Origin of the sequence: Pseudomonas sp. DP-17, assembly GCF_022380625.1 — a bacterium.
GTDB classification, from domain to species: domain Bacteria; phylum Pseudomonadota; class Gammaproteobacteria; order Pseudomonadales; family Pseudomonadaceae; genus Pseudomonas; species Pseudomonas nitroreducens_A.
In genome coordinates this window covers 113130-169898 of the sequence record NZ_JAKSXG010000017.1, presented here as the reverse complement: position 1 = coordinate 169898, position 56769 = coordinate 113130, and the positions used below count along the sequence as shown (strand labels likewise).

At 61.7% G+C, this 56769-nt stretch carries 51 protein-coding genes and 2 tRNA genes (2 of these 53 running past the window's edge); 11 read left to right on the top strand and 42 right to left on the bottom strand.

Going from position 1 to position 56769, the window contains the following annotated elements:
- The 36 genes from MJ122_RS26925 to MJ122_RS26750 form a co-directional block, all read right to left on the bottom strand.
- On the bottom strand, positions 1-602 hold the 5' end (the start) of the coding sequence (locus MJ122_RS26925; protein ID WP_239746808.1) for a beta-ketoacyl synthase. Its footprint begins 1297 nt before the window's first position; 602 of the gene's 1899 nt are visible here — the first part of the coding sequence; it begins with the start codon at positions 600-602; its stop codon lies off the left edge, out of view.
- A gap of 258 nt (positions 603-860) precedes the next feature.
- Positions 861-1793 carry a carbamate kinase gene (gene arcC, locus MJ122_RS26920; protein WP_088420161.1) on the bottom strand — a complete coding sequence of 311 codons (933 nt, stop codon included), beginning with the start codon at positions 1791-1793 and terminating at the stop codon, positions 861-863.
- 72 nt (positions 1794-1865) lie between these two features.
- The gene (locus MJ122_RS26915) at positions 1866-2876 is read right to left on the bottom strand and encodes an ornithine carbamoyltransferase (protein ID WP_088420163.1); all 1011 of its coding nucleotides are present in this window, start codon (positions 2874-2876) and stop codon (positions 1866-1868) included.
- 142 nt (positions 2877-3018) lie between these two features.
- Complete coding sequence (gene arcA, locus MJ122_RS26910; RefSeq protein WP_088420165.1) at positions 3019-4275, bottom strand: arginine deiminase; 1257 nt, start codon at positions 4273-4275, stop codon at positions 3019-3021.
- Between the two features lie 16 nt (positions 4276-4291).
- A complete protein-coding gene (gene arcD / locus MJ122_RS26905; protein ID WP_088420167.1) occupies positions 4292-5740 on the bottom strand; it encodes an arginine-ornithine antiporter in 1449 nt (482 codons plus the stop codon).
- Positions 5741-6327: 587 nt separating this feature from the next.
- Positions 6328-7722: a two-component system response regulator DctD gene (dctD, locus tag MJ122_RS26900; protein WP_239746807.1), complete on the bottom strand. Its 1395-nt coding sequence runs from the start codon at positions 7720-7722 to the stop codon at positions 6328-6330.
- The gene (locus MJ122_RS26895; RefSeq protein WP_239746806.1) at positions 7719-9530 is read right to left on the bottom strand and encodes a sensor histidine kinase; all 1812 of its coding nucleotides are present in this window, start codon (positions 9528-9530) and stop codon (positions 7719-7721) included. The genes dctD and MJ122_RS26895 overlap by 4 nt, the downstream gene beginning before the upstream one ends.
- A 143-nt stretch (positions 9531-9673) precedes the next feature.
- Entirely contained in the window at positions 9674-10219 is a 546-nt protein-coding gene (rfbC, locus tag MJ122_RS26890; protein ID WP_239746805.1) for a dTDP-4-dehydrorhamnose 3,5-epimerase, read from the bottom strand.
- A complete protein-coding gene (rfbA, locus tag MJ122_RS26885) occupies positions 10216-11100 on the bottom strand; it encodes a glucose-1-phosphate thymidylyltransferase RfbA (protein ID WP_239746803.1) in 885 nt (294 codons plus the stop codon). The genes rfbC and rfbA overlap by 4 nt, the downstream gene beginning before the upstream one ends.
- Entirely contained in the window at positions 11097-12002 is a 906-nt protein-coding gene (gene rfbD / locus MJ122_RS26880; RefSeq protein ID WP_239746801.1) for a dTDP-4-dehydrorhamnose reductase, read from the bottom strand. The genes rfbA and rfbD overlap by 4 nt, the downstream gene beginning before the upstream one ends.
- The gene (rfbB, locus tag MJ122_RS26875) at positions 11999-13057 is read right to left on the bottom strand and encodes a dTDP-glucose 4,6-dehydratase (protein ID WP_239746799.1); all 1059 of its coding nucleotides are present in this window, start codon (positions 13055-13057) and stop codon (positions 11999-12001) included. The genes rfbD and rfbB overlap by 4 nt, the downstream gene beginning before the upstream one ends.
- Before the next feature lie 460 nt (positions 13058-13517).
- Positions 13518-14624 carry a glycosyl transferase gene (locus MJ122_RS26870; RefSeq protein WP_239746797.1) on the bottom strand — a complete coding sequence of 369 codons (1107 nt, stop codon included), beginning with the start codon at positions 14622-14624 and terminating at the stop codon, positions 13518-13520.
- Positions 14621-15724, bottom strand: coding sequence for a UDP-N-acetylglucosamine 2-epimerase (non-hydrolyzing) (gene wecB / locus MJ122_RS26865; protein ID WP_239746795.1), 1104 nt, complete (start codon positions 15722-15724; stop codon positions 14621-14623). Before wecB ends, MJ122_RS26870 begins: the two co-directional genes overlap by 4 nt.
- An 81-nt stretch (positions 15725-15805) precedes the next feature.
- Entirely contained in the window at positions 15806-19390 is a 3585-nt protein-coding gene (locus MJ122_RS26860) for a polysaccharide pyruvyl transferase family protein (protein WP_239746793.1), read from the bottom strand.
- A gap of 5 nt (positions 19391-19395) precedes the next feature.
- Positions 19396-20685, bottom strand: coding sequence for an ABC transporter ATP-binding protein (locus tag MJ122_RS26855; RefSeq protein ID WP_239746792.1), 1290 nt, complete (start codon positions 20683-20685; stop codon positions 19396-19398).
- A complete protein-coding gene (locus MJ122_RS26850) occupies positions 20675-21484 on the bottom strand; it encodes an ABC transporter permease (protein ID WP_239746791.1) in 810 nt (269 codons plus the stop codon). Before MJ122_RS26850 ends, MJ122_RS26855 begins: the two co-directional genes overlap by 11 nt.
- A 28-nt stretch (positions 21485-21512) precedes the next feature.
- Positions 21513-22760: a glycosyltransferase gene (locus tag MJ122_RS26845; RefSeq protein WP_239746788.1), complete on the bottom strand. Its 1248-nt coding sequence runs from the start codon at positions 22758-22760 to the stop codon at positions 21513-21515.
- The gene (locus MJ122_RS26840; protein ID WP_239746786.1) at positions 22753-23373 is read right to left on the bottom strand and encodes an acyltransferase; all 621 of its coding nucleotides are present in this window, start codon (positions 23371-23373) and stop codon (positions 22753-22755) included. Before MJ122_RS26840 ends, MJ122_RS26845 begins: the two co-directional genes overlap by 8 nt.
- Positions 23374-23402: 29 nt before the next feature.
- Complete coding sequence (locus MJ122_RS26835; protein WP_239746784.1) at positions 23403-24818, bottom strand: mannose-1-phosphate guanylyltransferase/mannose-6-phosphate isomerase; 1416 nt, start codon at positions 24816-24818, stop codon at positions 23403-23405.
- A gap of 144 nt (positions 24819-24962) precedes the next feature.
- Positions 24963-25940, bottom strand: a complete 978-nt coding sequence (locus tag MJ122_RS26830; RefSeq protein ID WP_239746782.1) for a glycosyltransferase family 2 protein — start codon at positions 25938-25940, stop codon at positions 24963-24965.
- 312 nt (positions 25941-26252) lie between these two features.
- Positions 26253-26328 (bottom strand) — tRNA-Thr (locus MJ122_RS26825).
- A gap of 74 nt (positions 26329-26402) precedes the next feature.
- Positions 26403-27941 carry a DHA2 family efflux MFS transporter permease subunit gene (locus MJ122_RS26820; RefSeq protein WP_239746781.1) on the bottom strand — a complete coding sequence of 513 codons (1539 nt, stop codon included), beginning with the start codon at positions 27939-27941 and terminating at the stop codon, positions 26403-26405.
- 13 nt (positions 27942-27954) lie between these two features.
- Positions 27955-29139, bottom strand: a complete 1185-nt coding sequence (locus MJ122_RS26815) for an efflux RND transporter periplasmic adaptor subunit (RefSeq protein WP_239746780.1) — start codon at positions 29137-29139, stop codon at positions 27955-27957.
- 14 nt (positions 29140-29153) lie between these two features.
- The gene (locus MJ122_RS26810) at positions 29154-30641 is read right to left on the bottom strand and encodes an efflux transporter outer membrane subunit (RefSeq protein ID WP_239746778.1); all 1488 of its coding nucleotides are present in this window, start codon (positions 30639-30641) and stop codon (positions 29154-29156) included.
- The gene (locus tag MJ122_RS26805) at positions 30638-31111 is read right to left on the bottom strand and encodes a MarR family transcriptional regulator (RefSeq protein ID WP_239746776.1); all 474 of its coding nucleotides are present in this window, start codon (positions 31109-31111) and stop codon (positions 30638-30640) included. Before MJ122_RS26805 ends, MJ122_RS26810 begins: the two co-directional genes overlap by 4 nt.
- Before the next feature lie 389 nt (positions 31112-31500).
- Entirely contained in the window at positions 31501-32721 is a 1221-nt protein-coding gene (locus tag MJ122_RS26800; RefSeq protein ID WP_088420202.1) for a methyltransferase, read from the bottom strand.
- A 66-nt stretch (positions 32722-32787) separates the two neighbouring features.
- Entirely contained in the window at positions 32788-33480 is a 693-nt protein-coding gene (locus tag MJ122_RS26795; RefSeq protein ID WP_017517150.1) for an ABC transporter permease, read from the bottom strand.
- Positions 33477-34172 (bottom strand): ABC transporter permease, encoded by a 696-nt coding sequence (locus tag MJ122_RS26790; protein WP_088420204.1) that lies wholly within the window; start codon positions 34170-34172, stop codon positions 33477-33479. Before MJ122_RS26790 ends, MJ122_RS26795 begins: the two co-directional genes overlap by 4 nt.
- Positions 34173-34229: 57 nt before the next feature.
- Positions 34230-34982, bottom strand: coding sequence for an ABC transporter substrate-binding protein (locus MJ122_RS26785; RefSeq protein ID WP_017517152.1), 753 nt, complete (start codon positions 34980-34982; stop codon positions 34230-34232).
- 14 nt (positions 34983-34996) lie between these two features.
- Positions 34997-35770, bottom strand: coding sequence for an ABC transporter ATP-binding protein (locus MJ122_RS26780; protein WP_017517153.1), 774 nt, complete (start codon positions 35768-35770; stop codon positions 34997-34999).
- 283 nt (positions 35771-36053) lie between these two features.
- On the bottom strand, positions 36054-38387 hold the full coding sequence (locus MJ122_RS26775; RefSeq protein ID WP_239746774.1) for an LTA synthase family protein: 2334 nt from the start codon (positions 38385-38387) through the stop codon (positions 36054-36056).
- 240 nt (positions 38388-38627) lie between these two features.
- Positions 38628-38703 (bottom strand) — tRNA-Phe (locus MJ122_RS26770).
- A 78-nt stretch (positions 38704-38781) separates the two neighbouring features.
- Positions 38782-39054, bottom strand: a complete 273-nt coding sequence (locus MJ122_RS26765; protein WP_015479334.1) for an oxidative damage protection protein — start codon at positions 39052-39054, stop codon at positions 38782-38784.
- On the bottom strand, positions 39051-40118 hold the full coding sequence (gene mutY / locus MJ122_RS26760; protein ID WP_239746772.1) for an A/G-specific adenine glycosylase: 1068 nt from the start codon (positions 40116-40118) through the stop codon (positions 39051-39053). Before mutY ends, MJ122_RS26765 begins: the two co-directional genes overlap by 4 nt.
- Entirely contained in the window at positions 40115-42340 is a 2226-nt protein-coding gene (locus MJ122_RS26755) for an AsmA family protein (protein WP_239746770.1), read from the bottom strand. The genes mutY and MJ122_RS26755 overlap by 4 nt, the downstream gene beginning before the upstream one ends.
- 140 nt (positions 42341-42480) lie before the next feature.
- Positions 42481-42879, bottom strand: coding sequence for an acetyl-CoA sensor PanZ family protein (locus MJ122_RS26750; protein WP_239746768.1), 399 nt, complete (start codon positions 42877-42879; stop codon positions 42481-42483).
- Positions 42880-43019: 140 nt separating this feature from the next.
- Between MJ122_RS26750 and hisB the strand changes: the two genes are divergently transcribed.
- The 7 genes from hisB (at position 43020) to MJ122_RS26715 (ending at position 48072) form a co-directional block, all read left to right on the top strand.
- Complete coding sequence (gene hisB / locus MJ122_RS26745; RefSeq protein WP_017517158.1) at positions 43020-43613, top strand: imidazoleglycerol-phosphate dehydratase HisB; 594 nt, start codon at positions 43020-43022, stop codon at positions 43611-43613.
- Positions 43613-44251: an imidazole glycerol phosphate synthase subunit HisH gene (hisH, locus tag MJ122_RS26740; protein WP_088420215.1), complete on the top strand. Its 639-nt coding sequence runs from the start codon at positions 43613-43615 to the stop codon at positions 44249-44251. The genes hisB and hisH overlap by 1 nt, the downstream gene beginning before the upstream one ends.
- Positions 44252-44254: 3 nt before the next feature.
- Positions 44255-44515, top strand: coding sequence for a DUF2164 domain-containing protein (locus tag MJ122_RS26735; RefSeq protein ID WP_045215778.1), 261 nt, complete (start codon positions 44255-44257; stop codon positions 44513-44515).
- 40 nt (positions 44516-44555) lie between these two features.
- Positions 44556-45293 carry a 1-(5-phosphoribosyl)-5-[(5-phosphoribosylamino)methylideneamino]imidazole-4-carboxamide isomerase gene (gene hisA, locus MJ122_RS26730; protein ID WP_088420217.1) on the top strand — a complete coding sequence of 246 codons (738 nt, stop codon included), beginning with the start codon at positions 44556-44558 and terminating at the stop codon, positions 45291-45293.
- Positions 45294-45405: 112 nt separating this feature from the next.
- Positions 45406-46176, top strand: coding sequence for an imidazole glycerol phosphate synthase subunit HisF (gene hisF, locus MJ122_RS26725; protein WP_081515340.1), 771 nt, complete (start codon positions 45406-45408; stop codon positions 46174-46176).
- Between the two features lie 229 nt (positions 46177-46405).
- The gene (locus MJ122_RS26720; RefSeq protein WP_017517163.1) at positions 46406-47164 is read left to right on the top strand and encodes an ABC transporter substrate-binding protein; all 759 of its coding nucleotides are present in this window, start codon (positions 46406-46408) and stop codon (positions 47162-47164) included.
- Positions 47165-47316: 152 nt separating this feature from the next.
- Positions 47317-48072 (top strand): ABC transporter substrate-binding protein, encoded by a 756-nt coding sequence (locus MJ122_RS26715; RefSeq protein ID WP_088420430.1) that lies wholly within the window; start codon positions 47317-47319, stop codon positions 48070-48072.
- A 75-nt stretch (positions 48073-48147) separates the two neighbouring features.
- Here the strand turns inward: MJ122_RS26715 and MJ122_RS26710 are convergent, their stop codons facing one another.
- The 4 genes from MJ122_RS26710 to gpmI form a co-directional block, all read right to left on the bottom strand.
- Positions 48148-48930 (bottom strand): divergent polysaccharide deacetylase family protein, encoded by a 783-nt coding sequence (locus MJ122_RS26710; RefSeq protein WP_239746766.1) that lies wholly within the window; start codon positions 48928-48930, stop codon positions 48148-48150.
- A gap of 3 nt (positions 48931-48933) precedes the next feature.
- A complete protein-coding gene (locus MJ122_RS26705; RefSeq protein ID WP_088420221.1) occupies positions 48934-50244 on the bottom strand; it encodes a S41 family peptidase in 1311 nt (436 codons plus the stop codon).
- 27 nt (positions 50245-50271) lie between these two features.
- Positions 50272-51561, bottom strand: a complete 1290-nt coding sequence (locus tag MJ122_RS26700) for a murein hydrolase activator EnvC (RefSeq protein WP_239746764.1) — start codon at positions 51559-51561, stop codon at positions 50272-50274.
- 138 nt (positions 51562-51699) lie between these two features.
- Positions 51700-53235 carry a 2,3-bisphosphoglycerate-independent phosphoglycerate mutase gene (gene gpmI / locus MJ122_RS26695; protein WP_239746762.1) on the bottom strand — a complete coding sequence of 512 codons (1536 nt, stop codon included), beginning with the start codon at positions 53233-53235 and terminating at the stop codon, positions 51700-51702.
- 146 nt (positions 53236-53381) lie between these two features.
- On the opposite strand from gpmI, the gene MJ122_RS26690 reads away from it, so the two are divergent.
- Genes MJ122_RS26690 through secB form a run of 3 tightly spaced genes read left to right on the top strand, consistent with a single transcriptional unit; the run spans position 53382 to position 54580 of the window.
- The gene (locus MJ122_RS26690) at positions 53382-53804 is read left to right on the top strand and encodes a rhodanese-like domain-containing protein (RefSeq protein WP_239746760.1); all 423 of its coding nucleotides are present in this window, start codon (positions 53382-53384) and stop codon (positions 53802-53804) included.
- A gap of 1 nt (position 53805) precedes the next feature.
- A complete protein-coding gene (gene grxC, locus MJ122_RS26685) occupies positions 53806-54060 on the top strand; it encodes a glutaredoxin 3 (RefSeq protein WP_088420229.1) in 255 nt (84 codons plus the stop codon).
- 37 nt (positions 54061-54097) lie between these two features.
- Positions 54098-54580: a protein-export chaperone SecB gene (gene secB, locus MJ122_RS26680; RefSeq protein ID WP_017517171.1), complete on the top strand. Its 483-nt coding sequence runs from the start codon at positions 54098-54100 to the stop codon at positions 54578-54580.
- Between the two features lie 656 nt (positions 54581-55236).
- On the opposite strand, the gene MJ122_RS26675 is transcribed toward secB, so the two are convergent.
- Positions 55237-55635: a hypothetical protein gene (locus tag MJ122_RS26675; RefSeq protein WP_239746758.1), complete on the bottom strand. Its 399-nt coding sequence runs from the start codon at positions 55633-55635 to the stop codon at positions 55237-55239.
- 52 nt (positions 55636-55687) lie between these two features.
- Here MJ122_RS26675 and trmL point away from each other — a divergent pair, with 52 nt between their 5' ends.
- Complete coding sequence (gene trmL / locus MJ122_RS26670; protein WP_088420233.1) at positions 55688-56149, top strand: tRNA (uridine(34)/cytosine(34)/5-carboxymethylaminomethyluridine(34)-2'-O)-methyltransferase TrmL; 462 nt, start codon at positions 55688-55690, stop codon at positions 56147-56149.
- 323 nt (positions 56150-56472) lie between these two features.
- Here trmL and ntrC read toward each other — a convergent pair whose 3' ends face one another.
- Positions 56473-56769, bottom strand: partial view of a two-component system response regulator NtrC gene (ntrC, locus tag MJ122_RS26665; RefSeq protein ID WP_239746756.1) — the 3' end only. Its footprint extends 1134 nt past the window's final position; the window shows 297 of its 1431 coding nt (coding positions 1135-1431); the start codon falls outside the window, past its right edge — the gene reads right to left on this strand; it ends in the stop codon at positions 56473-56475.

Here is a 56769-nt window from a genome sequence, read left to right as displayed (position 1 = left end):
CCGGTGGAGCGCACCGCGTCGGTGGCGGCGACCACGGACATCTGCAGGCCGCGCGGGTGGAAGCGCGAGTTGTACAGCTCGCTCGGCTCGAAGCCGGTGGGCAGCTGGCCGGCGGACTTCACCGGCAGGGCGCGGTAGCTGTCGACCTTGAATTCGCAGCTGTCGTGCAGGGTGACGCGGACTTCGCCGCCTTCGAGCTCTTCCACCGACCAGTTGGCTGGTAGCGGCTCGGGCAGTTGCTTGCGCAGGGTGGTGAAGGTCACCGGGCTGCCTGCGGCGCTGACGGTCAGGCTCTTGTGGCAGTGCGCGGCATCGACGTCGAGGTATTGCAGCTCGATGCGGCGGATCAGGGTGGACTGGCGAATCTGCTGTTCGAAGCGCTGCTCGATGGCGGCCAGATCGAGGTTGTTGCCATCGGTGTCCTGGTATTGGCCGTCGACGACCTTGACCAGTTTCATCATCACCGCGAGGCCGGCGAGGGTTTCCTGGCGGGCAGCGGGCTCCATGGATTCGAGGACAGTACGGCGGAACCCATGGTGGAAGGAACTGCGGCCTGCCGCGTTATATCCACCAAAACCAACGATGACCGGTAGTCGAGACATCTCTCGGAAACTCCTTCAGCAAGTGCATCTTGCGCGCCGGACGACGGTGGCCCATGGCGGGGCTGCCCGGTGGCACAAAGCCAGGCGGTGGCTTGTAATGATTCGGAATGCTTTAGCTGACGAGGATGATGACCGCCGAGTCACGCTCGCGCCAGGATTTGACGGAAGAAGGCGACGAATTTCCGGGCAGATCGTGCAGGGACGTATGAATGAAAACGGGAGCCACAGAGGGCTCCCGTTTCTGACAGCAGGGGAAACTCAACGGTATTCGATGCCCGCTTTCTGGGTGCTGACGCGAGTGCCGGACTTGCCCTGGGTGATGGCAACGATGTTTTCCAGCGAGCCGATCACCGCGTCCTTGCCGGTGTTGCGGGCGAACTCCATGGCGGCCTGGACCTTCGGGCCCATGGAGCCGGCGGCGAAGCCAAGGCGCTCCAGTTCGTCCGGATGGGCCTGGGCGATGGCCTTCTGGGTCGGTTTGCCCCAGTCGATGTAGGCCGCGTCCACGTCGGTGGCGATGATCAGGATGTCAGCCGACAGTTCCTGGGCCAGCAGCGAGGAACACAGGTCCTTGTCGATCACCGCTTCGACGCCGGAGAGCTTCTTGCCGGATTCGTCGTACATGGTCGGGATGCCGCCGCCGCCCGCGCAGATGACGATGGTGCCTTTCTCCAACAGCCACTTGACCGGGCGGATCTCGAAGATGCGTTTCGGACGCGGGCTGGCCACGACGCGGCGGAACTTGTCACCGTCCGGGGCGATGCTCCAGCCTTTCTCCTTGGCGAGGCTCTCGGCCTCTTCCTTGGAGTAGACGGGGCCGATGGGCTTGGTCGGATTCTGGAAGGCCGGGTCCTTGGAGTCGACCTCGACCTGGGTGAGCAGGGTGGCGAACGGCACTTCGAACGGCAGCAGGTTGCCCATTTCCTGTTCGATCATGTAGCCGATCATGCCTTCGGTCTCGGCGCCCAGGACGTCCAGCGGGTAGGGGCTGACCTTCTCGTAGGCCGCACCCTGCAGGGCCAGCAGCCCGACCTGCGGGCCGTTGCCGTGGGCGATCACCAGCTCGTTGCCCGGGGCAACCTTGGCAATCTGTTCAGCCGCGATCCGTACGTTGGTGCGCTGGTTGTCGGCAGTCATGGGCTCGCCACGACGCAGCAGGGCATTGCCGCCCAATGCGACGACGATACGCATATTCAATTCCTCCGAAAGAGTGGAAACGCGCCCGGAGCCTGCGCGTGGCGCGGCTCCGGGGGCGGCCCGGCATTACATGTCGGCGAGGGTCGAAACGAGGATTGCCTTGATGGTGTGCATGCGGTTTTCCGCCTGCTCGAAGGCAATGTTGTAGGGGGATTCGAAGACGTCTTCGGTGACTTCGATGCCGTTCTTCAGGTTCGGGTACTGTTCGGCGATCTGCTTGCCGACCTTGGTCTCGCTGTTGTGGAAGGCGGGCAGGCAGTGCATGAACTTCACGCGCGGGTTGCCGGCGGCCTTCATCATGTCCATGTTGACCTGGTAGGGCAGCAGTTCCTTGATGCGCTCGCCCCAGGCTTCCACCGGCTCACCCATGGACACCCACACGTCGGTGTGGATGAAGTCCACGCCCTTGACCGCGACTTTCGGGTCTTCGGTGATGGTGATGCGGGCACCGCTTTCCTCGGCGAACTTCTTGCAGGCGGCGACGTGTTCGTCGGTCGGCCAGAGTTCCTTCGGTGCGGCGATGCGCACGTCCATGCCGAGCTTGGCGCCGATCAGCAGCAGGGAGTTGCCCATGTTGTTGCGGGCGTCGCCCAGGTAGGCGTAAGCGATCTCGTGCAGCGGCTTGTCGCTGTGCTCGCGCATGGTCAGCACGTCGGCCAGCATCTGGGTCGGGTGGTATTCGTCGGTCAGGCCGTTGAATACCGGTACGCCGGCGAACTTGGCGAGTTCTTCGACGATTTCCTGCTTGAAGCCGCGGTATTCGATGGCGTCGTACATGCGACCCAGGACGCGGGCAGTGTCCTTCATCGATTCCTTGTGACCGATCTGCGAGGAGTTCGGGTCGATGTAGGTGACGTTGGCGCCCTGGTCATAGGCGGCGACTTCGAAGGCGCAGCGGGTGCGGGTCGAGGTCTTTTCGAAGATCAGTGCAATGTTGTTGCCTTTCAGGTGCTGCTGCTCGGTACCGGTGTATTTGGCGCGTTTCAGGTCGCGGGACAGGTCGAGCAGGTAGCGCAACTCGCGAGTGCTGTGGTGCATCAGGCTGAGCAGGTTGCGGTTGTGCATATTGAAAGCCATGGTCTATCTCCTTGTGGGATTCGTTCTCGGCCCTCGTCAGTACAGCTCGTGGCTGGCGGGGCTGGCGGCCCTGGCTAGGGCCGCCACGTGAGGTGATTGCGCTCTGGTTGAGGTAGTCGCGTCTATCGGTATAGCGCGCGGATCAATAGTCGATCGGATCGCGGATGATCGGGCAGGTCATGCAGTGACCGCCGCCACGGCCCCGGCCCAGTTCGCCGGCGCTGATGGTGATGACTTCCACGCCAGCCTTGCGCAGCAGGGTGTTGGTGTAGGTGTTGCGGTCGTAGCCGACCACCACGCCCGGTTCCAGGCAGACCACGTTGTTGCCGTCATCCCACTGCTCGCGTTCGGCTGCGAAGCTGTTGCCGCCGGTTTCGACGACGCGCAGTTTCTTCAGGCCCAGGGACTCGGCGACGACGGTCATGAAGTCCTTGTCTTCGCGCTGGACGTTGATGCCGTAGGGGCTCTTCTCGTCAGGGCGCAGGATGAAGGGAACGATTTCTTTCACGACTTCAGGGAAGACGGTGACCAGGTCGCGGTCGCAGAAGGTGAAGACGGTGTCCAGGTGCATCGCGGCGCGGGACTTGGGCAGGCCGGCGACAATGACCTTCTCGGCAGCGCCCTTGGCGAACAGCGCCTGGGCGACCTGGCCGATGGCCTGGCGGGAGGAGCGTTCGCCCATGCCGATCAGGACGACGCCATTGCCGATGGGCATGACGTCACCACCTTCGAGGGTGGACATGCCGTGGTCCTTGTCCGGATCGCCGTACCAGACTTCGAATTCGGCGTTGGTGAATTCCGGGTGGAATTTGTAGATGGCGGTGGTCAGCAGGGTTTCCTGACGTCGCGCCGGCCAGTACATCGGGTTCAGGGTCACACCGCCGTAGATCCAGCAGGTAGTGTCACGGGTGAACTGAGTGTTGGGCAGCGGCGGCAGCAGGAAGCTGGAGTGGCCCAGGTAGTCGCGGTACATCTTCAGCGCCTTGGCGCCTTCGCTTTCCGGGATATCGTCGGCGGCCACGCCACCGATCAGGAATTCGGCCAGCTTGCGCGGCTCCAGGCTTTCCAGCCAGCCACGCAGTTCCTGGGTCAGACCGAGACCGACGCTGTCAGCGGTGATCTTGCGATCGAGAATCCATTTCAGGGCTTCGGGGTTCGCCACGATGTCGGTCAGCAGGTTGTGCATTTCCAGAACATCGATGCCGCGTTCACGCATCTTGGTGACGAAATCGAAGTGGTCGCGCTTAGCCTGGTTCACCCAGATAACGTCGTCGAACAGCAACTCGTCGCAGTTGCTCGGGGTCAGGCGTTGATGGGCGAGTCCGGGCGAGCAGACCATCACTTTGCGTAGTTTGCCAGCTTCAGAATGGACGCCAAGTTTGGTTTTTTCCGTGCTCATGAGATGTCTCCAGGAGTTACAGAGTGAGGAAGCCGTCGTAGAGGCCATAGGCCGCGATCAGTGCACCGATCACGACAACCGCGAAGATGAGCTTCTCGACATTGGTGAAGATGGGTTGACCCACTTCATGTTTCGCTTTGGCGAAGAGGATGACGCCGGGCGCATACAGCAGCGCCGACAGCAGCAGGTACTTCAGGCCACCCGCGTAGATCAGCCACACCGCGTAGAGAACCGAGATACCGGCGATGATCAGGTCTTTGCTGCGCTCGCCCGGATCGTTCTCGTAGGTCTCGCCCTTGACTGCCAGCAGCAGGCCGTAAGCGGCGGACCAGAAGTACGGGACCAGGATCATCGAGGTCGCCAGCAGCAGCATCTTGGTGTACGGGTCCATGCCGTTCGGGTCACCGGAGGTGAAGAAGGTGATCACCAGGAAGACCTGTACGCAGATGTTGGTCAGCCAGAGGGCATTGGCCGGCACCTGGTTGGCGTTCTCCTTGCGGAGGAACTCCGGCATGGTGTGGTCCTTGGCGGCGGCGAACATGATCTCGGCGCACAGCAGGACCCAGGAGAGCAGGGCACCCAGCAGGGAGATCAGCAGACCGACGCTGATCAGGACAGCGCCCCAGTGACCGACCACATGCTCCAGCACCAGCGCCATCGACGGGTTCTGCAGCTTGGCCAGTTCCGGTTGGGTCATCACGCCCATGGACAGTACGTTCACCAGCACCAGCAGCAGCAGGACGGTGATGAAGCCGATCACGGTGGCCTTACCGACATCCGAACGTTTTTCCGCGCGGGAGGAGAAGATGCTCGCGCCCTCGATACCGATGAACACCCAGACGGTGACCAGCATCATGTTGCGCACCTGGTTCATCACGCTGCCCAGGTCAGGGTTGCTCTTGCCCCAGATGTCGGCGGTGAAGATGTCCAGCTTGAAGGCGAACAGGCAGATCAGGATGAACAGGAACAGCGGGACGATCTTCGCCACCGTGGTGACGGTGTTGATGAACGCTGCTTCCTTGATCCCGCGCAGCACCAGGAAGTGCAGGGCCCACAAGAGGACCGACGCGCAGACGATTGCCGCGACGGTGTCGCCCTTGCCGAAGATCGGGAAGAAGTAGCCCAGGGTACTGAACAGCAGGAGGAAGTAGCCGACGTTGCCGAGCCAGGCGCTGATCCAGTAACCCCAGGCCGAGGAGAAGCCCATGTAGTCGCCGAAACCGGCCTTGGCGTAGGCGTACACCCCGCCGTCGAGCTGGGGCTTGCGGTTGGCCAGGGTCTGGAAGACGAAGGCCAGGGTCAGCATGCCGACCGCGGTGATGGCCCAACCGATGAGAATGGCGCCGACGTCTGCACTGGCTGCCATGTTTTGTGGCAGGGAGAAAATGCCCCCGCCGATCATGGAACCTACGACCAGCGCTGTCAGCGCGCCGAGTCGTAGTTTTTGGCTGCTTTCTTGCGACATTTAGGAATCTCCCTATAGGAAGTTGGAGAGTGAGGCTATTAGGCGCTTGTCCCCGGAGGGCGCCCCTGATTCAGGTCAATAGCTTGCTATCCAATGTATCGGGCAGTACTTCCTGCTCTGCCCACCCCGCATAAACCATAGGAGAGGTTTTGCATTAGCGCCCGATTTAGAGGGGATTTCGTGAAGATTTGAGCGCGGTTTCATGACCGCGGAATGGCAGGCGAAAACGCAGGTCCGCGTCGCGCGTGCGGTCGCGCCTGATTCGCAGGTGCACGCAAACGTAGGAGCGTTATGTAGGAGTGTCCTGAACGAGGGGCAGGAGGGGGAAATTGGCCGGGGCAGGATCGCTGCACCCGGCGATGCGCCTGTCGAATCGAAGGCGCGAGATGGCAAGAAGCCCGAAGGACACCGCCGGGTTCGTGGCCTGGCGGGCGCAACGTGGAGGGCACGTCGCGAGATGTGCTGCACAAGGCAATCGCACCCGTGTCGCAGAGCAAGGTGTGTGCCAGGGCTGAAGACTACGTCAGAGCTGCTCTGCAGCGCTGTTTGCCCTCGGTAGTCGTCCCCGGCTATCGGCGGATTTCTGCTCAGATATCGCTGTCGTCGGCGGAATTTCCGCCACTGCCAGAGAACAGCAGCCCATGCTTGCGCAATTTGTCGTGCAAGGTTTTGCGCGGCACGCCCAGCGCTTCGGCAAGACTGCGCAGGGAGTTGTGCGGGCGGCTCATTTCGGCGGCGATCAGCGAGCGCTCGAAGGATTCCACCTGCTCATTCAACCCAGCGCCGGGAGTGGTAGCCGTGGCCTGCCCGTGGCTTTCGTCCAGTCCCAGGTCCAGGCCGAGCGCGTAGCGTTCCGCGGCGTTCTGCAGCTCGCGGACATTGCCCGGCCAGCCGTGGGCCAGCAGTTGCGCGCGCTGCGTCGAGTCCAGCGGACGTGCGCTCAGGCCATGGCGCTGTGCGCCGCGTTCGGCGAAATGTTGAAACAAAAGCAGTATGTCATCGCCCCGCTCGCGCAATGGAGGAATACGGAGGCTGGCCACATTCAAGCGGTAGTAGAGGTCGGCGCGGAAGCGGCCTTCATCGGAGGCCAGGCGCAGGTCTTCCTTGGTCGCCGCGATGATACGGATATCCAGCGGGATGAGCTGGTTGGAACCCAGACGTTCGACGGTGCGCTCCTGCAACAGGCGCAGCAGTTTCACCTGTACGTCCAGGCTCATGCTCTCGATCTCGTCGAGGAACAGCGTGCCGCCGTTGGCGAACTCGAACTTGCCGATGCGGCGCTTCTGCGCTCCGGTGAAGGCGCCCTGCTCGTGGCCGAAGAGTTCGCTCTCCACCACAGACTCGGCCAGAGCGCCGGCGTTGATGGCGACGAAGGGGCCGTTGCGGCGGCTCGACAGGTCGTGCAGGGCGCGGGCAACCACTTCCTTGCCCGAGCCGGTTTCACCCAGAACCAGTACGTCTGCCTGAATCGCTGCGAGTGAGGCGACCTGCTGCTGCAGACGCTGCATCGGCGCGGACTGGCCGACCAGGCGGCCGCGAACTTCCTTCTGCTCGGTCAGCGCCAGGCGCAGGCTGCGGTTCTCCAGCACCAGCCGGCGCACGTCGAGCGCGCGGCGTACGCTGTCCAGCAGCGCATCACTGGGGAAGGGCTTCTCGAGAAAGTCGTAGGCGCCCGAGCGCATGGCCTTCACGGCTAGCGGCACATCGCCATGGCCGGTCACCAGGATCACCGGTAATTCGGAATCCTGCGCGTGCAGTTGCTCCAGCAGCTGCAGCCCATCGATGCCCGGCATGCGGATGTCACTGACGATCACTCCCGGCCAGTCGCGAGCCTGCTGTGGATCGACCTGCCGCGCATCGCCCAGGGCCACCACCTTGAATCCGGCGAGGTCGAGGGTCTGGCAGAGCGCCTGGCGCAGGTGCGGGTCGTCATCGATCAGCAGCACCTGGGTGGTGGAGTCGAACGGCTCGGCCGAACTCATGCGCGGGTTTCCTCTTGCGGCGTCAGGGTCACACCGGGGATACCCGGCAACAGGTGCAATTGTACGAGAGCGCCACCCTCAGGGTGATTGCCCAATTCAAGATGTCCGCCCAGCGTGCGCAACAAGGTGTCGCAGATGGCCAGGCCCAGGCCCAGGCCTTTAGCGCTGGTCTTGGTGGTGAAGAACGGCTCGCGCGCGTGGGCCAGGGCCTCTTCGGAGAAGCCGGGGCCGTTATCGCGTAACGACAGGATGATGCGGTCGGGCGTCTGCTCGGCAGTCAGCCAGATGCGCCGCGGCAGGCCCTTCTCGGTCAGGGCATCGAGGGCGTTGGAAATCAGGTTGGAGAGGATCTGCCGCAGCCGCGTCTCACCCGCCTGCACCCAGATCGCCGCATCCGGCAGGTCACGCAGCAATTCCACGTTCATCGCCTGGCGACGCGGCGCCACCAGCGCCAGGGCATCGTTGATCGCCGGCTGCAGCGCCACGTTTTCCGGCGCGCGCCGGGCGCCGCGGGCATAGGCCTTGAGGTGGCCGATGATCGAGGCCATACGCCCGGTCAGTTCGCCGATCTGTTGCAGGTTTCCTCGGGCGTCGTCGTAACGCTCGTGATCGAGCAGTACGCGGGCGTTGTCGGCGTAACTGCGGATCGCCGCCAGGGGCTGGTTGAGTTCGTGGCTGATGCTGGCGGACATGGTGCCCAGTGCGGTGAGCTTGCCGGCCTGCACTACTTCATCCTGGGCGTGCATCAGCTCGCGCTGGGCCTGCTCGCGGTTGCTGACTTCCTCCTGCAGACGGGTGTTGGCGCCCTCAAGTTCCTGGGTGCGCTCCTGCACACGTAGCTCAAGTTCGTGCTTGGCTTGGGCCTCGAGGGCGATGCGTTCGAGGTAATGGCGGCGGCTGATTGTCAGCAGCGATAGCAGCAGAAGCAGGGCGACCAGGGTGGCGGCACCGATCAGAACGACGCTGCGCACGGGCGCGTCGACCTGGGTGCGTGGGGTGTAGATGCTCACCGTCCAGCCGGTTTCCGGCAGGTGGCGGCTCTGGCTGATCCAGCGGCGCTGGTCGATCTTCAGCGGTGCCGGGTGCAGCACCGGATAGGGAATGTTCTCGGCGATCTCGCGTTGTTTGGCGGGCGAAAGCTCTTTCGCAGTGTGAAAGCGCCATGCGTTGCTGGAGGAAAGAATGACGACACCGTTTGAGTCCATCACCAGCAACTGCTCCGGCGTATTCCCCCAGAGCTGCTCCATGTGTTCGAGGTCGACCTTCACCACCAGCACGCCAAGCAGTTTTCCGCTGTCGCGTATGTCGCTGGCGAAGTAATAGCCGCGTCGCTTTGAGGTGGTGCCCAGGCCGAAGAAGCGGCCTTGCCGGCCTTGGGTCGCTTCCTTGTAATAGGGACGGAAGGAGAAATTGCGGCCGACGAAGCTGTCCGGCTGATCCCAGTTGGACGCGGCGTGGGTCATGCCATCTGCCTGGATCAGGTAGATGACGTCGGCGCCGGTGCGCCCGCGGATACGCTGCAGCTCCAGGTTGGCCGCGTTCTGTGCCGTCAGACTTTGCGGGGATTGCAGCGCGGCACGCAGGGTCGGCAGCTCACCGAGGATCGGAGGCAGGTCCTCGTAGCGGCGCAGCGTGCCGAGCAGGTTGGCGACGTAGAGGTCGAGAGTTTGCTGGTTCTGCTGGGCGATTTGTTCGCTGTAGTAGCGCTCGGCGAGGTGGTGCAGGGGCCAGAGCAGCGGCGCCAGCAGAAGCATGAGAAGGGCCAGCGAGCGCCAGCGGGTGAGGTGAAGGTTCAAGTCGGCATACATCGCTTGGGGGCGTATTCGCTGTGGATGCTACACCGATCAGCGCCGGGTAGGCTGCATCCGGTGGACCGCTCAGTGCGCCCTGCGCTATCCAGATGCTGTCGACGTCCATTGGGGCTCGCTCTGGGCAACTGTGTTTCGAGGACTCAGTCGAAAAGTTCGGCTTCCGCCAGACGACGCCCTTCGCGGTCCTTCCCGGACAGTGCCGGCTCTGTATCGAGAGGCCAGTCGATGGCGAGTTCCGGGTCGTTCCAGGCGATGCAGCGCTCATGCTCCGGCGCCCAGAAGTCTGTGGTCTTGTAGAGGAACTCGGCACTTTCGCTGAGCACCAGAAAGCCGTGGGCGAAACCTTCGGGAATCCACATCTGCAGCTTGTTCTCCTCGCTGAGGAGCTGGCCGACCCATTTGCCGAAGGTGGGTGAGCTGCGGCGCAGGTCCACGGCGACATCGAACACTTCACCCCGGACGACACGCACCAGTTTTCCCTGAGGCTGGCGGATCTGGTAGTGCAGCCCGCGCAATACGCCACGGGATGAGCGGGAGTGGTTGTCCTGGACGAAATTTACCTTGCGGGCAATCGCTTGCTCGAATTTCTGCTGGTTGTAGCTTTCGAAGAAGAAGCCACGGCTGTCGCCGAAGACCTGAGGTTCGACTATCAGAATATCGGGAATGGTCAATGGAATGACTTTCATCGGTAGACCGTTTGAGTCAGAAGGCACTGGAGATATAGACCGTACCCGCTTTTGGCCAGCGGAGCGGCCAGGCACTGCAGGTCTTCGGGGGTGATCCAGCCCTGACGGAAGGCAATCTCTTCCGGGCACGCCACCTTGAGCCCCTGCCGGTTTTCCAGGGTGGCTATGAATTGGCTGGCCTCGAGCAACGACTCATGGGTGCCGGTGTCCAGCCAAGCATAGCCGCGGCCCATGATTTCCACCGACAGTTCGTCCTGCTCCAGGTAGGCACGGTTGACATCGGTTATTTCCAGTTCGCCGCGTGCGGAGGGGCGCAGGCTCTTGGCGATTTCGACGACACGCTGGTCATAGAAATACAGTCCTGTCACGGCATAGCTGGATTTTGGCTGGGTGGGTTTTTCTTCCAGGCTGATAGCCTTGCCGCGCGCATCGAACTCCACGACGCCGTAACGTTCGGGGTCATACACGTGGTAAGCGAAGACGGTGGCGCCGCTTTTCTGCTGCATGGCGCTGGCCAGGAGCTCCTGCAGGTGGTGGCCGTGGTAGATGTTGTCCCCCAGTATCAGGGCGCAAAGGTCGTTGCCGATGAACTCCTTTCCGATCAGGAGCGCCTGCGCCAGTCCGTCCGGCGAAGGTTGCACCGCATACTGCAAGTTCAGGCCCCACTGGTTTCCGTCGCCGAGTAGTTGCTGGAAACGCGGAGTGTCCTGGGGCGTAGATATGACCAGAATCTCGCGGATGCCCGCCAGCATCAGTGTGCTCAGCGGGTAATAGATCATCGGCTTGTCGTACACCGGCAGCAGTTGTTTGGATATGGCCAATGTTGCAGGGTGCAACCGAGTGCCCGAGCCCCCGGCGAGAATAATGCCTTTGCGCATCATGCGAGTTTTTCTCCTCTCAGCTCGACCAGCATTCGCTTCAAGTGAGTTTCCCAGGCGGGTAGCGCGAGGCCGAAGTTTGTCCGCAGCTTATGGGTATCGAGTCGAGAGTTGTGGGGACGCGTCGCGGGGAGCGGATACTCCCGGGTCGGAATCGGCAGCACCCGCCCCGGCAAGGTGCGCAGTGAGAATCCCAGGTGGGCGGCTTGTTCGATTACGAAGCAGGCGTAGCCGTGCCAACTGACCGCACCATCGGCTGTCAGGTGATAAATACCGGCGAGCGATGGTGCGTCATGGCGAAGGCGTAATTGAGAGAGCGCCTGAGCGGTGACGTCGGCAATCAGTTCGGCGCTGGTAGGAGCGCCGACTTGATCGTCAATCACGCGCAATTCGTCCCGATCTGCCGCAAGACGCAGCATAGTCTTGGCGAAGTTCGCTCCGCGGGCGGCATAGACCCAACTGGTGCGGAAGATCAGGTGGCGGCAGCCGCTGCGCAGGATTGCCTGCTCGCCTTCCAGCTTGGTCTGTCCGTAGACGCTGAGCGGGCCGGTCGGATCGTCCTCGCGAAAGGGCTCGCTGCCGCTGCCGTCGAACACATAGTCAGTGGAGTAGTGCACGAGCCACGCATCGAGCTCGCCGGCGAGCTCAGCCAACAGACCGACGGCCTCGGCGTTCACGCGACGTGCCCGGTCGATGTCGGCTTCCGCCTTGTCGACCGCGGTGTAGGCGGCAGCGTTCACGATGATCGAGGGACGCTTCGCGCTTACCAGAGCATGCAGGCCCGCCAAGTCCTCCAGGTTGCCTCGCTGGCGATCACAGACGATCAGTCGTCCGAGAGGCGCCAGGGCACGCTGCAATTCCCAGCCGACCTGGCCATTGGCTCCGAGGATTAGGATGTCGCTCATGAGTACTGTTTGCTCAGCCATTCACGATAGGCCCCGCTGGCGACGCTTTCGACCCAGGCCTGATTGTCGAGATACCAACGGACGGTTTTGGCAATACCGGTTTCAAAGGTTTCCGCAGGTTTCCAGCCAAGCTCACGTTCCAGCCGGGTGGCGTCGATGGCATAGCGGCGGTCATGGCCGGGGCGGTCCTTGACGAAGCTGATCTGCTGGCGGTAGCTGCGGCCATCGTTGCGTGGAGACTCCTGATCGAGGGTGTCACAGATATGGTGCACTACGTCCAGATTGGACTTCTCATTCCAGCCGCCGACATTGTAGGTTTCGCCGGGCAAACCGGATTCCAGTACGCGCCGGATGGCACTGCAATGATCCTTCACGTACAGCCAATCCCGAATCTGCTGGCCATCTCCATAAATGGGCAAGGCCTCACCGGCGAGCGCATTGCGGATGACCAGTGGGATCAGTTTTTCCGGGAAGTGATACGGGCCATAGTTATTCGAGCAGTTGGTGGTCAGGACCGGAAGACCATAGGTGTGATGATAGGCACGGACCAAATGGTCGGATGCAGCCTTGGATGCCGAATATGGGCTATTGGGCTGGTAAGGATGGTTCTCGGTGAAGGCTGGTGAATCCGGCTCCAGCGAGCCGTAGACTTCATCGGTGGAAACGTGCAGGAAGCGGAATTCGCTCTTGCGCGGGGCGCCCTCTGTACTCCAGTAGGCGCGAACGGCTTCCAGAAGGTGGAAAGTGCCGACCACATTGGTCTGGATAAAGTCTTCTGGGCCGAGAATGGATCGATCCACATGCGACTCGGCGGCGAAATTCAGCACGGCACGAGGCTGATACTGTGCCAGGAGTCTGGCAATCAGCTCGGTATCGCTGATATCGCCCTGTACAAAGATGTGGCGTGCGTCGCCGTCGAGGCTGGCCAGATTCGCTCGATTGCCGGCGTAGGTCAGCTTGTCCAGGCTGACTACGGACTCGTCATGCCCAGCGAGCCAGTCCAGTACAAAGTTTGAGCCGATGAAGCCGGCACTGCCGGTAACCAGAATCGTCATGGTGTCACAGCCTCTGAATGAGCGTTGCGGCAAAAGGTCTTGGGATGCCGGGAAGCGTCTGTCGGTGTTCATCCGACGGTTCGATCCGTACGGCGGAGTGGCCACAACGCGAGGAGCTTTCCAAAGGGCTCGCAGATGCCCTGATTTAGCCAATCAAGAATGTGCCGCCTGATCCATGTAGCTTGGAAAACGGCGCGTCCATTTGAGTGTTCGTTCGAGACCGAGGAGATTATGGACCAGGCGCGCGTTCCGTTCAGGGCAACCTCTCATGCCAGTGTTTGCTGCGACCTCGCGCTGTTGGCCACGCAAGGCTGGTTCTAGAATCGGAGATGCAGTGCCAGCAGTTGCATGGTGCTGCCTCCGCGCAGCATAGCATCACCCAGCGCTAGGCTCTGCGGCGGTGAGTACAGCGCCAAAGTTCGTGCTGCCCCTCAGGGAAACTCATCGGAGTCGAAATCATCTAGACCAAATGAGTGCTATTGAAGCGAGAGGCCCAAGAGTTTTCCTTGCGGAAATCAGTGATTTCCTTGCTGTTGCTGATATGCCGTAGTGCCGTATCCACCAGATCTCTGACAGTCACTGCGTCATCGTCTTCCTTGAGAATGAATACACCTGCCTGGCGCGCATGGTTCCGCATCTCTCCGAAATGGGATGACAGAACAGGGAGGCCCAGCGCCCTGTACTCATAGTATTTGATCGGGTCCACGGAGTCGGTGAGTTTGGTCTGCTTGAAAGGAATCAGTCCTATATCAAACCCCAGCATTGCGGTAATGGCTTCAGCGTGAGTGCATTGGGGATAGATCTCCACATTTGACGGCAGAGCTCCTTGTGGCGGGCTGAACATGGGGCCGATAAGCTTGATTTTTACCCGGTCGCAGTTTGCAAGTTTATTGATCATTGCCCAGTCGAACCATGGGCCAATGGTTCCAACGTAGCCGAGGATATTCTGGTGTGGCCGACCTGGTAGATCATCAACTGATGGAAGTTTCTCGACTGCGCAGGCATTCATGCACAATTTTGCACTCCCCACACCGGAAAAACGCTCCACCAAGGCCGTCGAGGATGCAAGAAGGTGCTGTACGTTATGGGCTACCACCGACTCCCTATTCTGCATTGCCCACTTCGAAATGCCAGAATAGAAAGCCGGAAAGTCATCCATCGCATCATAGGCAGTGCTGGAAAAAGTACCGTGCCTCAGTAACTGCATCGCCAGTTCCGATGGTTTTCCTGCTACCAGTAATGTTTCCCCGATCCTGCTGAACTCATCGATCTCGCGGAGCAGGTCTCGCCAGAGAAAAGCGTTGACCAGCCTTGAGCCGGGGATGGGCTCTATCGGTAGGGCGCGAACCGGCAATACTTTAAGCCAGTTCTCTGTTCGGGGGGGCAGCGGGGTATGTGACTTGTTGGATAGTTTTCTGAGGTCCGACAGGTTCGGGAGGCGGGTTGGATAGGGGTCTATCCAGAGCACTTCGCCATGGGTAGCTGCATGAAACCATTCCACGAATTTATGGGGGCGTTGCGCAAAGCTGTTCCATGGCACCGGAGACAAATAAACCAGGCGATTCAAGATAAATGCTCCTGCAGAATAGCAATTATTCTGGAAGCCGCATTTCCATCTCCATAGGGGGAGGTGCCTTTCGCCATTTTCCGATATGCTTGGCTGTCGTTGAGTAGCAGTTCAGTTTCCTTGATTATATTTTCAGTGTTGTTCCCAACCAGGCGAACACAGCCAGCTTCTACTGCCTCCGGGCGCTCGGTAGAACTCCGGAGCACGAGGACCGGTTTTCCTAGTGCAGGCGCTTCCTCCTGAACACCACCCGAATCACTGAGTATCAAGTGGCACCTGTTCATCGTGTGGATAAACTCTCTATACCCCAGTGGCTCGATAAGGCTTATGTTCTGAATGCCAGAAAGCAGTTCGTGGGCCGTGGCTTTGACGTTCGGATTCGGATGTACAGGGAAAATGACATCGACATTGAGGTTGCGTATTGCGAGCGTACGAATGGCGGTGCAGATGTTTCGGAAGGCTTCGCCGAAGTTCTCTCTTCGATGCGCCGTCACCAGAATGACCTTTCGCTCATATTCTTCGGGGCGCAGGGAGTCTTGCGCTGCAATATATTGCAGTGCATCAATGACTGTGTTGCCAGTAATGTGTATTTGGGACTCGGGAGTTCCCTCCACAAGCAGGTTTTGCGCGGAGAGGGGGGTCGGTGTGAAATGCCACTTCGCGAGCTTCCCCACTACGACTCGATTGAACTCTTCTGGGAATGGGGTGTGCATATCCCCTGTGCGCAAGCCAGCCTCTACGTGGCCAAAGGCAATACCTGCGTAAAAGCAGGTCATTGCGGCGGCCAACACAGTTGTTGTATCACCCTGGGCCAGTACGACATCCGGCATTTCAGCCTTCAGTACCTTTTCCAGGTCAATCAGCAGCCTGCCGGTCAATGCGCTCAGTGACTGATTTGGCTGCATCACATTCAGGTCGAAGTCGGGAATGATCGAGAACTCTCGAAGTATCTGGTCAAGCATGCCTCGATGCTGCGCCGTGACCAGAACTTTGACTTCTGCCCATGGCTGCTCGTGCAGTGCCAATATGACCGGCGCCATTTTTATGGCCTCCGGTCGGGTGCCTACGATGCAGATAATTTTCTTCGAGAGGTTTTTCATGCGGAAAGGTGGAGCCTTCAGTGCTCTGTGAGGATTTCTCGAAGCCTGTCACCGGAGTGACAGGCCGATTTCACTTGGCTGTCACGGGGTATAGTCGAGGAAATACTCCGGATGCGACTGCCACTTACCTTTGAAGTAACTCGAATTGCGCAGGAAAAGCTTTTTATAACGGTCGCTACCGCTGTCTGCGCCAGTCGTCTGGTGTGGCTGATGGCGGATGCCTGAAAGGTCCCTGAACGACACTTCCATATCGAGCGCCCGGATCTGGAAGCACAGATCAGTATCCTCAAAGCAGGTGGGATCGTAGAAGGTATCGAACCCATCGATGGCATCAAAGGTTGCCCGGCGCATGAAGAAGCCACTCGTACCCAGGAAACCGATATCGGAGCGATAGCCGTCACGGATCGCTTGCGCATTCATTGCACGGTTGGGGCAGTAGTCGGCGATCATTCCTCCGAGATCTGTGCGAGTTGCATCGAACCATCCGGCATTCCAGCCGATAACGCCCACGTTTGCGTTCTCTTCAAGGATGGCCAGTGCTTCGGCGAAGCCGGATGAACCGGTAAACCACTGATCGCTGTCGAAGAATGCAATGTACTTTCCGGTGGCATGCTCTACGCCCAGGTTTCGGCCGGAAGAACATCCGTTTTCGGGGTTCCGTACCAGTTTTACGCTGGGGAAGTCCCGTTCGACGATGGCCGCTCCATCGTCGCTGCTGGCGTTGTCGACAACGATAACCTCGCTGATATAAGCGGAACAGTGTTGCAACAGCGTCTGCAGGCAACGACCGATGATCTTCGCGTTATTGTGGATCAGGATTACTACGCTGACGTCATGACGCGGTCTTTCTGGAATCAATTGCTCCAGACGGCTGAGCCAGGAGTTCCCGGCGACGAGCAGGTCATTATTCTTCTGTTTCGATGCTTCAAACCTACCGATATTCAGCGCTGCCGGGGTGGGGTAGTGCAGTACGGAATCGATCAGCTCGACTTCTTTCGAGCATATGACGGGCTTGCCGAGGAAAAGTCCGGACAGGATGCTCGCCATTGCGTGCCCCGTAGATCCGATCGCCTCTTTTACAGGGACCAGGAGGAAGTCGGCATGAGCTACGAAACTGTTGGCCTGCTCCAGGCAATGGATCGGGAGGAATCCAACGTTTTGCGGCATATCTGGTACTGCTTCTGCCCCCAGAACATAGAATGCCATGTGATCATTCTGCTCCGCACAGCGCTTCAGATAGTTCCAGTCGACCCAGTGATCGGTGCCGTCGGTGACGAGAAGAAGCCCTTTCTCGCGATTTTCCATCTGCCACTCAGAGGGCTTCTGGTACTGCTTGTAGATGTCGAAATAGGTATGGCTTGCAGCCTGGGGTAAGCTCAGTATCTTCTTCGAAAGAGTGCTATCGAAGTAACTGGCAGTCTCCGGGAGAGTAATGCATATCCGGTCCACAAGTTCTGCAAGTTGCGGGTCCATGGAATCCGCAAGGCCATTGGAAGCCAATTCATAGTGGGATGTGTCGAGTACGGTAGTCAGCCCCCGGTCCTTGGCATATTTTGCGAAGGGAATGACCTCGGCGTTACCGTTCAGGTAGATAATGATCGAATGTTCGGAAAGCTTCTTGAAAAGATCATTTCTGGTCAGCCCGGAAAGAGCAAGGTTCAGCATCCCAGCGACATGGCGGGGGGCGGGCTCGGCAGTTGGGGAAATATAGATGACGCGATGTCCAGCAGAGAGAGCGGCTCTCGCCAGTTGTGCAGCGCGGTGCTGTTCTCCAAAAGTGGAGAATCCATGATTGGCAAAGATGACGATTTCTTCTTGGCGAAGCCGTGCTGATGCACTGAAATAGACATCATCGACATTGACTGAATACGCTGGAATCGATACGAGCGGTTCTTCATTGAGTGCCGCCTGCATTTGGCGGCGTCTCTTCAGGGCAGAGAGTAGTGCACTAGGGCCGCCATTCTGCAGGAGATAAATTGCACGTTGGATTTTTGGGGTTAGCACTCTCAATGCTCCTGCCATCTTGCTTCCTAGGGATTTGCTCTTTTGCTGAATGAACTGTTCTAGCATGGCAACATGTATTTCTTTCTCCAGGATATAGGCAGTCTTGGCCTCATTATCTGCCCTGATGCTGCTGATGGTCTCCTGGTGTTGCTGTATCTCGAGGGTGTTCCCCTCGATACGCTCCTGAAGATGTTTGGCCTCTAGGACCCGCTCCTGGATGGCGTCCTGGAGGTGCTGGATCTCAAGAGACCTCTCATCGATGGAGTCATGGAGCTGTTGGGCTTCCAGTTGTAACTCTTCAAACTGTAGGGACAGTTCCTTGGAGATGTTCTCCAGACTCTCTGCCTGTGTTGTCTGCTGATGAAGCAACGACTCCTTGTAACGCAGTAGCGCATGGGCCCGGTCACTGGCACGCTGGATTTCTCTGTTCTGCCAGATAAGTTCCTGCATCCAGGCGCTCAGCCAATCGAAGCCTTTGTTGCTTTCCCAGCGCCTCGCTCGATCTTCGACACTCAGGCTGTTCAGCAGGCGGGAAAGTTCATTCCGGTGCGCGAGTGCTGCCTGCTGGAGTGAATCGTGGGTATTTTGGGCAATAATCCACGCAGGTGCCTGGTCGTTTGGTTGCGTTGCAGTACTGATCAGTTCCTTGTAGCTATCAAGTGGAGCGCTGAGGTCGATCCGCAGGTGTCCCGGCACGCCCGCCATTTCATGCGCCTTGACCATCTTGTCGTCGTATTCGAGGAATACGCAGGGTTTTCCCAGGGCAATGGCGAGAATGCTGCCGTGCAGCCGCATCGATACGAGGGAGTCACACCGGGCCAGTTCGGCCGTCATTGCGTCTACTTCAATGCAGTCAACGATTCTGTCTTCAATGCGATCGGTGAGTGCGTCAGAAAGCTGTTCCAGGTACGGACGATCCGAAGCTGCGCGTTGTTCATCCAGTGAGTGTTGGAAGGCAAGCCAGACACACTGCCAGTTCTCGGGCAATTGCGCATTGATCGCAGCGACCAGCTTGTCGCTCCACCCTTCTGCCTTGGGCCACTCCCGGATTATCAGGCCTAGGGTTTTCTTCGAACCATGAGGGGCGTCGCTCGCATCAGGGGCAAGCTTTTGTATCACCTGGTTTGCCGCGTGCCAGCCTGGATCAGGGGCCGTGACGATGGGGCGAGTGACGCCGATGCTTCTCAGCAGCTCAGTGCTTTGCTCATCGCGAACAGTGACTACATCAGCTTTAGAGAATACGTCACTTGCGATGGCCCGGGCCTGCTGGCTTCGGAGTGGCCCAACGCCGTGCGCCAGGATCATGGTCTTGAGCCCAAACTGTTGGGCCATGTAGAACGGGCGCGCGTACTGGGCGATGTCCGACATCAAGGGGTCATAGAGCGCGCACGTATTGAATGGGTGGTGATCCTGGAAGATTCCACCTCCCCCCATGACGAACAGATCGCTCTCGGCCAGTGCCTGCCCGATCCCACCTAAGTTGTGAAAGTCCACTGCTGGTACGCCGTAGACTTGCTCCGTATGCGCGGGGTTGAGACTGATGATGGTGGGCTCGCCGCCGAGCTCCTTGATCCAGTCAACAATGGCGCCGAGCAGTAACTCATCTCCAATATTGCTGGCACCATACCAACCACAAAGAACAATTTTGGAATTACCATTCATCTGAGTCACCCTTGCGCCCGAGCTTGCGAAATGGTCACAACTGGACAAGGTGCCAGCCAGCCGGATCCACCGTGCTCTTGCGGCAATATGTCAATATGTCCTGCATAGGCGAGCCTTGCATGCCGCTTGTACTCTCCACTCTCGACATCACCGGCGCCAATTGCCAGAACATAACGATTACCTGAAAAGCTCGCTTTGCAACGCCACACTAACTGATGAACGCCAATTTCGAGATGCTCGGAGCTAAAGCCCAGCTGCTGAGTAGTTGCGCTCCATAGGACGATATCGTCAGTGCTCTTTATTTGCATTCCGAAGCACGGGGAGTGAATGGACGATGTATTCCGGATGTCTACACGAACAAGAAACTCTTCGTTATATGAGAAAACGCTGCGCTGATTTCCAGCAGTGTCTGTGATCGCTACATTGAGGATGCTCAGTCGCGCGATGGTTTCTGGTTGCTCTTGTTGGATGTTGATTTCCGAGGTTTCAGATACAGACTCTACAGGGGGGGCGGAAACGGCAATACCACCTTCTTCCTCAACCAGGTCATTGGCGTAATGTTTTACAACCTCGCGACATGGGCCGTCCTCGATAAGAGTCCCGCGCTTGAGGTAAATGGCGCGGTCGCAATACTCGATCAAGGTGTTGGTGGAGTGCGTGACGAGCAATATCGTCGTACCGCCTTTCTGCAGTTCGCGAATCCGGGTCAGACATTTTGTCTGGAAGGCGGTATCACCGACAGCCAATGCTTCGTCGACGACGAGAAGCTCAGGGGATGTATGGATAGCGGTTGAGAAGGCGAGCCTTACGAACATTCCCGAAGAGTAGGTCTTGACAGGTTGGTCGATGAACTCGCCAATATCTGCGAAAGCTTCGATTTCGGAGAATCGCTTTCTCATCTCATCCTGAGATATTCCTGCAATGCTTCCCGCCAGGAATACATTATCCCGGCCCGTGAATTCTGGGTTGAATCCGGCGCCGAGCTCCAGCAGGGCGGCAATTCGTCCATTGGTGACGGCCATGCCGCTGGTTGCATTCAGTGTTCCGCAAATAATCTGAAGAAGCGTGGACTTCCCGGAGCCGTTACGCCCGATAATACCGACAGTTTCTCCTCGACGGATTTGGAAGGATACGTCCTTGAGCGCCCAGAAATCGTGGGCGTAGCTGCGTGGCTTTGCTCCAAAAAGACGCTGAAATCGAGGGACTACGAACTGCAGGAAACGGTGTGCAGGACTATCGTATATATGGAAACACTTGGAGAGGTTCTGAACGTCGATCAGTGTCTTAGAGGACATCGCTGAACCCCCGACGAGTCTTGTTGAAGAACCACAACCCCAGCAAGGCGCTGAGCAGGCCGATGGCGCTGATGTTCAAAAGGGCATCGGGGGATGGCGCGGAGCCATAGACGAGAATCTGCCGTGCTTGCTCGATAACCAGAGTCAGGGGGTTTGCGAGCATGTAGGGTCTGAATTTTTCTGGGATTGAGTCGATAGAGTAGAATACTGGCGACAGGAACATCATGATTGCGGTAATCATTCCTACCAGTTGGTTTATGTCCCGGAAATATACGCCGAGAGCGGAAACCAGCCACGAAAGTCCCGCGAGGAATAGAATGAATGGAATCAGGACGAGTGGAAGGTAAACGATCGCCCAACTCAGCTCCTTGGTCAGGGCCAATTGTAGACCGCTCAGTACAATGAGCCCTGTGAAAAAGTGGAAAAGAGCTGCGCCAATGACTGTCCACGGCAGGATGTCCAGCGGAAATATGACTTTCTTGACGTAATTGCTGTTTCCGACGATCAATGTTGCAGACTTGCCCAGGCATTCGGCGAACAGGCCATGACACAACATTCCGACGAATAAGAGGATAGTGTAATTATGGCTGTCCGTGGCGACTGTGCCCCAGCGTGCTTTGAATACAGTGCCGAAGACAAAGCTGTAGACCATCAACATGGCAAGCGGGTTGATGAATGACCAAATTATTCCGAGAAAAGAACCACTGTAACGTAGGCTGATCTCTCGTCTAGAAAGTTGCCATATCAGTTCATGATTCTTTCGGAAACTCTTGATTCCGAAAAACAATGTCCTAATCATAATGCCTGTGCCTTGAGGATTTTATGCATCATGCCGAGGCTGTAAGCTTCTTGTACAAGATATCCTTGACATTGATGCATTGTTGCAGGTTGTACTTACTATCCAGAAGTTCCCTGCATGAAATTGACAGGCGATTCCGGAGTTCCGGGTCCATGGCCAGCTCGATGAGGCTTTGGGCAAACGCTTCCGGAGTGTCGCGAATGATGATGTCCTTGCCGTCGGATGCCCCAAGTCCTTCGCAGCCCTTGCTGGTGCTGATAACTGGTATGCCGTTGCTCATGGCTTCGAGAATCTTCACTCGCACGCCACCGCCTGAAAGCAGAGGCACGAACAGCAGATGAGTCTTTGCCAGTACATCGCTTAGAGATTCGACAAAGCCGTGGACCAGCACGTGCCTGCCATCATTCGCTGCCTTGAGCTCATCTGGTGGAGCCGCGCCCAGGAAATGAATCTGGATATTCTGTTCGACGAGCTTGTCGCGCACGAGCGGCAGGATTTCCCGGACAAACCATAGGGCACCCTCCGCATTGGGGTACCACCAGAAACCACCCATCCAGAGTAGGTTGATAGGGCTTTCCGGCTTCTTGCGGTAGTCGATATCTTTTACCGGGAGGCAGAGTGGGATGTAGTGCTTTTCGACTGGTGCTGTAACTCGGCTCATGTCATTCATCGAAATGAAAGTCATTGCCTCAAAGCTCCATTTATTATCGCACTCAACCTGGTGGGCATTCTTTCTGCTGATCTTCGCCGCGAGCTCAATAGCAGACTTCTTCCATCCGGCAAGGTGTTGAGGTATCCAGAACGGGAAGATATCCGACTCGATATTGTGACTTACCAGGAGAGCGGGAGTCTTGGGAAGGAATTTCTTGAAGAACGCCAAGTGACTGGAGTGGATCTCCATGGCGTCGATCCTTCTTTCCTTGACGATGCGCCGCGCATTCCGCACGGCTGCTCTGCTGTAGTAACTGGCATCCATGAAAGGCAGACCATGGAGAATGTGCTCCAAAGTATGCAGAATTCGCCCGAACGTCTTTTTCTCTGACGGCATCTGGGCGCGGGGCTCTACGTGCACGCTGGAGAAATAGCGATCATATTCCTCTTTGTGCTTCCGAATGTGAGCTACTTCCGCCTCTCCACCAATCGTATACAGGTGCAAGTTATACTTGTCTGCCAGCGGAAGGAGAGTATTGGTGATATAAATCGGTGCTCCAGAGTTTGCTGGCAGCGGCGGCGACAAAGTAACGATGAGAAGGTTTTTCTTGGCGGTGTTATTCATGTGACTCATCAAATATATCGGTGTCAAAATAGGGCGAGAACTTTGTCTTGTATGTCAGATTGCGATTGCGCTCGCCAATGACTTTGGCTGGTACTCCGCCGACCACTGTGTAATCCGGGACCGATCGGGTCACCACTGCTCCAGCAGCTACTACCGCACCCTCTCCCACAGTGACCCCAGGCAGCAACGTGGCTCGTGCTCCGATCCAGGCATGGTCCTTGATGATCACCGGCGCGCCAATGGCCGAAAAATCGGGGGCGTTATGGTCGTGATGAAGGCTGAGGAGGCATACCTGAAAAGAAACGTTGACGTTATTTCCGATTTCTACGCCGGTCCGGCCATCGATATAAATCTCGCGATTGATGACACAGTTATCGCCAATGCTGACCTGGCATCTGCTGTGGTATCCGGTGAAAAATAAACGCATGCTCAGATGCGTATCGCGACCTATGCTGATCCCTAGGATGCGGCGGTAATATGCGTTCCGCAGTCGCTCGTTGGGAATGCGTGCTATCCAGTTATTGGCAATGTAGTACTTGGCAGCTGCAAGTGCATAGTAGCTGGAGCTTTGAAGCAGGAACTGCTTGATTTTTATCTTGAGTCGTTCTGACATCTCGTTTCCCTTGTGCTGTGGTCGATATTTCAGGCACGGCCGTAAATATCTTCGAAACGAACGATGTCATCTTCACCCAAGTACTCCCCGCTTTGGACTTCGATCATGACCAGGTCAATCAGTCCAGGGTTTTCCAGTCGATGCCTATGACCAGCAGGAATAAAAGTGGATTCATTGGTATTTACCAGGAACTCCATGTCGCCATTCACTACCTTCGCCATCCCACTAACAACGATCCAGTGTTCGCTGCGGTGGTGGTGCATCTGCAGACTCAAGCTGGCCTGCGGCTTCACGACGATACGTTTGATCTTGAAGTGAGAGCCCTGCTCCAGAACGGTATAGGTACCCCACGGGCGGGCAACGGTGCTGTGCACCTTGTGGGCATCGTGGCCGCTGCTTTTCAGTCGGTTATATATTTCCTTGACGGACTGAGCGTGGTTGCGCTCAGCGATAAGCAGCGCGTCATTGGTGTCAATGATGATCAGGTCCTGAACGCCAACCGCTCCAATGAGTCGATTGGAGCTGCGGATATAACAGTCTTTGGCGTCGTGAAGAAGCGCCTCGCCTTCGATGCGATTGCCATTATCGTCGGAGGAAACCAGCTCGCCCATCGCGTTCCATGAGCCGATGTCGCGCCAGCCAATGGAGCAGGGAATAACAGAAACCTGATCGGACTTTTCGATGATAGCGTAGTCGATGGAGTCCTCAGGCATCCCTTGGAAACTTTCCTGGCCGAGTTCGATCTGTCGATAGTCGTTGCTTTCGGTGCGGTTGGCACTGTCCAGGCAGAGATTGGCGAATCGCAGAATTTCCGGGGAATATTTCTGGAGCTCTTGCAGCATTGTCTTTGCGGCGAAGCAGAACATGCCTGAGTTCCAGTAATAGTTCCCGGCCGCCAGATATTCCTCCGCTCTGGCCTTATTGGGCTTCTCAACAAAACGATCAACTTTATTGCCTGTTGCCTGGATGTAGCCGTATCCGGTTTCCGGGCTTTCAGGTGTAATACCGAACGTTACGATTTGCCCCTTTGCTGCAAGCTCCACAGCCTTGCCGACAGCAGAGACAAATGCTTCTTCTTCGAGGATCAGATGGTCAGCGGGCAGCACCAACAGTTGAGCGTCGTCGCCATAAGTATCCAGGACGAATTGAGCGGCTAATGCAATGGCGCCCGCAGTATTGCGACCGAAAGGCTCGAGAATGAACGAGGTTTTCAACGCCCTCCGATTCTGCTCAGCATACTCATCCTTCGTCTTGAACAGTAGTTCTCTGTTGGTGACCGTCAGAATTTCTGCCACGTCAGGAAGAGCACTGGCGCGTGTGAAGGCCTTTTGCAGCAGACTGAGGCCGTCGGCTAGCTTGATAAATGGCTTCGGATGTTGCTCGCGGGATACGGGCCACAACCGAGAGCCTGCTCCGCCGCACAAAATGGTGGGAATCAGCTGCATATTATTTAGATCTCACGTTGTGGTTTGGATACAAGTTCGCAGAAGAGCGAATCGGTCCAAGGAAGAAGAGTAAATGGCATGACGTGCGCGCGTCGCGCCTCGTAATTTTTTGTGGCGAAAGGTGCCTGCGGTGGCGTGTGACGTTCATACGCGATTGATCAACATGGCCGCAGTCAGTGCGATATCTTCGATTTTGGACTGACGGTGCACTCCGGCACGTCGGAGGCCGACTATTCGAGATATAAAGCTTGTACCTCTCGCATTGCGAAACGCTATAAGGCTGGAAAGACTGGATGGAGTCAGTTCGCTTTGGAGCGACATTAGCGCTTCGATGTTCGCGCTGTTCCAGGCTTTGAAGGTGCCGTTGAACATCTTGTTCATTCGCGCGAATCGATCTCTAAGACGAGTGTTGGAGCCCATCAGGTTTCGACCGTGCTGGCGATAATCCACTTGCGGCGTGCCTTCGTAATAAACGGTGCCGCCGCAGCCGGTGACCAATAGGTATGCCCACCAGTCGTGGGATACGATGATTGTGTTTGGAGGGGTCTTGGCTAAAAGCTCTTTTGCCGCTCTGTTCATCACCATGGTGTTGCCGCCTGCGATGCTCTGAACCAGCGCGTTTCTGAAAGATGGAGGGCGACGGAACAGCGGGGAGAATCCAATTGGGATGCCGCTCTCGTCTACTAAGCGAGTGCGAGAGCAGAAGAGTGCAGGGGTCGCTGGCGAGGAAGACGCCAGCCACTGCAATGCATACTCCAGCTTGTGTGTATTCCACACGTCGTCCTGATCGCAATAGGCGTAATAGTCCGCTACCAGCTCAGGCCGTTTCAGAAGGGAGAGGAAGTTGGCAGAAAATCCCTTGCGCGGGCCAGGGAATATGGCTAGGCGATCCTGTCCCAGCTTGAGCTGGTATTCGGAGAGGATCGTTAGGGTGGCGTCGCAGGATCCGTCGTCAGAGGCGAAGATCACCCAGTCCCGGTGGGTCTGGCTGATCAGGGAGTCGAGTTGCTCTCGCAGGAAGGAGGCGCCATTGTACGTGGACAACAGGATGGCCACCCGGGCATTGCGGCCGCTATCGGTGGTTAATCCTTGTTGTGTCTGAACCGCGCTCTTGGCGATCACTGCTGTGCCCCTGGCGGTTCCATCCGCATGTTGAAAAATCGATTGCTGACACGTGTCGCTGGGTTCGCCGGATTGAGCTCAACCTTAGGCAGGGCCGTGCCCCGATGAAAAGCGATCATTATATTCATGCAGCCTTCGCAGTAAACCTTTTCTCCGTGCACGCCACCATGCGGCACTTGGCGACAGGTGTGTATAAAAGGCCTATGGATCGGCTGCAAGCGCCAAAGTTCAAGCCATTCGTCTGATAGCGCGGCACGAGTAGCCACAAAAGCAAAGGCCCACCATGAAGGTGGGCCTTTGCTTTAACAGTTATGGTGCCGGCACCAGGAGTCGAACCCGGGACCTACTGATTACAAGTCAGTTGCTCTACCAGCTGAGCTATACCGGCAACGAGGGGCGCCATTATAGCCACGGAGCTCGGGGTGTAAACCACTGATTTGTCAGAATGATCTGCAGATGGAGTCAGTGTCCGCCGGCGGCGGCTGCGCCGGGCTTGGCGCCGAAGGGGGGCTTGGCCAGGCAGATGACGACCAGCATGACGAGGAACAGCCAGCCCAGCAGGGTGAAGTAGTCGATGGTGCTGATCATGTACGCCTGGCTTTCCACCATGCGCTCCAGCAAGGCAGCGCTGTGCTGGCCAGGGCCGCCAAGCTGTTCGACGGCGGTGCGGGTGGCCGGGTCGTACTGGCTGATGTTCTCGGTCAGGTAGGCGTGGTGCATGGTCGCACGGCGGTTCCAGATCCAGGTGGTCAGCGATGCGGCGAAGCTGCCGGCAAGGGTGCGCAGGAAGGTGGCCAGGCCCGAGCCGTCGGCGATCTGGTCCGGCGGCAGGTCCGAAAGCAGGATGCTCAGGATCGGCATGAAGAAGAACGCCACCCCCAGCCCCATGAACAGTTGCACCAGGGCGATGTGCATATAGTCGACCTCGGTGGTGAAGTCGGCGCGCATGAAGCAGGTCGCCGCCATCGCCAGGAAGGCCAGGCCGGCCAGCAGGCGCAGGTCGAAGTTGTTCGCGTAGCGGCCGACCAGCGGCGAGAGGAACACCGGCAGGATGCCGATGGGTGCGGCTGCCAGTCCCGCCCAGGTGGCGGTATAGCCCATCTGGGTCTGCAGCCACTGCGGTAGCAGCAGGTTCATGCCGAAGAAGCCGGCGTAGCCGCCGACCAGTGCCAGGGTTCCCACGGTGAAGTTACGGTGCACGAACAGTCGCAGGTTGACGATCGGGTGCTTGTCGGTCAGCTCCCAGATCACGAAGACCGCCAGGGCGATGACCGCGATCACGCTGCCGCCGATGATGAAACCGGACTCGAACCAGTCCAGGTCGTTGCCCTTGTCGAGCACGATCTGCAAGGCGCCGACGCCGATCACCAGCATCGCCAGGCCCATGTAGTCCATGGGCGCGTGCTTGATCACCACTGGGCGGGCGCGCAACTGCTGATAGACGACAATGGCGGCGAACAGGCCGATGGGGACGTTGATGAAGAAGATCCACGGCCAGCTGTAGCTGTCGGTGATCCAGCCGCCGAGGATCGGCCCGGCGATGGGCGCGACCACCGTCACCATCGCCAGCAGTGCCAGTGCCATCCCCCTTTTCGCCGGAGGATAAATGGAGATCAGCAGCGTCTGGGTGATCGGGTAGAGGGGCCCGGCGACGAAGCCCTGGATGGCGCGGAAGCCCACCAGCATGCCCATCTGCTGGGCGACGCCGCAGAGGAACGAGGCGATCACGAAGAGCAGGGTGGCGGCGATGAACAGGCGCACCTCGCCGACCTTGCGACTCAGCCAGCCGGTCAGTGGCAGGGCGATGGCGTTGCTCACCGCGAAGGAGGTGATGACCCAGGTGCCCTGCTCGGAGCTCACCCCGAGGTTACCGGAGATGGTCGGCAGGGCGACGTTGGCGATGGTGGTGTCCAGCACCTGCATGAAGGTCGCCAGCGACAGGCCGATGGTGGCCATGACCAGGCTGGGTGGGCTGAAACTGCTGCTGTTGGGCTGGCTCATGGCGGCGGGCTGATCAGCGCTGGGCGGTGCGATGGTTGGCGTCGGCCAGGTTGGCTTGGATCAGCTTCTCGATCAGTTGGTCAGCCGAGGCCAGTTGCTCCTGATACACGTCAGTGGAGAACACCGCCTCGCGCGGGGGCTGCTGGGCGAGAGCGGGGCCGCTCTGGTCGTGCAGGCTGACGTTGACGTCCATCGACAGGCCGATGCGCAGCGGATTCTTCGCCAGCTCCTCGGCATTGACGCGGATGCGCACCGGCACGCGCTGGACGATCTTGATCCAGTTGCCGGTCGCGTTCTGCGCCGGTAGCAGGGAGAAGGCGCTGCCGGTGCCGACACCGAGGCTGTCGACGGTGCCGGAGTACTTCACTTCGCTGCCATAGAGGTCGGAGCGGATCTCCACCGGCTGGCCGATGCGCATGTGCTTGAGCTGGGTTTCCTTGAAGTTGGCGTCGATCCACACCTGGTCCAGCGGGATCACCGCCATCAGCGCAGCACCTGGTTGAACGCGCTGGCCGACCTGCACAGTGCGCTTGGCGACGTAGCCGGTGACGGGCGCGATGATCACCGCGCGGGCGTCGTCCAGGTAGGCCTGGCGCAGCTTGGCGGCAGCGGCTTTGACGTCCGGGTGCGAGGCGATCACGGTGTCGTCGACCAGTGCGCGGTTGGTGTCCAGCTGTTGCTCGGAGTTGGTCAGCGAGCTGCGCGCGGTGTCCAGGGCATCGCGGGCGTGGGCCAGTTCTTCCTGGGAGATGGCGCCGTCGTTGGCGAGGTTCTGGCGGCGCTTGAAGTCGGCCTCGGCCTTGGCCAGGTCGACTTTCTTCGTGGCGACATCGGCCTTGTAGCCATCGACATTGCTGAACAGCCCACGCACCTGGCGCACGGTGCGCGCGAGGTTGGCTTCGGCCTGCTGCAGGGCGATGTCGGCATCGCTGGGGTCGAACTTCACCAGCACCTGGCCCTTGTGCACCAGGTCGCCGTCATCGGCGCCGATGCTGACCACGGTGCCGGTGATCTGCGGGGTGATCTGCACGACGTTGCCGTTCACGTAAGCATCGTCGGTGTCCTCGTGCCAACGGCCATAGAGGACTTCCCAGGCGACGCTGGCGAGGCCGGCGAAAATGACGACGGCGAGCAGGATCAGCAGCCAGCGCTTGCGCTTGGGGCTGCTGGCGGGGGTTTCTTGAGTGGCGGTGCTCATGTCGGGTGCCTCGTTCAGTGCGCGGCGGCCGCGTTCGCCTGGGCGAGCGGGGCGGGAGTGGAAGTGGTGTCGGGCTGGTAGCCGCCGCCCAGGGCCTGGACCAGTTGCACCGAAAGGTCGATGCGCTGTGCGTCCAGGCTGGCCAGCTGGCGTTCGGCAAGGAGCAGTTGCTGCTGCACGCTGAGGGCGTCGAGATAGTTGCCGACACCTTCGCCATAACGGCGCATCGCCAGGTCGAAGTTGGATCTGGCGATGTCGCGGGCTTCGCGCTGGTCGTCGATCTGCTGCTCGAGCGAGCGCAGCTTGCCAAGGTCGTCGGTGACCTCGCCGAGGGCGTTGACCAAGGTCTTGTTGTACTGGGCCACGGCCAGGTCGTAGTCAGCGTCCTTCCCGGCGAGGTTGGCGCGCAGGCGGCCGCCGTCGAAGATCGGCAGGGAGATCGCCGGGGCGACCTGGAAGAAGCGGCTCGGCGCCTTCAGCACGTCGCTGGTGTGCAGGGCGGCCAGGCCGACCATCGCCCCCAGGTTCACATTGGGATAGAACTCGGTCTTCGCCGAATCGGTGCTTTTCGACGCCGCCTCGACCCGCCAGCGGGCGGCGACGATGTCCGGGCGGCGTCCCAGCAGCTCTGCCGGCAGGTTCGACGGCAGGCTCAGTGTGCCGGGCTTGAGCACCTGCGGGCGCTGCAGCTCCTGGCCGCGATCAGGACCCTGGCCGAGCAGGACGGCGAGGGCGATGCGATCGCTGGCGATCTCCTGGTCAGCAGCGGCCAACTGCTGCTTGGCGCTGGCAACCTGGGACTGCGTCTGTTGCAGTTGGACCTTGCTGTCCAGACCGGCGTCCATGCGCTTCTGGCTGAGCTGGAAGAGGTGCTGCGAGCGATCCAGTTCGTCTTTGGCCAGGTCGTGAGCGACGAAGGCGTGGGCCAGGTTGCTGTAGGCACGGGCGACATTGGTGGAGAGTGTGATCGAAGCGGCCTGGCGGTCGACTTCGGCGGCGTTGGCCTGGCCGAGTGCGGCTTCCCAGGCGTCACGTTGGCCGCCCCAGAGGTCGAGGTCGTAGCTGAAGCTCGCCGACAGGTATTTCACTGCCGAATAGCGACCGCCCATGGGCGCAGGAATGACGCTTTCCGGTGCGCGGATGCCGGCATAGCTGGCGGTGCCTTTCACGTTGGGCAGGCGCGCGGCGTCCTGCGCCTGCGCGGCAGCGATGGCCTGGCGGGCGCGGGCGCTGGCGATGTCCAGGTCCGGCGTGCCGCGCAGGGCTTCGCCGATCAGGCTGTCCAGTTGCGGGTCGCCCAGGCTGGTCCACCAGTGTTTGCTGGGCCAGGCGTCGGGTGACAGCGGGGTGCCGTCCAGGCTGACGCCGGCTTTCAGGCTGGCGGGGTCGGCGGTCTTACCGCTGGTGGTGAGCCCGGAGTAGCTGACGCAGCCCGACAACCCCAACAGAGCGGTGAGCACGGTGGCCGGCAGCAGGGCGATGCGGAAGTGGGGCATGTTCATTTCTCCTGCACCGTGCAATGGGCGGCGGCGCCGTGGGCGCGCAGGATCTTGTCGAGCAGGCCGGTGAGGGTCTGCAGTTCGTCGCGGGAGAGACCGCCGACCAGCTCGTTCATGGCCGCGGCGGCGATGCGCGGGGCCTCGTCGTTCACTGCCTGGCCTGCGCTGCTCAAGCTCAGGCGCACGCTGCGGCGGTCGTTCTGACAGGGCTCACGGAGGAGCAGGTCCTTGCGCGCGAGGCGATCGAGCATGCGGGTCATGGAACCGCTGTCGATGGACAGCTCGCGGCACAGCTCGGCCGGGGTGTTGGCGCGGTCGTTACCGATGAAGAACAGCACCTTGAACTGTGCGGCGGTGATGTCCAGGTGCGCCAGATGCTTGTCCAGCAGGCGGTCCTTGAGGATGGCGGTAGCGCCCAGCAACTGGCCGATGGAGCCTTTGAACGGAAAATCCGCGACGTCGTAGTGATTCATGTCAAAACAGATAGCTGCTTAGGCAGTGAAATGTTTCGAAATGATACTGCCCAGGCAGCGATTGACAAGGTTCGATTGTCGCGATTGCGCAACAATCCGTTCGACGAAGCACTATTGGGTCGGGAAAGGCAACAGGAATGGCTGATTTCCTACGACCTTGCCAACCCTTTATGCACAATCGCGGAAGCTTTAGTGCGCAAATCGCATATGAGATGTGATAGCAATCACTGAACGGTGTAACTATATGTTTTTAAAAGATTAAATATAGATGTACAGAAAATGACCAGATCGCAGCGAGGCGCTCTGGGCGGTCAGTGAAGAGCGGTTTTTCCGGGGTTACGAACAGAGTTATCCACAGGTGCTGTGGGTGAAGCTCTGGAACGCCCGTCTCAGGTGCGCTCGGCGAGTAGCAACAGGTTGCGTGGGGTCAGCCGGGTGGCGCAGAAAGCGCCCAAGGTGGCGCGATAGCCTTGTTCTTCGAGGAATAACGCGCGATCCAGTAGCAGCCAGAGCTCCATCGGCCGACGGAACAGCCCGCGCACCAATTCGAGGTTGCGGACTTGAGCCAGTCGTTGCCAGCCCCTCGCCTCCAGTTCCTGCCAGTCGGTGTCGGCAGGCAGGTCGAGCGCTCTGAGCGCGGCAAGGTCCCGGCAATAGTCCGCGAAGGGTTTGTCCAGCCAGGCTGGCGGCACAGAGGGCGTGGGCAGGTAATCGTTGCTGCGGCGGACTTCCCGTTGCAGCAGGTCGAAGGCCAGTCGCCGCGCCATCGATGTGTCGCGCTGGCGGCGTACGCGGGCGCCGGCGGTGACCGTTTCGGCCAGCGGCAGGCGCAGATCGTCACGAGAAAGCAGCAGGGCGGAGCTTTGCGCAGTGTGCGAGAGCGGTTGGTAGTACTCGCTTTCGATGCGGTTGTAGCAGCAGGGCGCCACAGCGAGCTGGCGGCAGCTGCGGCTGCTGGCCAGCTTCATCAGACGGACGTGCAGGTCGCCACAGGCGTGCAAGGCGACGGCGGTGTGGCCCGCTTGCAGATGTTCGCCGGCTTCGGTCGCCAGCACATCCTGCTGGCGATGCCGAGCCCGAAGCTGAAGCCGGTCGCTCAGGCGCTGGCCGTCTTCCACCAGGGCTTTGTCGAGTTCCAGGCTCAGCAGCGGTTTGCCATCGCGCGCCAGCAGACGGCCCAGATGGCCTTTGCCGGCGCACCAGTCGAGCCATTGTTGCGGCGCTTCGGCGAAGTTCAGGCGGCTGGCGAAGGCTTCGATCTGCTGCCATTTGCGGCCGGGTACGTCGACGGTCAACTGGTTTGGCAGCTTGCCCAGCGGCGCGCCCGGGAGTTCGCCAATGACGCACAATTGCGCGGCGGCGGCAGCCAGCGCAGGAAAGGGCGCGGGAGCGACGAGCTGCTCAGGCGTGTTGTGCGCCATGTCGGCCTCATCGAGACTGCGATTGCGCAGCCAGGCGGCCAGTTCGGGGTGATCGCGCTCCCAGGGCAGCTCAAGCAACGTGAAGGGCTTCGGCCGCCACAGCGCCTGATGTTCCAGCAGGAAGCCGTCCAGTGCCTGGAAGCGCTGGAGCAGGTCGGAGCCGGTCAGGGGAAAGGCGTTCGGGAGCACGGTGCGCAGCGGAGGCAAACCACGGGGCGCGCATTATAGCGGCCCCGCGGGCGAGAGGCTTGCCGCTCAGCGGCCCTGCATCATGTCGACTCGCAGCCAGTGTTCGACCAGGCGGAAGAGGCGCGTCAGCACCAGGGTGATGACCAGGTAGAACACTCCGGCGTAGCAGAAGAACAGCATGTATTCGTAAGTGCGCGCGGCGATGGTCTTTGACATCCCCATCAGGTCGTACAGCGTCACGGTGTATACCACCGCGCTGGCCTTGAGCATGAGGATCACCTCGTTGCTGTAGGCCGGCAAGGCGATGCGCGCCGCGCGCGGCAGGATGATGTGGAACAGCGCCTGGCGGCGCGACATGCCCAGCGCCCGGGCGGCTTCCACTTCACCCACCGGAATGGCATGGATGGCGCCACGGAGGATTTCCGCGATGTACGCCGCGGTATGCAGGGTCATGGTCAGCAGCGCGCACCAGTAAGGGTCGCGCAGGTAGGGCCAGAGCACGCTCTTGCGCACGGCATCGAACTGGGCGAGGCCGTAGTAGACCAGGGCCAGCTGCAGCAGCAGCGGAGTGCCGCGGAAGAAGAACACGTAGGTGTAGGGGATGGCGCGGACGTACCAGTGCCGTGAGGCGCGGGCGATGCCCAGCGGCAGTGCGAGGATGAGCCCGGCTACCACGGCGATGGCCAGCAGTTCCAGGGTCAGCTGCGCGCCCTGGAGCATCTTCGGCAGCCACTTGAGGATCAGTTCCATGTCAGTCATAGCTCATTCCTCACGAAGCCCTGGCCGGCACGGCGTTCCAGGAAGTGCAGGGCAGCCATGACGAAGATGGTCAGGCCCAGGTAGATGAGCGCGGCCACCATGTAGAAGGTGAAGGGCTCCTTGGTCGCGTTGGAGGCGACGCCAGCCTTGCGCATGATTTCATCGAGGCTGATCAGCGAGACCAGGGCGGTGTCCTTGAGCAGGATCAGGTAGAGGTTGCCCAGGCCCGGCAGTGCCACGCGCCATACCTGCGGCAGCACGATGCGCCAGAAGATCCGCGGGGCGGAGAGGCCCAGCGCCTGGCCGGCCTCGCGGTGTCCCTTGGGGATCGCCAGAAGCGCGCCGCGGAACACTTCCGTGGCATAGGCGCCGAAGCACAGGCCCAGGGCGCAGGTGCCGGCGGCAAAGGGGGACAGGGCAAGGTCCGGGTGGCCGAAGAGGGCGCCCAGCGCATTGAGGCCGGTAACGGTACCGAAGTAGATCATCAGTACCCAGAGTGTTTCGGGTATGCCGCGCACGAGGGTGGTGTAGAAACCGCCGAGCATGCGCAGCAAGCCGTTCTTGGAGGTCTTGGCGACGGCGCCGAGCAGGCCGAGGAGCAGTCCTACGCAGACTGCGGCGAGCGAAAGCTTGAGCGTCATCCAGGTGCCGGCGATCAGCTGATCACCAAAGCCGTGCAGGTCGAAAATCATGGGGAGTCACGCCTGAAGGCGCGCGCCGCCCCGGTGGAGGGCGGCGCGGCACATGCATCAGTAGATGCTGAAGGGGAAGTACTTGTCGTTGATCTTCTTGTAGGTACCGTCGTCGACGATTTCCTTCAGGGCAGCGTTCAGCTTGTCACGCAGCGGATCGCCCTTGCGCACGGCGATACCGATCTTGTCGTTGTCGAATACCGGCTCGCCCTTGAACTCGAAGTCCTTGCCGGCGTCGCTCTTGAGCCAGTCGTACTGCACGAACTTGTCGGCCAGCACGCCGTCGAGGCGGCCCGAAGACAGGTCGAGGTAGGCGTTTTCCTGGGTGTCGTACAGCTTGATGGTGACCACATCGGACATATTGTCCTCAAGCCAGGTGCCGGCGATGGTCGCGCGCTGCGCACCGATCACCTTGCCTTTCAGGTAGCCGGTGTCGGTCTTGAAGTCGGTGGACTTGGGCGCCACGAACTGCAGCTTGTTGGTGTAGTAGGGGTTGGTGAAGTCCACGGCCTGTTTGCGTTCGTCGGTGATGGACATGGACGCGACAATGAAGTCGAACTTCTTCGCGTTCAAGGCCGGGATGATGCCGTCCCAGTCGGAAGTGACCACATCGCACTCGGTCTTCATCTTGGCGCACAGCGCCTTGCCGATCTCGATGTCGAAGCCGACGACCTGGCCGCTGGCGTCGATGCCGTTGAAGGGCGGGTAGGCGCCTTCGGTACCGATGCGCAGTTTGTCCGCGGCGATGGCCTGGCTCCCCAGTGCAAAGGTGGCCGCGATAGCCAGAACGATCTTCTTATAGTTGTTCATGCAGTGATGCTCCGTTAGCGGTGGCTGGACATGAATTGTTTACAGCGTGCCGATTGCGGGTTGTCAAATACCTGCTGCGGCGGTCCCTGCTCTTCTACCAGGCCCTGGTGGAGGAACACCACCTCGCTGGACACCTGGCGGGCAAAGTTCATTTCATGGGTCACCAGCAGCATGGTGCGACCCTCATCGGCGAGCGCGCGGATTACGTTAAGCACTTCCTGGACCATTTCCGGGTCCAGTGCCGAAGTCGGCTCGTCGAAAAGGATGACCTTGGGCTGCATCGCCAGGGTGCGGGCGATGGCGGCGCGTTGCTGCTGGCCGCCGGAAAGCTGTGCGGGGAAGCAGTGACGCTTGTCGGAGATGCCGACCTTGGCCAGCAGCGCCTCGGCGATTTCGGTGGCTTCGGCGCGGGTCTTGCCCAGCACGCGGCGCGGCGCCTCGATGATGTTGTCGAGGATGGTCATGTGCGGCCAGAGGTTGAAGTTCTGGAAGACGAAGCCCAGTTCGCTGCGCAGGCGGTTGATCTGTTTGCCGTCGGAGGCGACCAGCGAGCCGTCCTTGGACTTCTTCAGCTTGAGTTCCTCACCGGCGACCAGGATCTGGCCCTGGTGCGGGTTCTCCAGCAGGTTGATGCAGCGCAGGAACGTGGATTTACCGGAACCGGAGGAGCCGAGGATGGAAATCACATCGCCGTCGCGGGCGGTCAGGGAAATGCCTTTGAGCACTTCCAGGTCACCGTAACGCTTGTGCAGGTTACGGATTTCCAGTGCGGGTATGGCCGTGGCCATAGGGGGCTCCTCTATTGTTATTCGGACCTTTCGCAGTCGATGCACTGCAGAATCGGGGCCATCCTGGCGAGGGGCAACCTAACACGCACTTCGGAGTGCGCCAAGCGCCCATCCGCCGCGGTCGTCGGCTGTAGTGGCAAGTTGTCGCATTGCCGCTCGGCGTTGTCGCCTGGGCTGAACTAGGCGCGCGGGATCGGGGCGTCGCCTGGTGGGGCGGGGGCGGGATAGTGCCAGTTTGGAGCGGCCGGTAAAAGTCCGGCGGCCCTGAGGCCGCCGGTTGGGGTTACTGCATCATCTGCCGCAGTTGCGGGTTCGGATCTTCGATGGCTTCGGCAGGGGTGATGTCGTCTTGGGATTCTGGTGGCTGGTTGGCCATCAGGTTCGGGTGGCCGGACAGGCGCGGAATCGTCAGAGGCCGATTGGCGTCGGCCAGGCCCGTGCCGCCGGCTTCGGTGGCATTGATCGTCGATTTGCGCGGCTGGGTCAGCACGTGGAAATCGGTGATCTCGATGACGCCCTTGCCTTCGGCGAGCAGGTGGAAGGAGAAGGCCTTCAAGACCTTGTCGTTGTCGAAAGAGAAGGTGGCTTCCAGCGGCTGATTGCGCTTGAGCAAGGGGAACTCGGGAATTGGAGTGGGCAACAGTTGCTCGAAGGAACGCGTCTTCAGTTGGACGCGTGCCCCCTTCTCATCCATCTGGATGGCTCGAATCTTCAGGCTCACCGTTGTATGGGAATTGGCCGGAAGTTCGAGGTACTGCGCGCCGATCAAGTTGTCGGTGTACTCGTTTTCTATCTGCGGTTTGATGCGGATGTGTTCCTTGGTCGCGAACTGGTATTCGCGGGCCGACTGCGCCTGGGTTACCGACTGGTCGAGGATGTCCGCGCGGGCGGTCATCAGGCGAGCATCGCGGCCACTGAAGCGCCCTTCGAACTTGGCGGTGTCGGCGATGAAGCCGTCGCTCCTGTAGCTCCGACAGACCTGCTGGAAGTCGCACTCGGTGAAGTTGCCCTTGCCATCGTGGTAGCGCTGCATGCCGTTGGTGAAGGACACCATCTCGCGCCCGGTGGCGTATTCGCGGAACAGCGAGCGGCCGGCGATATCCTGCGGCGCCTTGATGGCAAAGTAGTCGAGCACCGAGGACTCCAGGTCGACATGGCCGTAAACGCCTGCCTTAACCGGCGGCAGCGCGGCCTGTTCCGGTGCAAGGATCAGGTTCAGGCCCCACGCCGAGGCAAGGCGAACGTTGTCGATACCGTGGGATTCGTCGGAGGTGACGATGACCAGGGTGTCCTTGAGTACGCCTTTCTCCTCCAGGCCCTTGAGGAAGGCATCGACGGCGTCGTCCAGGTAGGCGATGGCCGCCTGGCGTGGCGTCGGGTACTTGGCCAGGTATTCCGGGGTGGCCGAATACGGCTGGTGGGTGCCGACGGTGAGCAGGGTAAGCATCCACGGCTGCTTCTTCTGACGCAGCTGGCCGACATAGTCCAGCGCACCTTCGAAGAAGGCCTTGTCATCCATGCCCCAGGCGAACTCCAGGTATGGCTTCTTCTTGAACCAGTCGCGGCCCAGGGTCTTGTCGAAACCCATGGCCGGCATGACCTTGTCCTTGGCCATGAAGCGCAGCCCGGCGCCCTGCAGGAAATGGGTGCTGAAGCCCGCCTGGTGCATCTGCGCCGGCAGGCACTCGGCGGCGCGGGTCGGGTTGCCCAGCAGTTCGACGCCCTTGGGCGTGCCGTTGTCCAGCTTGCTGTAGTCACCGCAGAGCATGGCGTAGAGACCGCGGATGGTCTGGTGGCTGTGCACCACGTAGTCCGGGGTGGTCATGGCGCGCTCGGCCCAGGTGCTCAGGCGCGGCATCATCGATTCTTCGTAGCTGCTGCTCAGGGCGGCACGGTTGGTGGCGACGTAGGCGCCCGGAATACCTTCCATGGCGATGATCAGCACGTTCTTCGCCTCGCCGCGCCCGGCCAGCAGCGAAGTGCCGCTCAGGTCGTGCTGGGTCAGGCCGGTGACATCCGGGCGCACTTCCGGCAGGTCGCGGTCGCGCCAGTCCTGATAGGCCATCTCGCCGCCAGTCACGGCGCGGGAAACCAGTTGATGAGGCAGGTTGAACTGCTTCCACATCTCCGCATCGCTGGGCTGGAAGTACTGTACGCCAGCGTGGGCGGCGAGCAGTGCGGCTGGCGCGGCATAGGCGTAGCGCGGCAGCGGTTTCTCGTGGCGGCGCCAGAGCAGCGCGCAGAGCAGAATGCCAACGCCAATCAGCACGGCCAGATGCAGATGGTTCAGACCACCACCTTCGGTGGAGTTGGCGACGAAAGTGGGGTCGGCGAGGAAGTGCAGATCCTCCGGCGCGGGCATGCGGCCCACGGCACTGACCAACTCGGCGGTGCCGATTACCGACAGTGCCCAGATCAGCATGACCGGAATGGCGATGAACAGCCGTCGGTTGTGCAGTGCGACGACCAGCAGAGTGCCGAGCGCCAGGTCCGACAGGTAGCCCAGGGGGGATCCCCAGCCGATACTGTAGCGGCCGATCACCGGGACCAGCAGGAAGAGGGCAGACAGGCAAACCAGGTTGCCCCGGGAATTCCACCAGCTTATGAGTTTGCGCACAGTGACTCCGCGACGAAACATCGAATCCCGGAGGGTATCCCACTGAAGTGTGGAAATCGTCCGGATGGTCATGATTCTGAAAGATCGGTGTGCTATGTGCCAGTAGACACTGAAGTCAGGCAAACATTCGATACGAATCGCGGGGGCGTGCCGGGGCGGGGGAGTGACTTGCGCTGGCTGGTGCGGGCGGAAACGAAAAAGCCCCTGAAATCGCAAGATTTCAGGGGCTTTCGGAAGGCTTGGTGCCCAGGGACGGAATCGAACCGCCGACACGGGGATTTTCAATCCCCTGCTCTACCAACTGAGCTACCTGGGCAACGTGGCGCGCATTAAAAGGGTTTTCGGAAGGGGTGTCAAGCGTGCCGCTAAAAAATTTTTCAAATAATACCGAAGCTTACGCGCTGGGCGGAACGTAGCCCTCGGCCTGCGCGTATTCCTCGCCGGAGAGGAACTTGTCCATCTCGGCGGTGAGGAACTTGCGATCCTCGGCGTTCATCATGTTCAGGCGACGCTCGTTGATCAGCATGGTCTGGTGCTTCTGCCATTCGTCCCAGGCTTTCTTCGAGACGTGCTCGTAGATGTCCTGGCCCTTGGCTCCGGGGTAGGGCGCGCGATCGAGGCCGGGCAGCTCTTCTTTGTATTTGCGGCACATCACCAGTCGGGTCATGACATTTCTCCTGCATTCAACACGTCGGCGGCTCGTTTGAGCAGCTTCTTCACCGGGGCGGCAAGGCCGAGCCGCGGCGGGGTGGCGAGGTTATACCAGAGCCAGTCGGCCTCGGCCACGGCGGGTGCCGCGTCCTCGACGCGCACCAGCCAGGGCTCGATGGTCAACTGGAAGTGGCTGAAGGTATGGGTCAGGCCCGGCAGTTCGCGGCGCTGGCCCAGGCGCAGGGCGTGACGCTCGGCCAGCGGGTCGAGGGCTGCCAGGTCGTCCAGTTCGGGGAAGCTCCACAACCCGCCCCAGAGGCCCGTCGACGGACGGCGATAGAGCAGGATGTCGCCCTCGCGGTTGGCCAGGATCGGCATCAGCGTGCGCTTCTGCGGTAGCGCCTTGCGCGGCTTGGGCACCGGGAAATCCCTCTCGCGGCCGAGCAGATGCGCGCGGCATCCCTGGCGCAGCGGGCACAGCAGGCAGCTCGGCTTGCTGCGGGTGCAGAGGGTGGCGCCCAGGTCCATCATCGCCTGGGTGTAGTGGTTGACCCTCTCCCGCGGCGTGAAGCGCTCGGCGGCGTCCCACAGCTGCTTGGCCACTTTCGGTTCGCCCGGATAGCCGTCGCAGGCGAGATAGCGCGCCAGAACGCGCTTGACGTTGCCGTCGAGGATCGGCGCGCGCAGGCCCATGGCGATACTGGCAATGGCGCCAGCGGTGGAGCGGCCGATGCCGGGCAGTTCGGTGAGCTTTTCGACGTCGCGGGGGAACTCTCCGTTGTACTGCTCCATTACCGTCTTCGCGGTCTTGTGCAGGTTACGGGCGCGGGTGTAGTAGCCCAGGCCCGTCCAAAGGTGCAGCACCTCGTCTTCCGGCGCGTTGGCGAGGTCCGCGACGGTCGGCAGCGCCGTCATGAAGCGGTCGTAGTAGCCCATCACGGTGCTGACCTGGGTCTGCTGCAGCATGATCTCCGAGACCCACACCCGGTAGGGGGTGATGTTCTGCTGCCAGGGCAGGTCATGGCGGCCGTGCGTGTCGAACCAGTCGAGCACGGCCGAATTGAAGCTTTGCGGGGTCACTTCTTGAACAGCCCTTTGAGTGCGTCTTTGAGTTCGGGACTGACCTTGTCGCCGAGCTTCTCTTCGAGTTTCTGGTTCAGCCGGTCCCCGGCCAACCGTGCGGCGATCTTGCCGATGCCGTCCTTGTCCAGGCGGCAGGCCTTGGCGCCCAGCTCCAGCGGGCCACGGCAGCGCAGCGGCCATTCGATGCCGACGTAGCGCTTGTTCACTTCGCAGGCGGGGTCGGGCATGTCGCTCTTGTCGCCCTCGATGGTGACGCCGACCCGGTAGTCCATGCCCAGCACGCGCAGGTCGAGGTCGCCGTCGCCCTTGACGGTGAGGCCGGGGATGCTGGCCTTGAGGTCCGGGTTGCTGGCCACGCCATTCCTGAACACCAGGTTGCCCTGCAGCTCGCGGAACGGCGTGTCCTTGCCGCCATGCTCGGCGGTCAGCGACTTGCGGTTGAGCGTGGCGATGCCCTGGCACAGCTGCTGTTCGAGGTTGGCGTTGAGCAGCACGCCCTGGGTGAGGACGAAGCGCGCCGTACCGTTGAGGTTGTCGATCCAGGCCTTCTGACTGTTGCCCTGGGTGGTGATGTCGGCATCCAGGTCCAGCAGGCCCTTCACCGGCGGCTTCTGGCCCTGGGATTCGAGCAGGCGTTCCACGGGTACGTCGGCGATGTGCTTCTTCGCCTGCAGGGTCGGCACGTCCTGGCGCACATCGAGGGTGGCGGTAGCGTTGAACTTGCCGTCGTAGAGCTCGCCGCGCATCTCGTCGAGATTGAGCAGGCCGCCTTGGCCGCGCAGCTTGAGCACGGCGTTGTCGATAGGCAGCTTGTCCAGGGTCAGCTGGCCGAGGTTCAGGCCGGCGTCCAGGTCCAGCGCCTGCAGGCGGGCTATGGGGAGCAGCGGGGCGTCGCTCCAGGCCTGCTGGGTCGGCTGGCTGGGCAGTGGGGTGTCGCCCTTGATGGCGTTCTGTTCGGCGCTGGCGACTTCCGCCTTGCGCGCGCTGTTGGTGGCTTCCTGGGCTTTCTTGACCTTGGCCGGCAGATAGCGGTCGAGGTCGAGCTTGTCGCCGGAGAGCTGGGCGCGGATCGCCTGCTTGCCGAAATCGGCGATGCCGAGGTTGCCGCTGAAGCTGGAGTCGTCCAGCTTCAGCTTGATGTCGCCCAGGGTCAGGCTGTTGCGGGTGCCGCTGACACGGGTGGCCAGCTCCAGCTTGGTCAAGGTGGCAGTGTCGGCCATTTCCGGCAGGGTCTGGCCGATGCCTTCGAGGAATTCACGCAGGTTGAACGGTGCCAGCGACAGGCCGCCGTCGAACTTGGGGTCCTTGTCCAGCTCGCGGGCCTTGATCTCGCCAAGGGCGCGCAGCTGGTTGACGGTGACTTTCAGACCGTTCCATTCGGCGACCTGGGCAGCCTGGTCGAGCACCAGCTGGCCCTGCGCGCTGTAGTTGGCGGTCTTGCCCTGGAGCGGGTCGCCTGACACTTCGCCGGCGAGCTTGGCGTCTTCAAGCTGGTAGCGCTTGAGCGCGCGGTCGAAGCGCAGGTTGCCGGTCAGCTCGGTGCGGGCGCGGATCACCGGTTGGTTGGTGCCCAGGTAGGCGCTGAACTTGACTGGAATGTTGCTGCCTTCGCGGATTGCGCCGGTGGTCAGCTCGATGCCTTCGACGCTGTAGTTCTTGCCACTCTGGGCGTCGGCGTAGTCGATGCGGGCGTTCTTCACGCTCAGGCTGTCGATGTCCAGCTTCATCGCCTGGTGGGGCTGCTGCGCGTCAGCCTTGGCCTGTTCGGTCGGTGCGGGCGCCGGTTGTTCGGGTGGCGTGCCGTTGGCCGGTTGGAGGGGCTTGCCGATGCTTTCCCAATTGCCGACGCCGTTCTTGTCCTTGTTCAGCGACAGGGTCAGGCCCTCGACGCGGATATCGCTCATCTGCACCTGCTTACGCAGCAGCGGCAGCACGCGCACCGACATCGCCAGCAACTGCGCGTCGGCGAATGGCTTGTCCGGCGCCTGCAGGCTCGCCACGCTGGTGTCGTGCAGCTCCAGGCCCAGCCAGGGGAACAGGCTCCAGCCGATGTCACCCTTGAGGTTCAGCTCGAGGTTGGCCTTGTCCCGGGCGATCTGGCGGATCTCGTCCTTGTAGTCGTTCGGGTCGAAGAAATGGGTCAGCACGAAGCCGGCGGCGACGATGAGCAGCAGCAGGACCAGGGCGATGATGCCGATGATTTTGCCGAACGCTTTCATGGACGGGTCCTTGTTCAGGCGGCGGGTGGAATAGCGAGGAAGTATACCAATGACGCAGCGGCGCCCCAGCCGGAAAGGCGCAGGCCGGCATTGCGGGGTTTGAACGGGGACTTGGCGCGCGGTTCCCGAGCGCGCCGCGATCAGGCCGTTTCCAGTGTCAGGCCCAGATGCTCGGCGAAGCGCACGGCTTCGGGCTGGTCATCCGGTGCGCTCAGGCGCAGTGCAGCGCCCTGCAGGATCGCCAGGCGCTGCGCTTCTTCCAGCAGCCGCCGGGCGACGCCGCGATTGCGTGTGAGCTGGCGCACGCAAAGTCGCGAAAGCCGCCAGGTGGAGCCGTCCCGCTCGATCCAGGCGGCGCCCAGCAGGCGGTCGTTGAAGCGCCCGGTAAACAGCTGGCCCTCGGCAAGCCCGCGGATGACCAGCGCCTCGGCATCGGCGAAGGGCGCCAGCAGCCATTGCGGCGCGTCGGCGTAGATCTTCAGCAGGTCCTGGCGGTCCTGGTCGCTGGGCTGGGTCAGGTGCTGGACGACGACGGGCATGGGCATTCCTCGAAAGGCGAGCGGCGCAGTGTAGGGCCATCAGCCGGTGCCGACCACCGCCCATAGCCGCGCGGCGCCCGGCGCGCCTATAATGCCGCCCCTTCTTATAATTACGTGCAGTGTTAGCTGTGGAGCTGGTGATGGCCGAACGCAAGGCATCCGTCGCGCGCGACACCCTGGAAACCCAGATCAAGGTTTCCATCGACCTGGATGGAACGGGCAAGGCCCGCTTCGATACCGGGGTTCCCTTCCTCGAGCACATGATGGACCAGATCGCCCGCCACGGCCTGATCGACCTGGACATCCAGTGCAAGGGCGACCTGCATATCGACGACCACCATACCGTCGAAGACATCGGCATCACCCTCGGTCAGGCCTTCGCCAAGGCCATCGGCGACAAGAAAGGTATCCGCCGCTACGGCCACGCCTACGTGCCGCTGGACGAGGCGCTGTCGCGCGTGGTCATCGACTTCTCCGGCCGCCCCGGCCTGCAGATGCACGTGCCGTTCACCCGCGCCAGCGTTGGTGGCTTCGATGTCGACCTGTTCATGGAGTTCTTCCAGGGCTTCGTCAACCACGCCAACGTCACCCTGCACATCGACAACCTGCGTGGGCACAACACCCACCACCAGATCGAGACCGTGTTCAAGGCCTTCGGCCGCGCGCTGCGCATGGCCATCGAGCTGGATGAGCGCATGGCCGGCCAGATGCCGTCCACCAAAGGGTGCCTGTGATGCAGACGGTAGCCGTCATCGACTACGGCATGGGCAACCTGCACTCGGTGTCCAAGGCGCTGGAACGCGTGGGCGCCGGTCGCGTGCTGGTGACCAGCGACGCCAACGTGATCCGCGAGGCGGACCGGGTGGTGTTCCCCGGCGTCGGCGCGATTCGCGATTGCATGGCCGAGATCAAGCGCCTGGGCTTCGACAGCCTCGTGCGCGAGGTCAGCCAGGACCGCCCGTTCCTCGGAATCTGTGTCGGCATGCAGGCGCTGCTGGAGCGCAGTGAAGAGAACGACGGCGTCGACTGCATCGGCCTGTTCCCCGGCCAGGTGCGCTTCTTCGGCAAGGACCTGCACGAGGAAGGCGAGCACCTGAAAGTGCCGCACATGGGCTGGAACGAAGTGGCGCAGAGCGTGGATCACCCGCTGTGGCACGACATCCCGGACCGCGCGCGCTTCTACTTCGTGCACAGCTACTACATCCAGGCGGGCAACCCGCGCCAGGTGGTCGGTCGCGGCCATTACGGCGTCGACTTTGCCGCCGCGCTGGCCGATGGCTCGCGCTTCGCCGTGCAGTTCCACCCGGAGAAGAGCCACACCCACGGCCTGCAGCTGCTGCAGAACTTCGCCGCCTGGGACGGGCGCTGGTAAGCCATGGCCCGGCAGAAGGACAAGCCCGCGATCCTCGAACTCGACGGCGCCCAGCGCCAGAGCGCGGCGCGGGCGATCCAGCGTTTCCTCGAAGATCGCTTCGAGCTGGATGTCGGCTCCTTCGAGGCCGAAGAGGCGCTGGATTTCTTCCTGCGCGAGTTCGGCCCACTGTTCTACAACAAGGCGATCTTCGACGTGCAATCTCACCTGAAAGACCGGTTCGAGAGCATCGAAAGCGACTTGTGGGCGCTCGAGAAGAGCTGACCCGACCCCATTCAACTTTGGATTCGAGCAGGTTCAACCCATGCTGATCATCCCCGCAATCGATCTGAAAGACGGCGCCTGCGTGCGCCTGCGCCAGGGCCTGATGGAAGACGCCACGGTGTTCTCCGACGACCCGGTGTCCATGGCCGCCAAGTGGGTGGAGGGCGGCTGCCGCCGTCTGCACCTGGTGGACCTGAACGGCGCCTTCGAAGGCAAGCCGGTCAACGGTGAAGTGGTCACCGCTATCGCCAAGCGCTACCCGAACCTGCCGATCCAGATCGGCGGCGGCATCCGCTCGCTGGAAACCATCGAGCACTACGTCCGCGCCGGCGTCAGCTACGTGATCATCGGCACCAAGGCGGTCAAGCAGCCGGAATTCGTCGGCGAAGCCTGCCGCGCTTTCCCGGGCAAGGTCATCGTCGGCCTGGATGCCAAAGACGGCTTCGTTGCCACTGACGGCTGGGCCGAAGTGAGCGAAGTGCAGGTGATCGACCTGGCCAAGCGCTTCGAGGCCGACGGCGTCTCCGCCATCGTCTACACCGACATTTCCAAGGACGGCATGATGCAGGGTTGCAACGTCGAAGCCACCGCCGCCCTGGCCAACGCCACGCGCATCCCGGTGATCGCTTCGGGCGGCATCCACAACCTGGGTGATATCCAGAAGCTGCTGGACGCCCGCACCCCTGGCATCGTCGGCGCCATCACCGGCCGCGCGATCTACGAAGGCACCCTGGACGTCGCCGAGGCCCAGGCACTGTGCGACAGCTTCAAAGGCTGATCTGAACGCAGGCTGGGCGGGCCGCAATGCGGCGTAACCCGGCGATGAGGACCTGGGGTGGTTCGGCAGCATGGGCAACGCTGCGCTCCACCCATCCTACGAGAGCATTGCTATGGCACTGGCTAAACGCATCATCCCCTGCCTCGACGTGGACAATGGCCGCGTGGTGAAGGGCGTCAAGTTCGAGAACATCCGCGACGCCGGCGACCCGGTGGAAATCGCCCGCCGCTACGACGAGCAGGGCGCGGACGAGATCACCTTCCTCGACATCACCGCCAGTGTCGATGGCCGCGACACCACCCTGCATACCGTCGAGCGCATGGCCAGCCAGGTGTTCATCCCGCTGACCGTGGGCGGCGGCGTCAGGACGGTGCAGGACATCCGCAACCTGCTCAATGCCGGTGCGGACAAGGTCTCGATCAACACCGCCGCGGTGTTCACCCCGGAGTTCGTCGGCGAAGCCGCCGCACGCTTCGGCTCGCAGTGCATCGTGGTCGCCATCGACGCCAAGAAAGTGTCGGCCCCCGGCGAAGCCCCGCGCTGGGAGATCTTCACCCACGGCGGCCGCAAGCCCACCGGGCTCGATGCGGTGGAGTGGGCGAAGAAGATGGAAGGCCTGGGCGCCGGTGAAATCCTCCTGACCAGCATGGACCAGGACGGCGTGAAGAGCGGCTACGACCTGGGCGTCACCCGCGCCATCAGCGAGGCGGTGGGCGTACCGGTGATCGCTTCCGGCGGCGTCGGCAACCTGGAGCACCTGGCGGCCGGCATCATCGAAGGCAAGGCTGACGCGGTCCTCGCGGCGAGCATCTTCCACTTCGGCGAGTACAGCGTGCCGGAAGCCAAGGCCTACCTGGCCAGCCGCGGCATCGTCGTGCGCTGATTCCTTCCGGGCCGGGGTTCTCCCGGCCCGATGGCTCTATGCTGGGCCGTCCTTCTCCTGCGTCCGGTGGCCGCATCCCCTTCCTGCGCACGAAGCTTGCTAGCCAAAGGCTTCAGTCAAGGTAATGGCGGTTTCATGTCCCATTGCCACATTCATAGGGTTTATTGGCGTCAATTCTCCGAGTAAGCTCTGCGGCTTCTCAGAAATGTCATACGCAGGAAATATCTCGATGCTGAAGCGCATTCTGCTCGCATGGCTAGGCTGCGGCCTGCTTCTGGCCAGCGCGGCAAGGGCTGAAACGGATTCTTCGGACTACAGCGTGGTGCTGCTCACCGAGAACTTCCCCCCCTACAACATGGCCATCAACGGCAAGAACTTCGCCCAGGAAGACAGCATCGACGGCATCGCCGTGGATATCGTCAAGGAAATGTTCAAGCGTGCCGGTGTGCAGTACAGCCTGACCCTGCGCTTCCCCTGGGATCGCATCTACAAGCTGGCGCTGGAGAAGCCCGGCTACGGCGTATTCGTCACCGCCCGCCTGCCCGAGCGCGAGAGCCAGTTCAAGTGGGTCGGCCCGATCGGTCCGGACGACTGGGTCCTGCTGGCCAAGGCCGACAGCAAGATCACCCTGAACAACCTGGACGAAGCCAAGAAGTACCGCGTCGGTGCCTACAAGGGCGACGCCATGGCGAACTACCTGACCGAGCACGGCTTCGAGCCGGTGCTGGCGCTGCGCGACCAGGAGAACGCCGGAAAGCTGCAGGAAGGCTCGATCGACCTGTGGGCCAGCGGCGACCCGGCGGGCCGCTACCTGGCCAAGCAGGTGGGTGTCACCGGCCTGAAGACCGTGCTGCGCTTCAACAGCGACCAGCTGTTCCTCGCGCTGAATCGCGAGACCCCCGACGCCGTGGTGCAGAAGCTGCAGGCGGCGCTGGACAAGATGCGCGCCGAAGGTTTCGTCGACGACGTGCTCAACAGTTACCTGTAACACCCGAAGGCCGGCCACTCGCCGGCCTCCGCGTTTGGCGCCGACACCCCTCGGCGCCGGTTTTGCCACGGAAGGCAGACGAGCGAAGTAGTCCGTCCCCTCTGCAGGGATGCCGCAAGCCCAATAACGATAACCAAGCGAGCGGTATGACCATGCTGAAAGTCCTGATCAAGACCCTGACCCTGGGTCTGTTGCTGGGGGCCGCCACGGCCCGCGCCGAGTTGCCCGCCGATTACAAGATGGTGCTGCTCACCGAGAACTTCCCGCCCTTCAACATGGCGGTGGACGACAAGAACTTCGCCCGCGACGACGGGATCGACGGCATCAGCACGGATATCGTCCGCGAGATGTTCAGGCGCGCCGGCATCCAGTACAGCCTGAGCCTGCGCTTCCCCTGGGATCGCCTGTACAAGCTGGCGCTGGACAAGCCCGACTATGGATTGTTCTCCACCACCTACACCCCTGAGCGCGTGCCGCTGTTCAAGTGGGTCGGGCCGATCGCCAAGACCCACTGGGTGTTGCTCGCACCGCCAGGCAGCTCGATCAAGGTGAAGGACCTCAAGGACGCCGCCAAGTACAAGCTCGGCGCCTACAAGAACGACGCCGTCAGCCAGAACCTGGAAAGCCAGGGCATCCCGGTGGTCAACGCGTTGCGTGACCAGGAAAACGTCAAGAAGCTGACCACCGGCGAGATCGACCTGTGGGCCACCACCGACCCGGTGGGCCGCTACCTGGCCAAACAGGAAGGCGTGTCGGGCCTGCAGACCGTGCTGCGCTTCAACGAGGCCCAGCTGTACCTGGCAATCAACAAGGACACCCCGGACGAGGTGGTGGCGAAGCTGCAGAAGGCGCTGGATGAGATGCGTGCCGATGGCTTCATCGAGCAGGCGACGAATAATTATCTGTAAGGCGAAAGGCCGGGCAGCACTGTCCGGCTGGACTGTGCAGGAGCGAGCAAGCTCGCTCCTGCAGAAAGCTGCGTTTCAGCGGTAGATGCCGTTCTGCCCATGCCCCGCCATGGCGCGGTTGCTGCGCTCGGCGATCATCAGCGACGGTTTCACCAGCTCGAAGCCCTGTGCCTTCAAGGTGGGCAGCACGCGCTTGAGCACGGCCAGGGTCGCCGGCTTCGGGTGGCCGATCATCACCACGGTGCCCTGCTTGCGCGCCAGTGCGAGGCCGCGCTGCATCTGCTCCATCACCGCCGCTTCGCTCGGGTCGTCATCGAGGAACACGTCCCGCGACAGGCTGGCGAGGCCGATCTTCTGTGCTTCGGCGGCGGCCACCGTGGCGGCGCTGGTGCGGCTGTCGAGCAGGAACAGGTGGCGCCGCTGCAGTTCCGCCGCCAGCCAGGCCATGGCCGGACGGTCCGCGGTCATGCGGCTGCCTTCATGGTTGTTCAGGCCCTGCGCGTAGGGCACCTTTGCCAGCGCGGCGTCGAGGCGATGCGCGCGTTCTTCCTGGGTCAGTTCCGGCCGCCAGGCGTAGTCACCGCCGGCCGGGTCCATCGGCATGTGTAGCATCACGGTGCGCCCGCGATGATGCGCCTCGCGCGCCAGTTCGGCGGCGTGGGGCGTGTCGGGGATGATCGCCAGGGCGATGGCGGGAGAGATGTCGAGCACCTGGCGGTCGCGCGCCAGGTTCTGCCCGAGGTCGTCGATGACGATGCTGATCAGCGGCCTGCCACCGTCCGGCCGGGGCGCGGCGGCCGCCGGCAGGCACAGCAGCGCGCCCAGGCACAGGCCGAACAGCAGCCGGGCCGGGCGCATCGGTCAGTTGTTGCCGCGGCTGACGCTGAGTCCTTTCAGCAGGCTGAGGGCTTGGCTGAGCTGGTAGTCGCCATCCTGCGGGCGATCCACCGGAGCCTTGCCGGAAGTGGTCGGACGATCCTGGCCGCCGTTGCCGTTGGCCAGGTGGCCCTGCAGATCGGCTTCCTTGAACCCCTCGAACTCGCTCTTCTCGCGGGTCACCTTGGCGCGCTCCACCTCGATGTCCGGGGTGATGCCCTGGGCCTGGATCGAGCGGCCGTTGGGGGTGTAGTACAGCGCGGTGGTGAGTTTCAGGGCGCGGTCGTTGTTCAGCGGCAGCACGGTCTGCACCGAGCCCTTGCCGAAGCTGTCGGTACCCATGAGGATCGCGCGCTTCTGGTCCTGCAGGGCGCCGGCGACGATTTCCGCCGCCGAGGCGCTGCCGCCGTTGATCAGCACCACCAGCGGGACGCCGTCGCTCGGGTCGGCCGGGTCGGCGGAGAAGCGCAGCTCGGAGTTCGGGATGCGGCCCTTGGTGTAGACGATCAGCCCCTTGGTGAGGAAGGCGTCGGCCACTTCCACCGCGGACTGCAATACGCCGCCGGGGTTGTTGCGCAGGTCCAGGATCACGCCCTTGAGCTTGCCCTTGTTGTCGTTGCGCAGTTTGGACAGCGCCTTGACGGTCTCCTCACCGGTGTTGACCTGGAACTGGGTGATGCGCAGGTAGCCGTAGCCCGGTTCGAGCAGCTGGCTCTTCACGCTCTTGACCTTGATGATGGCGCGCTTGAGGGTGACGTCGAACGGCTTGCCGCCGCCGCGCACGATGGTCAGGGTGATCGGCGAGCCGGCCTTGCCGCGCATGCTGTCCACGGCCTCGTTCATCGACTGGCCCTTGGTCGGCTTGCCGTCGATCTTCACGATCAGGTCGCCCGGCTGGATGCCGGCGCTGGCCGCCGGGGTGTCGTCGATCGGCGAGATCACCTTGACGAAACCATCCTCGCTGCCGACTTCGATGCCCAGGCCACCGAACTCACCGCTGGTGCTTTCCTGCAGCTCGGCGAACTCTTCCGGGCCGAGGTAGGCGGAGTGCGGGTCGAGGTTGCTGAGCATGCCCTTGATGGCGTTTTCCAGCAGCGTCTTGTCATCCACCGGTTCGACGTAGGCCGCCTTCACCCGGTCCAGGACCTCGGCAAAGGTGCGCAGCTCGTCGAGCGGCAGCGGAGCCTCCTTGCCGTTGGCCGCGGGGGATGCAGCCGGCGCGTCGGCGGCCTGGACCGCACCGACACCGAGCAGCAAGGCCAGGGCCAGGGTAGTGAGACGGAAAGCATGCGACATGTTTGGCTCCTAATGCGTGTTCGACGCTTATCCCTGCGTGCGACACCAGGTCGAAGGGTCCGCCGGGCGGCCCTGATGGCGAATGGCAAAATACACCGCCGGGGTACTCTGACCCCCGCTGGCTCCCACGGTTGCAATGGGATCGCCCGCTTTGACGGTATCGCCGGCGTCCTTCAGAAGACTTTGATTATGCCCATAAAGGCTGAGGTAGCCACCACCGTGGTCGAGAATGACCAGCAGGCCTGAGCCGCGCAGCCAGTCGGCGAACACCACGCGGCCGCCATGAACGGCGCGCACGGTGCTGCCAGCGGAGGCGCCGATCAGTACGCCGTCCCAGGTGGCGCGGGGGTCGTCGCCGCGCGGGCTGCCGTAACGCGCCAGGACGCGGCCATCCACCGGCCAGGGCAGCTTGCCCTTGGTGGCGGCGAAGGCGCCGCCGAATCCAGCGCCGCTCGAAACCAGCGGGCCGCTGTAGTCCGCTCGCTTGGACGGTGTGGCAGGTTTTTCGCCGCGGGCGGCCAGTTCCTGCTCGCGCTTGACCCGTTCGCGCTCGGCGGCCAGGGCGCGCTGGCGCGCTTCCTCGGCTTCGCGGGCCTGGCGGGCGAGGGTTTCCTCGATGGTCTTGAGGACCTTGTTCAGGTCTTCCTGGCTCTGCTCGCGATCCTTGAGCTTGCTGCTGCCGTCCTTCAGGTCGCTGTTTAGCTTGGCCAGGGTCTCCTGGCGCGCCTTGCGGGCTTCGGCCAGTTCCTGGCGGCGGGCTTCCAGAGCGGTCTGCTGGGCGACCTGCTCGTCCTTCTGCGAGGTGATTTCCTGCTCGACGTTGCTCAGCTGGCGCAGGGTCTCGTTGAAGGCCGAGAGCTGCTCCAGGCGCGCCTTGTTGATGTAGTCGTAGTAGGTGAGGGTGCGGCTGAACTTCTCGGGGTGTTCCTGGTTCAGCAGCAGCTTCAGGTATTCCTGGCGGCCGCTCTGGTAGGCGGCGCGGGCCTGGATGGCGATCAGGCGCTGCTGTTCAAGGCGTGCGCCCTGGAGTTTTTTTTTCTCCGAATCGAGGCGCTGCAGCTCTTCCTCGTTCTTCTTCATCTCGTCCTGGATCTGCCGGATCTGCTTTTCCAGGTCGCCCATCTGGGTTTCGGTGGACTTGAGCTGCTTCTGCACCCCGGACTTCTCGTCCTGGATGTTCTTCAGGTTCTTCTTCAGCTCATTGATGTCTTTCTGCGTCTGCTCCAGCTGACGTTGGGCGTCGGCGCGCTCGTCGGCAACGACCGCGAGCGGGCTCAGGAGGCAGATCAGCAGCAGCGGGAGGAGGGCGCGAGGCATTGGGTGGCGGGCACCTGGATTCTGGACCGGGCTAGTATGCCCGTGGCGGGCGCTAAAAAAAACGCCCCAGACCGCATGGCATGGGGCGTTTGCTCTGACCGGCGGGAGCAGGTTCACGTTCCCCCGCCATCCATCCCCTTAAAGAAGGGTAACGATCGACTTGCCGGTCATCTCCTTGGGTTGCTCCAGACCCATCAGATTCAGCAGGGTCGGGGCCACGTCGGCGAGCACGCCGCCCTCGCGGAGGCTGACCTTGCGCTTGCCGACATAGACGAAGGGCACCGGCTCGCAGGTGTGCGCGGTGTGCGCCTGGCCGGTCATGGCGTCTTCCATCTGCTCGACGTTGCCGTGGTCGGCGGTGATCAGGGCTTCGCCGCCGACCTTGTCCAGCGCCTCGACGATCCGACCGACGCAGGTATCCAGGCACTCGACGGCCTTCACCGCAGCTTCGAACACACCGGTGTGGCCGACCATGTCGCCGTTGGCGTAGTTGACGATGATCACGTCGAAACGCTGGTTCTCGATGGCGTCGACGATCTTGTCGGTGACTTCCGGCGCGCTCATTTCCGGCTGCAGGTCATAGGTGGCGACCTTCGGCGAGGGGATCAGGATGCGCTCTTCACCTTCGAACGGCTCTTCGCGGCCGCCGGAGAAGAAGAAGGTCACGTGGGCGTACTTCTCGGTCTCGGCGATGCGCAGCTGGGTCTTGCCGTTCTTGGCCAGGTACTCGCCCAGCACGTTGTCCAGGGACTCGGGCTTGAACGCGCTGGGCGCCGGGATGCTCGCGGCGTACTGCGTCAGCATCACGTATTCGGCCAGGTGCAGCTCGCGCTGGCGCGGGAACTCCTTGAAGCCCGGCTCGACGAAGGCGCGCGACAGTTCGCGGGCCCGGTCGGCGCGGAAGTTCATGAAGACCACGGCGTCGCCGTCTTCCACGCGCACCTGTTCGCCAATGCGAGTGGCCTTGACGAATTCATCGCTCTCGCCGCGCTCATAGGCGGCGTTCAGCGCGCCCACGGCGGTGTCGGCGGTGAATTCGGCGGTGCCTTCGGTGATCAGGTTGTAGGCGGCTTCGACGCGGTCCCAGCGGTTATCGCGGTCCATGGCGAAATAGCGGCCGATGATGCTGGCGGTGCGCCCCTTGCCGATGCGCGCGAAGGCGTCGTCCAGCAGCTTCAGCGAAGGCTCGGCGCTCTTGGGCGGCGTGTCGCGGCCGTCGAGGAAGGCATGCAGGTAGATTTTCCCGGCGCCACGCTGCGCGGCCAGCTCGGCCATGGCGACCAGGTGGTCCTGATGGCTGTGCACGCCGCCATCGGAGAGCAGGCCGAGGATGTGCACGGCCTTGCCGGCGGCAGCGGCCTTGTCCACCGCGCCGGTCAGCACCGGGTTCTGGAAGAACTCGCCGTCGCGGATGGCCTTGGTGACGCGGGTGAAGTCCTGGTAGACGACGCGGCCGGCGCCCAGGTTCATGTGGCCAACCTCGGAATTGCCCATCTGGCCGTCGGGCAGGCCGACGTCCATGCCCGAGCCGGAGATCAGGCCGTGCGGCTGGCTGGCCAGCAGGCTATCCCAATTGGGCTTCTTCGCCGCGTAGATGGCGTTGAATTCAGGGCTATCGCTATGGCCGAAGCCGTCCAGAATGATCAGGACCAGCGGTTTGCGCGTTGCAGTCATAGGTACGGCTCTTTCCGAGAATAGGGGTCAGAAAAGGACCGACATTTTACCGATTGGTGCCGACAGACGCCATGAGCGGCAGGGTTCAGCCGTCAGATACGCGCGTGTATACTGGCCGGCATTTTTACGTCTGGATGTCCTGTGCCATGTCTTCGTTTCTCCCTCGTCTGATCGAATTCGCCACCCACCACTACCTGCTGGTGGGTGCCCTGGTCATCCTGCTGGTGCTGCTGGCCCTGCACGAAATGCGCAAGGGCGGCCGCGCGCTGTCCACCCGCGAGCTGACCGCGATGGTCAACGCCGAGCAGGCCGTGGTGCTGGATATCCGCCCGGCCAAGGAATTCTCCACCGGCCATATCGTCGGCGCGCTGAACATTCCGGCGGACAAACTGAACGCCCGTATGAGCGAGTTGGACAAACACAAGGCCAAGACCATCATCGTGGTCGATAGCATGGGCCAGCATTCGGGAACCTGGTGCAGCGTGCTGCAGAAGGCCGGCTACACCGCCGCCAAACTCTCCGGCGGCATCGGCAGCTGGCGTGGTGACAACCTGCCTCTGGTGAAGTGAGATGTCGTCGATCTTGATCTATACCAGTGCGTGGTGCCCTTATTGCATCCGCGCCAAAGCCCTGCTGGACAGGAAGGGTGTCGCCTACGAGGAAATCTCCGTGGACGGCAAGCCTGGCGTGCGCGCCGAGATGACCAGCAAGGCGGGCCGCACATCGGTGCCGCAGATCTGGATCGACTCCGTCCACGTCGGCGGCTGCGACGATCTCTACGCGCTGGAACGCGCGGGCAAGCTGGATGCGCTGCTCTCGGCGTGATCCCTCATTCTGAAACGATGCACAAGAAGGTTCCGAAATGACTGAACAAGCCAGCAACGGCGCAGCCGAACAAGACAACAACCCGCAGTTCTCGCTGCAGCGCATCTACGTGCGCGATCTCTCCTTCGAGGCCCCCAAGGCGCCGGAAATCTTCCGTCAGGAGTGGCAGCCGAGCATTGCCATGGACCTCAACACCCGTCAGAAGCAGCTCGATGGCGACTTCTACGAAGTGGTCCTGACCGTTTCGGTGACCGTGAAGAACAACGAAGAAACCGCTTTCATCGTTGAAGTGCAGCAGGCTGGCATCTTCCTGATCAAGGGCCTGGACGCGTCCAGCATGAGCCACACCCTGGGTGCCTTCTGCCCGAACATCCTCTTCCCATACGCCCGTGAAACCCTGGACAGCCTGGTTGTCCGCGGTTCCTTCCCGGCGCTGATGCTGTCCCCGGTGAACTTCGATGCGCTGTACGCCCAGGAAATCGCCCGCATGCAGGCTTCCGGCGAGATCCCGGCCCAGTAATCACTGACGCCGAACGAGAAAGGCGCCTTCGGGCGCCTTTTTCTTTGCCTGCGATTCAGCGCCGAGGTTAACAGGGGAGCGTAGGAGCGGACTTCGTCCGCGATGGCCCCGGCGGAATGCGGACCCATCGCGGACGGAGTCCGCTCCTGCAGATCGAGTCCAGGCGTTCAAGTTTGGTGCGTGCGCACTAGAGGGGCGCAGGCTGGCGACGGGCTATCGCTTCGGCATTTACTCCCGGGGGCTGCGCTGCGGACGCATGGGGAATCGCCAAAAGCCCCGCCGTTACTGGCCTGTAGCCGCTCTCGCCAGATGCCGTCCGACGGCGCTGCCAATCTTGGCACGCCCTCTGCAGTATCCCTGACAACAGCGATTTCAGGGGCCTCGGTACAGGCAGGCTGGGGAACCCCTCTTTTACAACTTGCGAGCGTGCCGCCCGAAGCGGTGGCCGACGCAGCCGGTTCGGGGGTCCTGGTACAGGCAGGCCGGGAAAGCCCCCTTTTTATGCCCGCAGGCACGCCATGGCGAGCCGCGCACCCGTTAGGGGTCCTGGTACAGGCAGGCCGGGTAAACCCCTCTTTTATGTCCGCGAACCCCTTTGGAAGGGTTCGCTTCCCGCTTCGGGGCCCCGGACCAGGCAGGCCGGGAAAACCCCGCTTTTATTCGGGCCGTGCGCGGATGGTCAGTCGCCAACGGCCCTCGACCTCGGCGCTGTCCCAGGCGCCTTGCAGGCGGCGGGTCGACAGCAGCGTCAGCAGAACCCCCGTCCCTTGCGGCTCCAGCTTCCAGCGCACCGGCGCGTCGCCGATTCGCAGCTGACCCTGCTGGGCCTTGCCGCTGGCCTCTATCTGCAGCGCCAGGGCGCCTTCCAGATGGCCGGCGCGTACGGCGGGCTGTGCGTCAAGGGTGAGTACCAATCCCTCTGCAGAAGGCTCCAGGGCAAGGATCAGCGGTGGCCCTTCCCGTGGCGGGTTGACCAGCCGGCCCAGCATCAGCCCCAGCAGCAGGCCCAGCACGGCCAACGAAAGCAGTACCTTCAGCCAGGGCCTGGGCCGCATTTGCTCCCTGGCGGAGGTAGAATGCCCGCCGTTCTCAGGCTCGGAGCGCTGCATGTTCCATGTAATCCTTTTTCAACCGGAAATCCCCCCCAACACCGGCAACATTATCAGGCTGTGCGCCAATGCGGGTTGCAGCCTGCACCTGATCGAGCCGCTGGGCTTCGAGCTGGACGACAAGCGCCTGCGCCGCGCGGGGCTGGACTACCACGAATACGCCAGCGTCCGCCGCTATGCGAGCCTCGAAGAATGCCTGGAGCTGCTCGGCCAGCCGCGCCTGTTCGCCTTCACCACCAAGGGTTCGCAGCCGTTCCACGAAGTGGCCTATGAGCGCGGCGATGCCTTCCTGTTCGGCCCGGAAAGCCGTGGCTTGCCGGAAGAGGTTCGCGACGCCCTGCCGCCGGAACAGCGCGTGCGCCTGCCGATGCGCCCCGGCTGCCGCAGCCTGAATCTGTCCAACACCGTGGCGGTGACCGTCTACGAAGCCTGGCGCCAGCACGGTTTCTCGATGGATTGAGCGTTTTCTGATCGATCCGCGCAAACCCGCGCCGGGCGGGGAGCGCGGCGGCTTGCCCCAAGCTTATCCACAGGCGGGCGCACAGCAGGTGTGGGCAACCCGGAATTTCCTGCACAGAAACCCTGCAAACTCGCAGACCGCGCGTCTTCTGGGCTGTAGCACGTTCCTTCCCCACGCCATGCACAGGGTTATCCACAGGTTCTGGGGCGGGTGCTGCCGGGCTATGACCGCGTTCAGCCCACGCCGTCCACCGGCCAGGACCGTTTTGGGACGGCGCGGCGCAAGAAAAAGGGGCCATTCGGCCCCTTTGTCGTGGAAGGACTTCAGTCCTCGCCGTCGTCGTCCGGGCCGTCGATCTTCATGCCCAGTTCCTTGATCTTGCGGGTCAGGGTATTGCGGCCCCAACCCAGCAGCACGGCGGCGTCGCGGCGGCGACCGGCGGTGTGCTTGAGCGCGGTCTCGATCATGATCCGTTCGAAGGCCGGCACGGCGGTGTCCAACAGGCTGGACTGGCCGCGCCCCAGCGCCTGGTCGGCCCAGTGGCGCAGGGCCTGTTCCCAGTTGGCGGCCGGCAGGCTGTCCTGCGGCTGGGTCATCAGCTCCGGCGGCAGGTCATCGAC

What these genes read in the sequence shown, in the direction of transcription:
- arcC (WP_088420161.1), bottom strand. Translation starts at nt 1,793, where the DNA reads ATGCGTATCGTCGTCGCATTGGGCGGCAATGCCCTGCTGCGTCGTGGC.
- MJ122_RS26915 (WP_088420163.1), bottom strand. Translation starts at nt 2,876, where the DNA reads ATGGCTTTCAATATGCACAACCGCAACCTGCTCAGCCTGATGCACCAC.
- arcA (WP_088420165.1), bottom strand. Translation starts at nt 4,275, where the DNA reads ATGAGCACGGAAAAAACCAAACTTGGCGTCCATTCTGAAGCTGGCAAA.
- arcD (WP_088420167.1), bottom strand. Translation starts at nt 5,740, where the DNA reads ATGTCGCAAGAAAGCAGCCAAAAACTACGACTCGGCGCGCTGACAGCG.
- dctD (WP_239746807.1), bottom strand. Translation starts at nt 7,722, where the DNA reads ATGAGTTCGGCCGAGCCGTTCGACTCCACCACCCAGGTGCTGCTGATC.
- MJ122_RS26895 (WP_239746806.1), bottom strand. Translation starts at nt 9,530, where the DNA reads ATGTATGCCGACTTGAACCTTCACCTCACCCGCTGGCGCTCGCTGGCC.
- rfbC (WP_239746805.1), bottom strand. Translation starts at nt 10,219, where the DNA reads ATGAAAGTCATTCCATTGACCATTCCCGATATTCTGATAGTCGAACCT.
- rfbA (WP_239746803.1), bottom strand. Translation starts at nt 11,100, where the DNA reads ATGATGCGCAAAGGCATTATTCTCGCCGGGGGCTCGGGCACTCGGTTG.
- rfbD (WP_239746801.1), bottom strand. Translation starts at nt 12,002, where the DNA reads ATGAGCGACATCCTAATCCTCGGAGCCAATGGCCAGGTCGGCTGGGAA.
- rfbB (WP_239746799.1), bottom strand. Translation starts at nt 13,057, where the DNA reads ATGACGATTCTGGTTACCGGCAGTGCCGGCTTCATCGGCTCAAACTTT.
- wecB (WP_239746795.1), bottom strand. Translation starts at nt 15,724, where the DNA reads ATGAAAAACCTCTCGAAGAAAATTATCTGCATCGTAGGCACCCGACCG.
- MJ122_RS26860 (WP_239746793.1), bottom strand. Translation starts at nt 19,390, where the DNA reads ATGAATGGTAATTCCAAAATTGTTCTTTGTGGTTGGTATGGTGCCAGC.
- MJ122_RS26855 (WP_239746792.1), bottom strand. Translation starts at nt 20,685, where the DNA reads ATGTCCTCTAAGACACTGATCGACGTTCAGAACCTCTCCAAGTGTTTC.
- MJ122_RS26850 (WP_239746791.1), bottom strand. Translation starts at nt 21,484, where the DNA reads ATGATTAGGACATTGTTTTTCGGAATCAAGAGTTTCCGAAAGAATCAT.
- MJ122_RS26845 (WP_239746788.1), bottom strand. Translation starts at nt 22,760, where the DNA reads ATGAATAACACCGCCAAGAAAAACCTTCTCATCGTTACTTTGTCGCCG.
- MJ122_RS26840 (WP_239746786.1), bottom strand. Translation starts at nt 23,373, where the DNA reads ATGTCAGAACGACTCAAGATAAAAATCAAGCAGTTCCTGCTTCAAAGC.
- MJ122_RS26835 (WP_239746784.1), bottom strand. Translation starts at nt 24,818, where the DNA reads ATGCAGCTGATTCCCACCATTTTGTGCGGCGGAGCAGGCTCTCGGTTG.
- MJ122_RS26820 (WP_239746781.1), bottom strand. Translation starts at nt 27,941, where the DNA reads ATGAGCCAGCCCAACAGCAGCAGTTTCAGCCCACCCAGCCTGGTCATG.
- MJ122_RS26815 (WP_239746780.1), bottom strand. Translation starts at nt 29,139, where the DNA reads ATGAGCACCGCCACTCAAGAAACCCCCGCCAGCAGCCCCAAGCGCAAG.
- MJ122_RS26810 (WP_239746778.1), bottom strand. Translation starts at nt 30,641, where the DNA reads ATGAACATGCCCCACTTCCGCATCGCCCTGCTGCCGGCCACCGTGCTC.
- MJ122_RS26805 (WP_239746776.1), bottom strand. Translation starts at nt 31,111, where the DNA reads ATGAATCACTACGACGTCGCGGATTTTCCGTTCAAAGGCTCCATCGGC.
- MJ122_RS26795 (WP_017517150.1), bottom strand. Translation starts at nt 33,480, where the DNA reads ATGACTGACATGGAACTGATCCTCAAGTGGCTGCCGAAGATGCTCCAG.
- MJ122_RS26790 (WP_088420204.1), bottom strand. Translation starts at nt 34,172, where the DNA reads ATGATTTTCGACCTGCACGGCTTTGGTGATCAGCTGATCGCCGGCACC.
- MJ122_RS26785 (WP_017517152.1), bottom strand. Translation starts at nt 34,982, where the DNA reads ATGAACAACTATAAGAAGATCGTTCTGGCTATCGCGGCCACCTTTGCA.
- MJ122_RS26780 (WP_017517153.1), bottom strand. Translation starts at nt 35,770, where the DNA reads ATGGCCACGGCCATACCCGCACTGGAAATCCGTAACCTGCACAAGCGT.
- MJ122_RS26765 (WP_015479334.1), bottom strand. Translation starts at nt 39,054, where the DNA reads ATGACCCGACTGGTGATGTGCCGCAAATACAAAGAAGAGCTGCCCGGC.
- MJ122_RS26755 (WP_239746770.1), bottom strand. Translation starts at nt 42,340, where the DNA reads ATGAAAGCGTTCGGCAAAATCATCGGCATCATCGCCCTGGTCCTGCTG.
- MJ122_RS26750 (WP_239746768.1), bottom strand. Translation starts at nt 42,879, where the DNA reads ATGCCCGTCGTCGTCCAGCACCTGACCCAGCCCAGCGACCAGGACCGC.
- hisB (WP_017517158.1), top strand. Translation starts at nt 43,020, where the DNA reads ATGGCCGAACGCAAGGCATCCGTCGCGCGCGACACCCTGGAAACCCAG.
- hisH (WP_088420215.1), top strand. Translation starts at nt 43,613, where the DNA reads ATGCAGACGGTAGCCGTCATCGACTACGGCATGGGCAACCTGCACTCG.
- MJ122_RS26735 (WP_045215778.1), top strand. Translation starts at nt 44,255, where the DNA reads ATGGCCCGGCAGAAGGACAAGCCCGCGATCCTCGAACTCGACGGCGCC.
- hisA (WP_088420217.1), top strand. Translation starts at nt 44,556, where the DNA reads ATGCTGATCATCCCCGCAATCGATCTGAAAGACGGCGCCTGCGTGCGC.
- hisF (WP_081515340.1), top strand. Translation starts at nt 45,406, where the DNA reads ATGGCACTGGCTAAACGCATCATCCCCTGCCTCGACGTGGACAATGGC.
- MJ122_RS26720 (WP_017517163.1), top strand. Translation starts at nt 46,406, where the DNA reads ATGCTGAAGCGCATTCTGCTCGCATGGCTAGGCTGCGGCCTGCTTCTG.
- MJ122_RS26715 (WP_088420430.1), top strand. Translation starts at nt 47,317, where the DNA reads ATGCTGAAAGTCCTGATCAAGACCCTGACCCTGGGTCTGTTGCTGGGG.
- MJ122_RS26710 (WP_239746766.1), bottom strand. Translation starts at nt 48,930, where the DNA reads ATGCGCCCGGCCCGGCTGCTGTTCGGCCTGTGCCTGGGCGCGCTGCTG.
- MJ122_RS26705 (WP_088420221.1), bottom strand. Translation starts at nt 50,244, where the DNA reads ATGTCGCATGCTTTCCGTCTCACTACCCTGGCCCTGGCCTTGCTGCTC.
- MJ122_RS26700 (WP_239746764.1), bottom strand. Translation starts at nt 51,561, where the DNA reads ATGCCTCGCGCCCTCCTCCCGCTGCTGCTGATCTGCCTCCTGAGCCCG.
- gpmI (WP_239746762.1), bottom strand. Translation starts at nt 53,235, where the DNA reads ATGACTGCAACGCGCAAACCGCTGGTCCTGATCATTCTGGACGGCTTC.
- MJ122_RS26690 (WP_239746760.1), top strand. Translation starts at nt 53,382, where the DNA reads ATGTCTTCGTTTCTCCCTCGTCTGATCGAATTCGCCACCCACCACTAC.
- grxC (WP_088420229.1), top strand. Translation starts at nt 53,806, where the DNA reads ATGTCGTCGATCTTGATCTATACCAGTGCGTGGTGCCCTTATTGCATC.
- secB (WP_017517171.1), top strand. Translation starts at nt 54,098, where the DNA reads ATGACTGAACAAGCCAGCAACGGCGCAGCCGAACAAGACAACAACCCG.
- MJ122_RS26675 (WP_239746758.1), bottom strand. Translation starts at nt 55,635, where the DNA reads ATGCGGCCCAGGCCCTGGCTGAAGGTACTGCTTTCGTTGGCCGTGCTG.
- trmL (WP_088420233.1), top strand. Translation starts at nt 55,688, where the DNA reads ATGTTCCATGTAATCCTTTTTCAACCGGAAATCCCCCCCAACACCGGC.